The sequence below is a fragment of the Sphingobacterium nematocida genome, assembly GCF_900168125.1.
Taxonomy (GTDB): Bacteria; Bacteroidota; Bacteroidia; order Sphingobacteriales; family Sphingobacteriaceae; genus Sphingobacterium; species Sphingobacterium nematocida.
Genome location: NZ_FUZF01000008.1, coordinates 57,672 through 115,342 on the forward strand (window position 1 = coordinate 57,672; position 57,671 = coordinate 115,342).

Consider the following 57,671-nt stretch of genomic DNA (forward strand, 5'->3'; position numbering starts at 1 on the left):
TGGTAGGGTATCTTCTTCTTTTTGAGGTGAGAAATATCTTCATGGACATCCATCCAAAGACTTAGTACACCGAATATTGGCGATTGGGTCAAGGGAAATCCTGTTGTAATATTTACTTTTATATCGGGAAGACTTTGCAGTAGGGGGACTAATAGTGTTTCGTCTGCTAGTAGTATTGCAGCGCTCTTGCCTTCTAGCTCTTGGTCTAGGAGGACTTGGTGAAGCAGCTTTGTTTGGCTTACTTTTCCTGTCGAGGCATAAAGATGAACGGTATCTTTCCGGCTCCCAATGACATCGCTGTTATCAGCAATGGCGTTGATTAGACCGGTTTGAAAAATATTACGACGAATGAATAATCCAGCTTCTTGCTGTACGTCTTCTAGGTAATAACTGTCTGTATCAAAGTAAAATAATGCACGCTCCTCTTCCTGCCAGCGCTTGAATAGCCGTGCTTCTGCATTATTCAATGCGTTGAATCCTACGAATAGAATCTTTTTGTAAGGGACTAAGAAATCGGGATTGTCAACAGGTCCCTCTACTAGATTGCGATAAATTGTAGGAAAGTTGCTCTGTTTGAGGCTCTGTAGTTGGGTTTTGAAGTTCTTATACAGAGTAGGCAGTCGTTTCCATAGTTTTAAGAAACGTTGCTGTACGCCGGTATGGCCTGCCATACTAAAAGATTGCCAAAACTGTCGGATAAAGTTTTGTTGTTCGGTAGTTAGGTGTTGAAATTCAATGTCGATACGACTGGTGTCGTATAACTCCATAAAAATATGATCAATGTCTACCAGATCATAGTCCAATTGACTAAAATCACTTAGGATAATTTCTGCAATTGGATAGAATTCTTCCAATGATTCAGGAGCTAGGCCCTCTTGCACCAGCAGTTCGTTATGCAGTTCAAAGAGGTAGAAAAATTGTGTCAGCTGGCTGACCTGTTCGGCATTGGAAGAAAGAGCAAAGAATTCCTGAATGGTATAGAATTGTGGGGACCAGATCGCTTGACCATAGGTGTCTGCTAGATGTTTCTTCAGATAGGTTATAGGACGCTTATTGTTAAAAACAATTGCTATTTCAGAAAGATCATTACCGAAACGCTTCTGAATATCTTCGGCGACTACTTTTAAAAATGGGACCATGCTTTGAGTATTTAATATTTTGTAATTAACCATTAACCATTAACCATTAACCATTAACCATTAGATTGTTTATCTCACCTCGACTAGTTCATTTACCTTGGCGTAGTACAGGTATCCTTTGACTTGCTTGTATCCCAGATTTTGAAGAGCTTTCATATACTGGTCTACTTGCGTCTTATGTTCGATGTAATTGTCGCTGGTAAATTTGAAGTCTAATACGATGGTCTCCTCGGTATTGGTAAATACTTTGTCAGGTCGTAAGGTTCTGCCATCGGAAGTAATTATAGCCGATTCATTCCATATTTTATGGTTGCCGATGAGCCAAGGGTTGATTTGGGGATGATGCCAGATCTGGTGGATTTCCTTTTCTAAAATTTCCTTATTTTCAGGGGCTAGTATACCTTCATCTATGTATCGGGCTATTATACGGGCAATATCACTTTCTTTGGAAGCCTCTGCCATGATTTCGTGTGCCAATATGCCGTATTGTGAGGCTTTTTCCATCATGAGGATGGTATTGATGCTCCTGCGACTGGATTTGTTGAGCGCTGTTTCCATTGCTTTTGAGATAGGGTAGTTTTTTAAAGCAATAGTCCCTGTATCGCTTGCGGGAATAGACTCGATCCAATCTGTGACGATCTGATCTATGTTTATACGGCCTTCTTCGAGTGGAAATGGCGAACTGTTGTGTTCTAACACTTGATACAATACATCGGAGATCAGTTCATTTTTAATGTCTAAGCCGGTAATCTCACCCGTCTTTTTGTCCACGATTTCTTTAAAGCCGGGAGCTGTAATATAGAGATGTTCTACGGCTCGTGTTGTGGCTACATAGAGTGTATTGAGTGCGTCCATGTAGTTAAATAACATTTCTTCGTAATACTGTTTGTAAAAAATTGACCGTGCGACGTTACTGTTGTATTTAATAGGTATTTTACCAAGTTGAGCAAACGGTGAGTTTTCGGTGTTGATCCAAAAGTCGCCATTGAGCATACCGTCAATTCCCCATGCACAGAACGGAATCATCACAACATCATAGGCTAGTCCTTTGGACTTGTGAATTGTCGTGACCTCAATAGCATCGATCTTGCCGCTGGAAGGTAGAACTGCTTTATTGCCGTCCTCTTCCCAAAACTCTAAGAACTGTGTGATACCTCTCTCGCCACTAGCTGTAAAATTACTAACGATATCCTTAAAGGTAAGGATGTAAGGCAGGTGTATGTTATCTTGGGATGTGAAGTCATAGATCTCAATAAGCTTCTCTACCAGATGTATGAGTGGAAGTTTCTGCCATATGTCCCAATTGGTGATGAGCTGTTGAGGTAGTATCCCTTCAAGCGATTGAATGTCGTTCGCTTTAAACTGTAACCATACCGTTGGATCAAAGGGCTGTTGTGTCTGGATCAATTGATACAGATGCGTTATGCGGGCATGATGGATGATGTGTTGATCTGAATTGTATACAAGTGCCTTGAGGGTCTCTATGAGCAGAATTATAGCGTCATTTGATGCTAAGGCGAGGGCATCTCCTGATATGACGTCGAAAGCCAGCTCGTGTGTGTTTTTGTATTCCATTAATTTTTGGATCACGAGCATCGCCTGTGCATTGCTTCGAACTAATATACCGATTTGTTTGGCCTTATATCTTTTTGATGTAATCCATTCTCCGATTTTTTGACAAAGATTGGTGCTGGCGGTTTCCAAAACCTGATTAGCTCTGAATCGACCATCGTTAACGGGAAAGTAGTCAATCTCAATAGATCCTTGTGCTTTGGGATTGTTACTTTTTTGTTCTGGAATGAGTTGACTGCTATTTTGATAGGCGCGAATGAGCATACTGTCGTTTTGTTCATTTTGCCACCAACGTAAACCTTCTTCGGAGAGTTCCTCCGAGACTTTGTCATTCAATACTTGCTGTAGATGTTGTGGGATCTGTTCGTACAGGTAATTGTTGAATCGAATGATATTGGGTAGACTTCGGTAATTGGTGTCTAGTACACCGTTCTCAATAAAATCTTTTTTCGTTATTTCGGATAGATGAAATGAGTTGCTGACTTGCTCTTCTACTTGCTGCAATAGTATACGCCAATCCCCATTACGCCAACGATAGATACTTTGTTTGACATCTCCGACAATAAGGTGTTCGTGTTGTTTTCCTTCGGTATTACCAAGTGCATTTAATAATAGAGGGCTATAGTTTTTCCATTGGATTCGGGAAGTGTCCTGAAACTCATCAAACAGGAAATAATTGTAGCGATTACCTATTTTTTCCCAAATGAAAGTAGGATCATTGTTGTTGTCAAGCCCCAGTTTGTTTAATAGAAGCTGTGAATCTGAAATCAGCTGTGCTGCGTTTTCCTTACGCCAGATGCTTAAGAGGTCACTCATCTCTTTTAGCAGGCGGAGGTAATATAGGTTGCCCTGTACGGCTTGATAAGCGATGTATATAGGGGTCAGATTTTGGAGTTCCTTAAACTGTTGTAATACGGGATAAAATGCTTGTATGTAATCGTACCGCACGTTTTTATCCACATCGGTAAAAGCTTCTTCATTGTCAATAAGTGCTATAAATCGTTCCATGACTTTGTCAAGGTCTGATAAGGAGAGCTTATGGACACGAGGGGATACCTTGTACGCTGAGACCAATTTATTGCGGGATTTGCCCTTCAGTTCGTCCGCTTGAATCTGTAATGTTCGATAGGTATCTTGAAAAGATGTTATTGTGTGGCTGACAGCATCTAGATAGGATTGGGTCTTGTCTATGACCTCTGTGTTAAGCAGATTGAATACCTGGTTGGTATCTGCCGATACCAGAGCACCATCGAACTCCTGAAAATTTTCGGAAAAAATTAAACCCGCTAACTGTGCTAATTGATTTCTGTAATTCCAATTTTCGTTATTACTGATTTTTTTTTCTGCATAACCAATAATCCAATCCAAAAGATCTGGTCGTTCATCTAATAGCTGATTCAGCATGATGGTTAGATCGGCCTTCACCTTATTGGTATTCATTTCGATCTTATAACCCGCATCAAGGTTCAATTCGTAAGTGAACGATCGGATTACCTTCTGCGAGAATCCATCAATTGTACTGATGGTAAAGTGGCTATAGTCGTGTAAGATTTTTCGATATACACGGTGTGCTTTTTGTTGAAGTGAGACCGCGTTCCAGCTTGGATTCTGTTCAAGTAACAAATCTCTGAAACTTTTTATTTTTCCGCTGTTATCACCAATAGCCAAACCTTGTAACACAGAGAGAATACGTTCTTTCATCTCTGCCGTAGCTTTATTGGTAAAGGTAACGGCTAAAATCTCACGATAGCTGTTTTCATTGGCCAGTAATAGGGATAGGTAATGGAGGGTGAGACTAAAAGTCTTACCAGAACCGGCAGATGCTTTAAGAATTCGGAGAGGAGCGACATTGTTCATCCTACAAAGTAAAAATTAAAAATGCGAAATTCAAAAGAGACTTTAAGCTATAAGCAATAGGCTATAAGCTATACGTTTTGGAGGTAGACTTGTTGCTTATAGCAGTACTAAGTGATTAAAAATCAGTTTGTCTTTTTAATTAACTTCGTTGAACTCGCAAGCTCGGTTTTTATTTTTTACTTTTTATTGTTATCTTTGCGTCCCCTCTTACATACAGTACGGGGGATATGTTGAATACATAAATAATAATTAAACATGGCAACTAAAATCAGATTGCAAAGACACGGTAAAAAAGGAAAACCTTTTTACCACGTAGTAGTAGCAGACTCACGTGCACCACGTGATGGTAAATTCATCGAGCGTTTAGGTTCTTACAACCCAAACACTAATCCAGCAACTATCGTTTTAGATTTCGAAAAAGCTTTAGATTGGATGAACAAAGGTGCTCAACCTACAGACACAGCACGTGCTATCCTTTCTTACAAAGGTGTGTTGTACAAAAAACACTTGCAAGGTGGTGTGAAAAAAGGTGCTTTTGATGAGGCTAAAGCTGAAGAGCTTTTCACTAACTGGGCTGAAGGTAACACTGCTAAGATTGAAGGTAAAAAATCTGGTCTTGCAAATGCTAAAGAAGAAGCTAAAAAAGCTGCTTTAGTAGCTGAGGCTAAGAAAAAAGAAGAAAAAGCTGCTGCTGTAGCTGCTAAAAATGCGCCAGTAGAAGAAGTTGCTGAAGAAGTAGAAGCTCCTGAAGTAACTGAAACTGCTGAAAACACAGAAGAAACTGAAGGTTAATCTTTCATAAAGTATTCAAAGAAAAATGGTCGGTTCATATTATGGGCCGACCATTTTTTCTGAAAGTGTCTATTTTTAATGGACATCAAGAACTTTCATCTCTGTTGGTGATTCAATGGACATCATGAAAGTTTTTTCTGAAAGTGTTTGTTCTTTAAGGACATCAAGAACTTTCATGCCTGTTGGTGATCCAGAGGGATCATGAAAGTTTTTTCTTTTTTAATTTTTATTTTTGACTTTTTATTTAATAGAATGACCATAGAAGAAAGCTTTTACATTGGATATGTAAGTAAAACCAGAGGACTCAAAGGGGAGGTGCAATTGTTTTTTGAATTTGAGGATTATAATGAACTGGACTTTGAGATTATCTTTTTGGAGGTTAATAAGAAGTTGGTTCCTTATTTTGTGGATCAGATCAAGCTTCATAACAACAGTACCGCATATGCTACATTTGAAGATGTAGATCATATTGATAAAGCGCAGGTGTTGGTTCGTAAAAAAATGTACCTGCCGAACGATAAGATGCCGGAACGGGATCCAGATGATTTTAGGTATACAGATTTAGTGGGTTACTTGGTCATTGACGAGGAGCATGGTGAACTTGGGGAAATTATTGATGTGCAGGAGATGCCGCAGCAGTTTATAGCTACGGTAGATATGGATGGTAAGGAATTGATGTTTCCACTCTCCGATGATTTGATTCTGGGTATTGATCCCGATGAAGAAATCATTGAAGTAGAGCTTCCTGAGGGATTGGTCGATCTGTACAAAGAGTAATTTTTTTACTTTTTCATTTTTACTTTCCACTTTTAACACCGATATTAGCAGAGCTTATAGAGAAAGGCCGAGGGAATAGACCCGAAGAAGCCTTAGCAACCTGACGCTGTTCAAGGTGCTACATTCTATCCACCAGCTGGCGGAAAAGATAAGCTGCAGAATCACAAGGTCTTTGTGTGCTTTCTCTTAGCCTAAAAATAATTGTATGAAGATTATCGACCATATTAAACAGGCTGATGGGAAGACTTTGTTCTCGTTTGAACTTCTTCCGCCTGCTAAGGGCAAAGGGATCCAAAGTATTTTTAATACAATGGATGAGTTAATGGAATTTAACCCTCCTTTTATTGATGTGACTTATCACCGGGAGGATTACCTGTATAAGGAACATGCTAATGGTTTGTTAGAGCGTGTTGCATATCGTAAACGTCCTGGAACGGTAGCGATATGTGCTGCAATAATGAATAAATATAAGGTGGATGCTGTACCCCATCTTATCTGTGGCGGTTTTACCAAAGAGGAAACAGAGAATGCATTGATAGATCTAAATTTTCTGGGCATCGACAATGTTTTGGTGTTGCGGGGAGATGCCCGTAGGGGAGATGCTGATTTCATTCCAACGCCAGGTGGACATGCTTATGCTACGGATCTATTACAGCAAGTAAAGGATATGAATGGGGGGCATTACCTGCATGAAGACGTAGAGAGCTCGGAACAGACGGACTTTTGTATTGGTGTAGCTGGCTATCCTGAAAAGCACTTTGAGTCGCCGAACTTTAATACGGACTTCAAATGGTTAAAGAAAAAAGTGGAGATGGGAGCCGAATTTATCGTGACCCAGATGTTCTATAATATTGAGAAGTACAAAGAGTTTGTCCTTAAATGTAGGGACAATGGTATTCATGTACCTATTATTCCAGGATTGAAGCCTTTGACTTCAAAGAAGCAGCTGATAGCTTTGCCTAAGATATTTCATTTGGATATTCCGGAAGAGTTGAGTGATGCTGTGGATGCTTGTAAGACTAATGCAGATGTGCACCAGGTAAGTCAGGAGTGGATGGTGAATATGTGTCGGGAATTGATCGATTTTGGTGCTCCTGTGTTACATTTTTATACGATGAGCAGCCCTGGGCCGACAAAGCGGATTGTCGAACAGTTGGCGTAAATGTTAACGATTAATGATCAACGGTTGATTGTTAATTTTATATGTTTGTATTTGAAGAGCGAAGCAATCTATCCTATCAGGGGATAGATTGCTTCGCTTCGTTGTATTTGTGTTAAAATTTGTTAACAATTAGCTGTTGTTAAGAGTGTTATGTAGATTTATTTAATGATAATCTAAATTAATGCACTAATGCAATATAACAAAGCAAATAACTTGATCGGCTGGCTATGTGGTTTAGTGGCTGCTGCTGTTTACATCGCTACGGCAGATAGGTTTAACAGTTGGTGGGATACGGGGGAGTTCATCGCTTCGGCTTATAAACTACAAGTAGTCCATCAGCCGGGGGCTCCGCTGTTTCTTCTGATTCAAAACCTGTTTTCTAACCTAGCAATGGGCGATGTTTCAAAAATTGCTTTTTGGATGAATGTGGGATCTGCCACATGTAGTGGGCTTACTATTGTCTTTTTATTTTGGACTATTACTGCCTTGGCAAAGAAAGTTCTTCTTTCAAATGGGAAAGAGCTGTCTGGTATAGCCAGTTTTCAAGTGCTAGGAGCAGGGGCTGTAGGGGCTTTGGCTTACAGTTTTACAGATAGTTTTTGGTACTCGGCAGTGGAATCTGAGGTGTATGCCATGTCGTCGCTATGTACGGCTATCGTATTTTGGTTGATCTTGAAATGGGAGTCGAGAGTAGGGCAAGAGGGCGCCAATAGGTGGTTGTTAGTAATCGCTTTTGTGATCGGTTTATCAATCGGTGTACACCTGTTGAATCTTTTGACAATTCCTGTTTTGGCTTTGATTGTATATTTTAAGAAGGCAAAACAGGTTAGTTGGCTAGGAACGCTTAAAGCGATCGGGCTGGGGATAGTGTTGCTCGCGTTTGTTTTGTGGGGTGTTATTCAATATTCTGTTAAGATCGCAGCCTACATGGATCTTTTTTTTGTAAATAGTCTTGGAATGGGATTTGGCTCCGGGATTCTGTTCTTTGTTATGTGTTTGGTGGGAGGTTTAGTTTATGGGATTATTTACGCCGATAAGAAATCAAAACCAATTCTCCAGCTGTCATTACTAGCGGTTTGTTTTGTTTTTTTTGGTTTTAGCTCGTATGCCATGCTTTTGATTCGTTCGCAAACCAATATTTCTCTGAACAATGGTTCCCCGGATAACGCATTTTCTTTTCTAGGATACTTAAGTCGAGAACAGTATCAATCAGAGCCGCTATTTAAAGGTCCTGGGTTTAACTCTAACGTCGTTGGACTAGAAAAAACACATTCTTATTGGAAGGGAGACGGGAAATATCGGCAGGTAGCAAGTAGCAGTACGTACAAATATGATAAGGAAATGTTTTTTCCTCGGTTATATAGCGATAAACATGCTGATATTTATGGTTATTATCTGGGGTTGAGCAAAGGTACAACACCTTCTTTTGGTGATAATTTGAAGTTTTTCTTTTCCTATCAGCTTAATCACATGTATCTGCGTTATTTTATGTGGAACTTTGTGGGGAGGCAAAATGATGAACAGGGACACGGTGGTGATATCTCAGGAAATTGGTTGTCTGGGATTGCACCTGTCGACAATATGATTCTGGCTGGACAGTCTAACCTTTCTGATACGATGAAAGCAGATCCTTCTCGTAATGTTTACTTTTTTGCACCTTTTATTTTAGGGGTAATGGGACTCCTGTGGCAGATAAAGCGAAGTAAACGAGACGCTCTTGTTGTGGCGTTGCTATTCTTCTTTACCGGTATAGCAATAGTGATTTATCTAAATCAGACTCCGATGCAGCCACGTGAACGTGACTACGCTTATGCGGGCTCTTTCTATATGTTTTCGGTATGGATTGGCCTTGGTGTATTGGCTTTGACAGATCTGTTGAAGCGCTATTTATCGGTCAAGGGTGCAGCTATCACTGGGGTGGCCGTAGCGATGCTAACAACTCCTGTTCTATTAATCTCTGAAAATTGGGATGATCACGATAGGTCCGATAGGGAATGGACCCGGGATATGGCGTACAACTACCTGCAATCCTGTGAGGAGAATGCAATCTTGTTTACGTATGCGGATAATGACACGTTTCCGCTGTGGTACCTACAAGAAGTAGAGGGAGTTCGGCCAGATGTGCGAATCGTGAATTTAAGTTATTTACAGTCGGACTGGTACGTGAAACAAACGATGAAGGGCATAAACCGTGCTGAGGCTGCACCGATCCAAATCGATGCTAAAAAGATTGATAAAGGTATTCGGGATGTGATGTATGTGCATGAGATGGGAATAGAGGGGCATGTGGATGTAGATACATTGATTGATATTATGCTGTCGGATAATCCGAATAACCAACTGCCCTTACAAAACGGGGAATTTGTGAATTTTTTGCCGACAAAGAAAATACGGCTAAAAATAGATCGAGAGGCAGTAATTCGGAATAAGGTCGTGCCCAAGAGTTGGGAGAATGCTATTCCTGAAACAATGCAATGGACGTATAATAAAGAGTATGTGTCGCGTGCTGAACTTGCGATGATGGCTATATTAGCGAATAATAAGTGGGAAAGACCTATATATTTTGCAAATATGTTATCCTCGGATAATTTTATGGGATTGGATCGGTATTTAGTGAATGAAGGATTGGTATACCGTCTAATGCCTATTGAAACACAACAGCCGGATAATCAGATCTCCTTGGTGAATACAGATACCCTGTACAAAAATATTACGGAGAATTTTCGGTGGGGTAATATAGCGCAGATGAAACATTTTGATCAAGATTACCGTTCTTTTGCAAATCGGTATCTGTTTGGTGAAACTGTTCGGTTGGCCTTGGATACGCTGCTTCAGGAAGGGAATCTGAAACAAGGCAAGGATGTCGCGCTGTTGGCTTACGAAAAAATGCCCAGGAAAATTGTAAATATGGAGCACGTATATGATAATGCGGTAGTGGTGGACACTCTTTTCAAAGTGGAAGAACAGGAGCGGGCCTCTATTTTAGCAAACAATAGTTTGAAGTATATTGATGAGCAATTGCGATATTACGAAAGCGTGGGAGATAAGCTTAGTACATTTGATGTAAGGAATATGCGATTGGCTGTAGAATCGTTGGAAAGCTTCAAACGAGTCGTGCACAATGCGAAGAATGAGGATTTGATTGCGCGGGTTCATGGGATAGAACTGCGTTACAAGGAATTGTAATAATAAAAAAAGGAAGCTTGATCAAGCTCCCTTTTTTTTATTGTTATCCTTTTTTAACCTCTTTGGCCCAAGAGTCTTTTAGCGTTACCGTACGGTTGAATACTAAGTGATCTGGGGTCGATTTTGTGTCAAGGGTAAAATATCCCATACGTATAAATTGATATCCCTTTCCTGGAATTGCGTTGTCCAAATCGGGTTCAATATATGCATTTTCGATGATGTGCAAGCTTTCTTTATTGATAGATGCTTTGAAATCTTCTTCTGCTGCAGGGTTTTCGACTTGGAATAAGCGATCATACAATCTAACTTCTGCTTTTTTTGCATGTGCTACAGAAACCCAATGTATAGTTCCTTTTACTTTTAATCCAGAAGTGTCTTCACCAGATTTGGAGTTGGCAATATAGGTACAATGTACCTCTGTCACTTGTCCATTTTCATCTTTTTTGAAATCATGGCACTCCACAATATATCCATGCTTAAGTCGGACAGATAGTCCAGGTCCTAAACGGAAGAATTTTTTAGGTGGTTCTTCCATGAAATCTTCGCGCTCGATCCAAAGTTCCTTTGAAAACGGAATCATTCTACTTCCTTCTCCTCCTTCTACTTCAGGGTTGTTTTCACCATGTAGTTCTTCTACCTGTCCATCGGGATAGTTGGTGATCACCATTTTTATAGGATCGAGGACGGCCATTCTGCGCCATGCGGTTTTATTGAGATCTTCACGGATACAGAACTCGAGGAGACTTACATCAATCATGTTTTCGCGCTTTTGCACACCAATGCGTTCGCAGAAGTTGCGGATACTGGCAGGAGTGTAGCCTCTTCTGCGGAATCCTGAAATAGTAGGCATTCGTGGATCGTCCCAACTTTCGACATGTCCTTCAGTAACGAGTTGTAAAAGTTTACGCTTACTCATCACGGTGTAAGTCATATTGAGACGGGCAAATTCATACTGATGTGAAGGGAAAATCTCCAGCTTTTCAATTAACCAATCATATAAAGGGCGGTGAGGGATGAACTCCAACGTACATACAGAATGTGTTATTTTTTCGATAGAGTCAGATTGTCCATGTGCAAAGTCATACATCGGATAAATACACCATTTGTCGCCAGTACGGTGATGATGCGCATGTTTGATGCGGTATAATAATGGATCCCGCAAATGCATATTTGGATTTGCAAGATCTATTTTGGCACGTAATACCTTTTCCCCATCTTTATATTTGCCGTCGCGCATTTCTTGGAAGAGGGTTAAATTCTCCGCGACAGATCTGCTACGGTACGGTGTTGGTACTCCTGGTTCTGTAGGGGTGCCTTTTGCCGCTGCAATTTCTTCTGCTGTACTGTCATCAACATAAGCTAGGTCATGTTTGATTAATGTAACGGCATATTGATATAGTGTTTCGAAGTAGTCGGAAGTATAAAGCTCTTCGGCCCATTGAAATCCTAACCACTGTATGTCTTTTTTTATGCTTTCTACGTATTCTACATCTTCGGTAACAGGATTGGTGTCATCAAAACGCAGATTTGTCTTACCATTGTATTTCTGTGCTAATCCAAAATTTAAACAGATGGACTTGGCATGACCAATGTGTAGGTATCCATTGGGTTCAGGAGGGAAACGTGTCAAAACACGACCATCATGGGTTCCATTGCGAAGATCCTCTTCGACAATTTCTTCAATAAAATTTAGTGATTTATCTTCCTCTATCATGTAGCAAAGTTACTTAATAAACGATATATAATTAAAAAGTAAGGCGTAAAAAGTTAGAAATAGGAACTAAGGAGTAAAAAATAAATCCGCGAATATGCAGATACGCGAATTCGCAATTCTACAGAATTTTATATATTTTAGGGTATGACAAAGTTAAATGTTACAATTATTGGGTTGCTACTATTGTTGCAGGGGCTGATTCCTGCCGTGGCAAAGGAGGTGAAGCCTGCTTTATTGGTGTATGGGAGTAACATAGAGGCTTTTGCAGCGGCGATGCAAGCGGCACGGTCAAACGTACCTACACTGTGGGTGTGCGATGAAGCTAGTTATTTAGAAGATCTGAATGGTAGGCCACTATCTGTTACTTCAAATGTGGATTTATTGGGAGGCGTGTGGAAGGACCTGATAATTGAGATAGGGCAGCTTAAGTCAAAAGATGATTCTACGGTTGCAGCATTTCAAAGAGATGTGAATCCAAGACTGTTGCGAAATGCATTGGAAAGAATGGTTAGCAAACAGAAGAATCTTACGCTTGTAGCGGGAGTTAAAATCTTGAATCTATCAAAGGGTAAAAAGGACTTAACTGTGACGCTGTCGAACAAGCGAAAGTATGCTGTGCGAGCCATGGTAGATGCTAGTTTGGAGGCTGAGTCTCGAAAGTTTCTTGTTTCTACAGATCTGTTTGCGAAACCTTCGCGGATTTTGGCCGTATCTGAAATGACAGATGAACAGCGTCGAACTTTGGTCGCAATAGGTGAGTATGAGGGGGTCGTGTATGGTTATACTTGGGGCAATCTGTTTTCTAGAAGCGTTTCTAATGTGTTCTATGTTAATAGTCTTGTTCAGGTGACGCTAGATGATAATAGTTTGCCTTTGCGGGCAAATTTGGGTCAGGCGATTGGTGCATCTGCCGCTTACTGTTCTTTTTTTAAAACCAGTGCAGATAAGGTGGACGTAAGAAAACTACAAACAGAGTTGTTCGCGTTTGACAGTCGTATTATGCCTTTTTCAGATGTGACTTCTTCCGATTATCATTATAAGTCTTTACAGAAGATCTTTTTAGTGTCTCTACTGCCGTTGAAAAACAACGGAAATGAGCTTGTATTTAGGGGAGAGGGATCTGTGGGACTGAAAGAGGTCAAAGATGTCTTTAATAGCTTGTATTCGCGTAGCCAATTGTGGTTCGTTGATAATGGTTCAAAAGAATATTTTGAGTTAAAAGAACTCTTAACCCTGATAAAGTATGTTTCGTTTAGAGGGGATGAGGTAGATCGTGAGGTAGAGAAGGAATGGTCTAAAAAGTTAAAGTTTGAAGGGCACTATGATCCGAGTCATATGGTAAGCCGATACGAATTTGCAGTGCTGGTGGATAGGTATGCAGATCCTTATGTTAAAGCAGTTAATGCGGAGGGTAAGATATTGCGATAGGTTCGATTGATGCCTATCGCAATACCTAGTTGTCTACTCCGTAATTTCTAAAAGACGATCGCGCAATAATAGACACGCGCCTATTGCTGCAAACTTCTGGTCATTGCTGGACATGACTATTTTGGTGTCTTTATTGACGATAGATAAGGAGTATTTATTGATAGCATTTTTTAAGGGAAGACTTAGGTATTCATCCGAAGCAGCTAGAACTCCTCCAATTATAATTAATTCGGGGTTGAATATGTTAATTAAAGCGGCTAGGCCTCGACCTAGCTTTTCGCCAATCTCGTTAATGGCTTCGATGCATAAGGTGTCGTCCTTTTTTGCTGCTTGAATAATGTCATGTAGACGAATGTCCTCTACTTCATGGAATTTTTTTGTTAGGGTGCTGGTTGCGCCCTCTTTTAATTGGGTGATTACGCTACGACGTAAAGCATGGCCGGAGGCTTCAGTCTCTAAGCAACCCTTTTTGCCACATTTACAGATAATATCGTTGTCAAAGATAGGGATATGTCCGAATTCTCCCGAAAAACCAGATTTTCCATAGTAGAGTTGGTTATTTATCAGAATGCCTAAGCCAATCCCATTGTCCACATTGATAAATAGGGCGTCTTTTTCGTTCGTTAGGATACCGCTGGAGAATTCTCCATAAGCAAGTGCCTTGGTGTCGTTTTCTAAAAAGGTGTGTATGCCCAGTTCTTGTTCAAAGAAATTGGATAAAGGATCTTCGTAAAAATTGAAGTAACTGTATGAATAACCTGTTCTGTAGTTGATACGGCCTGATAGATTGACTCCTATTCCTAAAATTTTTTCTTTTTTGATGTTCAGTTTGGCAATAAAGTCTTTTATTTCTTTGCAGATATCCAATAAAGACTGTTCGTTATTCTCTAGTGTGTACGGGATGTCATGTTTGCTGGCCACGAGTTCTTTTTTCATATTTATCATGGCAATACTCAGGAAGTCATGTCCTACCTGTACGCCTATAAAAAAGGCCGAGTTGGCTTCTAGACCGTAGTTGTTGGGCTTTCTACCTACGTTTGAGGTTTGCTTACCGTAATCTTTAACAAGTTTTTCATCGATAAGTTCAGTGATACACTCGTTTATTTTTGGGATACTTATGTTGAATTCTTTGCTTAGTTCAGCTATTGTTGCGAGTTCATGTGAGGCGAAGTAGGCTAGAATTTTTTTTTTAAGTTTTATATTCTTAAAAGCTACACCACTTATATTGGCATTATGTAAATCTGTTAAAAAGTTTGATCCCATCTTAAAAATAATTACCCGTTTAATACTCGGGTTAAATATAATAAAAAAGTTACGGAAGTTAAACCTCAATTCCAGTATCTGCTGTGGTTGACGCATTATTATTAAAATATTTTAATAATAAATTGGTTGTTAGGTTTTTTTTTGATAAAATTGAACTTTCTTAATAATCATTTTAAAACCGCATATCACTATCAAATTGGAAAATAAAAAGGCTTTACATCCAATGTATTGGATTCCTACGACTTGGTTTGCTATGGGGCTGCCCTTTGTGGCAGTGTCGGGCGCAAGTTCTATTATGTATAAAAATATGGGCGTATCTGATACACAGATCGCCTTTTGGACTTCGCTGATTATGATCCCCTGGACATTAAAGCCACTTTGGGGACCATTTCTTGAGTTATATAAGACGAGAAAGTTCTTTGTCTATATTACACAGATATTTACCGGTATACTGTTTGGTTTAGTAGGGTTAACATTACAGTTGGATCATTTTTTTAGTTTTTCGATTGCGATATTGACGATTATAGCTTTAAGTGGGGCTACCCATGATACGGCCGCAGATGGTGTTTATCTCAACGAGTTGTCAGCTAAGGAGCAAGCTAAGTATGTTGGTTGGCAGGGGGCATTTTATAACGTGGCTAAAGTTTTTTCGGGTGGTGCACTGGTTTATTTGGCTGGACAGTTGGAGCGTGAAGTCGGTATTCATAATGCATGGATGATTGTTATGTTTGCTTATGGAGGGATAATGTTACTATTGGGATTCTATAATATGCGTATGTTGCCGTCCACCGAATCGGCCGTGAAATCGTCTACTTTTAAAGAAGGTATGGCTACTTTGAAGGATGTTATTGTCACTTTTTTTCAGAAAAAACATATCTGCTTCAGTTTGGCATTCATTGTTTTCTATCGCTTCGCCGAAGGACAGGCGATCAAAATAATTCCCCTTTTCTTTAAGTCTTCGCGCACAGAAGGAGGGTTGGAGTTGAGCACATCACAGATTGGCTTGTTGTATGGTGTTTTTGGAGCTATTGCCTTTGTTTTGGGATCTATTGTCGCAGGTAATTTTATTGCGAAGAGTGGGTTGAATAGAAAATCGCTTTTGATTCTATGTACTGCATTTAATATTCCATTTGCTGCCTACGCATTTTTGGCTGTAGCTCAGCCAGAAAACCTCTATATTATTGGAAGCGCTGTTGTTATAGAATATTTTGGATATGGATTTGGTTTTGTTGGACTGATATTGTTCATTATGCAGAATATTGCACCAGGAAAATATAAAATGGCACATTATGCTTTTGGGAGCGGCCTGGTGAACCTGGGATTTATGATTCCATCGATGATCAGCGGCTGGTTGAGTGATATGATGGGGTATAAGGAGTTCTTTATTTGGGTCATGATTGCGACGATACCGGCTTTCATTGTGACTTGCTTGGTACCCCTAAAGAAGCCGGAGGAATCGGAAGAGGCGTAATAGATATATTTTTGTTTTTCGGAAATCTCATTGTTAAAAGCGATGAGATTTTTTGTTTATATAGTGTATTATTTATTTAAAAGGTGTTTTGTTTGCCTTTTTTGTTGCGTCATGCAAGTTTAATATTAAAAAAAATTATAAATAAGTTGATTGTTTGATATTTTATTTCTTATTTAGCATCGAAGTACTGAGCAAAGCTTAAATATGATACCATATTGTTCGTAGGAGATATTCTTGTTTTATAAAAGGGAATGCCAGATAACTGTTGTCTCTAACCTTGTTTGATTAACTGATATAATTTCAACGAGCAGTTATGTTTTGAATCGATGACTATTTAAAATAAACATTAAACACTAAATTATGCAATTTTTAAACTTTAAGCGGTCTTATCACCTGAAGACCATTAGTTTGCTTTTTTTGCTGATGCAAACTGTTATGACGTTTGCCCAGTCTGTGGTGAAAGGCTATGTTCTTGATGAAAGGAGTAAGCCTGTTGCAGGAGCAAATGTTAAATTAAAGGGAAAAACGACTTCTGTATTTACAGATGGTAAAGGCTTTTTTCAAATTAATTCTGTTGGTTTTCCTGTAGCTTTAGAAATTAGTTACGTTGGTTTTCAAACTAAAGAACAAGTCGTTAGGGATGCAGGCGATGTGACTATTGCATTGACTTCAAGTGATAAGGAGATAGATGAGGTTGTGGTTGTGGCGTACGGTACACAGAAAAGAAGTAATGTTGTCGGTTCCGTAACACAGATATCCGCCGATGATATTAAAAAGGCGCCATCGATGAACATTACAAACTCGCTCGTAGGGCGAGTCCCTGGACTATCAGGAGTGCAACAGTCAGGAAGACCCGGCGCTGATAATGCCTCATTGTATTTACGCGGTGTAGGTACTTATGGTGAAAATCAATCGCCGTTGGTCATCATTGATGATATAGAGCGAAGCCTGTCCACTTTGGCTTATTTGGATCCCAGTGAGATCGAAACGATTTCTTTTCTTAAAGATGCAGTAGCTACTGCAGCATATGGACTTCAGGCAGCGAATGGTATTATTCTCGTCAAAACAAAATCGGGACGTAAAGAAGAAACTAAGGTTTCTTACAATTTTGGCTATAGTATTGGTCAAAATACGAGGTTTCCAAAATTTTTGGATGGACCGGATTACATGACTTGGTACAATAAAGGAACAGAACTGGATAACGATTTCTTATTGAGTACCAACCAAACTCAGGTAGGATTGGTTTATACGCAGGAGATGATTGATGCAGTTCGTTCTGGAGCCAATACAAATCCGTTATTGGGAAATACGGATTGGATCAGTTTGTTGACAGATAATAATTCGTATTCCCAGCATCACGCGGCGACTATTTCTGGAGGGGGAAACAAATCGCAGTATTTCGCCTCTGTAAGTCATATGGATCAAGATGGGGTGATTGACAATACTGGATTTAAACGATACAATGTTAGGACAAATTTGAAAAATGACATTAATGATTACCTAACCCTTACACTAAACATGGGCTTGCGTAATCAAGTTAGCAACACCCCAGGGATTTCGCCTGATAATTCAGAATATATGAACCCTTTTTATCAGGCAGTCCGTATGTTGCCTAACTTACCTATGTATGCTCCAAATGGTCTTCCGACAGCTTACCAAGCAGGTGCTGGTTGGGTAAATCCTATTGCTTCGGTGGAAAATTCGGGTTATCAAAAGTATAAATCTAATATCTTTCAAGGACAGGCTAATCTTGATTTTCGTGTACCAGGAGTAGAAGGGCTGGTCCTGAAAGTACAAGGAGCTTATGATTTTACTGGTAGAGAAGGCAAAAGATGGACCACGCCATACCGTACCATGGGACGGTCACGCGATCAGGTAACAGGTGATTATACGGCACTGGATGTTGTACCGGGTATAGGAAAAACAACGCTTAGACAAGATTACCAAGCATCTTATAGAAAAACGATGCAGTCGAGTTTGAATTACAGTAAGACGGTGGGCGACCACGCGTTTACGGGTTTGGCCCTGTATGAATATTCTGGTACTAAAGGCAATATTTTTGCTACTGGTGCTAGTAATTTTCCAATTTCTATTATACAAGAAATTAATTATGGATCAACAGATCCAAATGACTTGATCGCGGCTACAGGCTCTAGTGATGCGGAGACGGCAAGGGCAGGCTTCGTAGCACGCTTAAATTACGCTTATCAAGATAAATATCTGGTGGAGTTAGTGTCTAGGTGGGATGCTTCGGCAAATTTCATTAAGGAAAACCGTTGGAAGTCGTTTCCCGCTGTTGGATTGGGTTGGATTGTGTCTCGAGAAAATTTCTTTGCAAAAGCTTTAGAAACCGTTGATTTTTTGAAGGTGAAAGCCTCATATGGTAGAGCTGGAAATGATCGCGCTCAGGTAGGTACTTTCCCTTATCTGTCTACTTTTTCTCAAACGACGATTAATAATCCTGTTCCTCATGGGCATACCCCACCTGTTGTGATCGGTGGAAAACCGGTAATGCCTATCTATACCAATCCTTTGCAGAATCCTAAGTTGAGATGGGAAGAGTCTACTATTATGAATGTGGGTTTTGAGTCTAGATTCTTAAATGGAAAATTGGGCTTTGACTTTGAGTGGTTCTACCGTCTCACAGATGACATACTTGAGCGGGTTAACAATTTATATCCAGGTTCTATGGGTGGTTACTATCCGGCGTTAGTTAATGTGGGGTCCGTGGATAATAGAGGATTTGATGCGCAATTGCGCTATAATGATCGGGTAGGAGAGTTTAAATATGGTATTACAGGTAATGTAAATTGGGCTCGTAATCGCATTTTAAAAAGAGATGAGCCTGATGGTACGCCAGCATGGAAGAGTTTGATCGGTAAACCTGTAGGCACCAAAATCGGATTTATCTCTGATGGAATAATTCAAGATTGGGAGGAGGCTAGAAATACCCCGACGCCTAGTGGAGGTACTTTGGCTCCCGGATTCTTTAAATTCAGAGATCTTAATGGAGACGGTAAGATTACTGTAGCAGAGGATCAGACTTACATTGGTCGTTCTAATGTGCCTGAGTTAACTTTTGGCTTAAATATCGATCTGGCGTACAAAGGGTTTGATTTTTCAGCGTTGCTACAAGGTGCAACAATGGTAAATATTAGTTTGGCAGGTACGTATGAGGGCTCTTCAAATACGAGTGGTGTTGATGACAATACGCCATTTACCAGAGCTTTTTATAATTATGGGAACTCCCCTTATTTCTTAGTAGAAAATTCTTGGAGACCCGATAATCCGGATGCGGAATTTCCACGATTAAGTGCTTATAAAGCAACAGGTATCTCCAATCAAAATGGTTTTTCTAACTCGGGATGGGTGCGCGATGGAAGTTATTTACGTTTAAAGTCTGCTCAGTTGGGCTACACTTTCTCTAAATCAATGTTGCAACAGATTAAGATTGAAAATATCCGATTGTTTGTTTCAGGGTCAAACTTGTTTACTTGGGATAAATTAAAATATATCGATCCTGAGATGCCTAATGTAAATAATGGGTTTTATCCGCAACAGCGCATCTTTGAATTTGGCTTAAATGTGACTTTTTAAGAAGGTCTAATTCATTAACAAACATTAAGTGATTCTCATGAAAAATATTAAAACAACTATAAAAAGAACGAGTTTAGCAATTTTAGCAGTGACCGCTATATCTTTTCAAGGATGTAATCTGGATCTAGATCTGCAAGATCGCCTTGTCGAGGAAAGTGTCTGGTCAGATCCTAATACAGCCGAGTTGTATGTCTCAGGTATGTATGGGGTATTTCAAAAGTTTCAGTTCGGTAATTTTCCTAATCTAGGCTACAATAATGCGATGGATGCTTTGGCTGATGGGATGAAATTCACGTCCAATACACTGGGGAATGGTACGGTTAACACTTTAATTTCTAATGCAAATTATTTTTCTCCTGCCACGGTAGGCTTGAATTTTTGGAACCCAGGTTTCGTTGGGATTAGACGTGTCAATGAAATGATAGAGGGGGTAAAGACAAAGTCTAAACTCAGTGAAGAACAAAAGTTGGTATATGAAGCTGAAGGTCGCTATGTCCGGGCTTACACTTATTTTTGGTTGGCAAAACTGCACGGTAGCCTTCCTGTTTTTAGATCATTAGGCGATTATAGCTCAAAAGATAAACCACGTTCTAGCGAGCAGGAGGTTTATGATTTTATGATTGAAGATTTAACTTTTGCTGCCGAAAATCTGCCAAAAACAAATCTCAGCGGACGTGCAACTAAAGGTGCTGCCTATGGTATGCTGTCGCGTGTAGCGCTGTACGCGGGCTCAATTGCAAAGTATGACAACAAGCAGTTCAATACGGATGCCTTGACAGGAATTTCGCAAACAAAGGCAAAGGACTATTTTGGTATATCTGCTAGTGCTGCTACAAAAGTCGTTGAATTAGCAGGCGAAGGGTTGTATGCATTGGATACTGACTTCGCTGGGATATTTAGAAAAAAAGATACGAAAGAGGCGATTTTCAGGGTGGATTATCTAGCGCCTAATATAACACACGATTATGATTTGGGCTATGCCCCACCGCGTGATGCTGCAGGAAATACACTGGTATATGGAGTACCTACGGCAGAGCTGGTAGATGAATTTGAGATGGCAGATGGAGCTAAGTTTTCTTGGTCGAATCCTGTGCATGCAGCTAACCCGTATAGTAATAGAGAGCCTCGTTTTGAAGCAACTATTCTACATAATAACTCGGTTTGGAAGGGACGTGTACTAAATACTACTGAAGCGGATGCTGTCGAGGGATTTGTCGAGTTCGGTAGAAGTGGAGATCCAAAGCGAACGGTTACGGGTTATTATGCAAAGAAGATGTTAGACCCTAGCAATACAACTTTTGTTGTGAATAAGAGTACGCAAAGCTGGATTGAGATGCGGTATGCAGAAATTATATTGGTGTTGGCTGAGGCTAAGGCACAATTGGATGATTATGCGTCAGCGACGACCTATATCAATATGTTGCGTAGTAAAAGGGGGCTTAACTCCATTAGTGTTTCAGGCAGTACACAGGCTATGCAAGCTATTGAGCACGAGCGAAAAGTAGAGCTAGCTTTTGAAGGACATCGTTTTTGGGATCTGCGTAGATGGCGAAAGGCACATATCGAATTGAATGGTAAGAAAATGACTGGCCATAAAATCACTGGACAGGGTGCGGGATATACCTACGAGGTCGTTCCGGCAGACGCTGTCAACAGGAGTTTCACCGGAAAACTTTATTACTTGCCAATTCCAGAAAATGAGGTGCAGTTAAATTTAGCTCTTGATCAAATCTTTGGTTGGTAATCATCTGTTCACTTAAAAATTAGGAAAATGTTACTGAAAAATATAGTTTATAGTGCCGCAGTTTTGTTGGCTTTTAATGCTTGTCAAAAACCAGACTATGGACAGCGAAATGAAAAAAATGGATTAGCGGATATCTATGCCACTATAGAGGGAAAGGCTACAGACCGTTTGTTTAATAGTACTTTTGCGAACGATACTTTCTTTGTAAATGTGGATTATTATTATCCAATAGATTCGGATAATGAAGTAAATCTGAAACGTATGCTTTTAAGAGCATCCTTGCCCGCAGATGCTAAAATTACCCCTGGTCTTAATGGTTTTATTGATTTGAGTGAGCCTCGGACTTTAACTGTAACATCAGGTACGGGAGACAAACAGAATTATGTCGTCAAAGCTTTGAAAAGAGGAAGTACAGCACTGAATAAAGTGACAATAACTGTTGGTGCTGATGTGGTGGAGGGAATTATCGCGGGGAAAACTGTAACTTTTTTTGTTCTCCCAGGGATTGATGTGAGTAAAGTAAAGTTGGAATATGTAATCAATAAACATTCAACAGGATCTATTGTGAATGGTAGTGCGATTGATTTAGGGACTGGATCTAAAGTTTTTAGTGTTTCCGCTCCAGGTGATGCAAAATCTGATTATACTTTTGTTGTTAAAGAGCCCGTGAAGAAAGAACGTGGTTTGGGGATAAGTCGTAGATTATTTGTGAAAACTGCCGCGGAGTTAGGGTTTTCAGCAAATAATGAAACCTCTCTGTTTGTTAGTGGCGATTATGTGGTAATTGTTACTAGAAGTAATCCATCTGTGTTTAAAGTGTACAATAGGTTTACCGGCGTATTCTCGCACAGTATAACTAGTCCTTTGCCTGGTGGTCGTCTGTCATTTCAGGGGATCGGTGATGGATCTGAATCATTTGCGATTACTAGTTATACACCCGCCAATAGTGCTTTTATTGTGTATAGGTATAATAATGTGAATGATAAAAATCCAGTTAAGCTGTTGGAGTGGACAAATGCCAAACCTGCTACTGTCCCAGGGGATGGTAGTATCGGACGTAAGGTGGCATGGGCAGGAAGTCTGACTGGTAAAGGAGTGATGACAGCCTCTTTGGCCAACAGTAGATTCTTTTATGAGTGGCGAATGGAGAATGGTTTGTTCACAAGTACGCAGCCTGTTTTAAAAGAATATAAGGATGGTGAAGCTTCCTTGGGCTTCTTGGCTGAGTACGTTCCTATGAGTGCTAATGAGGGTGCTAACTATATAGCAAGTGCAAATACGGAATTGGTTTATCTTTCTGGTGCGAGTTATGGACGGATCGCTACTTTTCCTACAGTGCCCAATACGATGATGAATAATTCTATAGCCTATGTCAGATTTAATAATGCAGATATTGTTGCTCAATTGAAGTTGATTGAAAAGAATGATAATTCACAAATGTTCATTTACGATATCACGAATAGGTCATTAATTGGTACATCTATTTCGGCTCCCAATTATAATGATTTACGTGTATATCAATCTGAATTATTTTTGGGGAATGCTAATTTGAATGCTACTGGAGACATCTGTGTTGGTACGTCGGAGAATGGAGAGCGTCTTCAGGTTTATATGCTTAGTACCTTCGGGTATTTGGTCTGTCATGAGTTTACTACCTATGCTGACTAAATAATTATTAAATTATTAACCCTGCCTTTTAAATTCACTTTGGAAGGCAGGTTATTTTAGAATCATCCTATATTTTATTATGCGCTTACTTTTATTGTTTGTTTCCATTTTGTTTATTTCCTGCTCCTCTCCAGCAAAAAACGAGAAGGCAACAAATTATTTTATCAACAGAAATATTTTGTGGTTTGACGCTACGGCCAATTTCGACCGTTTCTGCGTTAAAGATTCTATTGTTTATTACTTAAAAAAATCAAAGGATGTAGGAGTAACGGATATCGTTGTAGACGTTAAGCCAATTACGGGGGAGGTGCTTTATCCGAGTAAGATCGCTCCTGTTATGACTTCTTGGGGCGAGAGCAAGGTTAAGAAAGATCTGTCATGGGATATGTTAACGGTATTTATTGAAGAGGGACAGAAGTTAGGGTTAAAGGTTCATGCTTCTACCAATGTATTTGTGGCAGGGCATAATTACTTTGACCGAGGAGTGGTGTATAGTGATACAGCAAAAGCTGCTTGGCAGACATTGTCCTATCTACCGGAGGGGTTTAAGTTAATAACAGAACAAAAGACCAAGTATTCAGCCATGATCAATCCAGCGCTACCGGAAGTACAAGCCTATGAACTTTCCATATTGAAGGAGCTCGTCGGGTTATACCCGAAATTGGATGGGATCATTTTGGATCGGGTTCGATTTGATAACTTGAACGCCGATTTTTCGCCCAAAAGTAAGGCTTTGTTTGAAAAGCATCTGGGGAAAGAAGTTACAGATTTTCCGGCTGATATCTTTAGTTTTAAAGGTAGGGAACGGATTGATGGCCCTTTGTTTAAAGATTGGTTGACCTGGCGGGCAACAATAATTCACGATTTTATTTTAGAGGCCCGTAATGAAATCAAAGGTATTAATCCAAACATCATTTTTGGAGACTATACGGGGTCTTGGTATCCGCTTTATTATGATGTAGGTGTTAATTTTGCAAGTAAACATTACGATCCTAGCCCAGATTTTTCTTGGGCAAACAAAATCTATAAAAATACAGGGTATGCGGAATATCTGGATTTGTTTACCACTGGCAACTATTATTTTGAAGTGGAGAAGTCAGAATTGTCGCAACAGTCGGATACGACGGAAAAGACCTTGGAGTCTGGGCTGGTTGTTGAGAAGGAGGATTGGTATACCGTAGAGGGGTCTGCTGAATTGGTGAATAAGGTCACAATGGGAAAAACTCCAGTGTATGCAGGTCTATATGTTGAACAGTACAAAGATCATCCCGATCAATTTGTTAAAGCCATAAAAATGTGTCGTTCCAAATCGCAAGGAGCTATGATTTTTGATATCGTACATATTATTAATTACGGTTGGTGGGATCAGGTAAAAGAAGGACTTAAATAGAAAGCATGTCATTTTTATAGAAAGTAGGTGAGGTATTGTCTCACCTATTTTCGTTTACAGTGATTTGATTAGCGTTTGTTTAAATGAAATAATGCTTGAATAAACCCTTTGTTATTAAAATAAATTAAAAATAAGTTGCTGTTTCAATATTTTATTTCTTATTTAGTGGTGTAAATACCTAAATGCTTTCATTATGATACGAAGATTATTGTGGTTTAAAATGTTATTTGCTATTGCATTGCTGCAATTGGCTTGTGATAATAAGGAAGAGATAGGATTGTATTCCATTTATCAGTTGGATAAATATAAAACCCCAAAGCCTGTAATTGATTTAGATACAACAATTTGGGATAAACAACAGGGCTTAATGTCCAAATTTCCAAAAGGAATAGCGGTTTACAAAAGTAATCAAGCCGTGAACGGAAAAGCAACCAACATGTATATACTGGCTTTTAATCCAAAGCTAAATCTTGAGTTTAAACCTATCATGTCAACTACGGCAAAAACACCTTCAACATTTTTTAGCGAAGAGGCTGGCGAAGTATATGCCTGTCTAAATGGAGGTTTTTTTGGAACAGGAGCTAGTTATAGCTTGGTGTTGTTTAATGGGATTAAGAGCGCAGACAATATTAAGAGTTTGAATAGGACCTTAAGTGGGGTGAGCACTCCATATTACCCTACGCGTGCTGCTTTTGGATTAAATAAGGAAAATAAGCCATCCGTTTCATGGATATATACCTTAAGCAACGGGCTGTATGCTTATCCACAGCCCAGTCCTAATGAAGAAGGAAAAGCCCCACAGGCAGTCCCTACGGCTAGTTTTCCTGTAGGGGGTGACTTATGGGGACAAAACAGTGCGATTGGTGGTTCGCCTATGTTGATTAAAGATTCTCTGTTAAAGATTACCGATGTTCAAGAGCTGATTGCGGTAGATAATACTTCTTCTCGTGCAAGATCAGCAATCGGTTATTTGAAAAATGGTAATGTGGTATTATTTGCTGCCGAAGGCGGTAACAAGGACGGGGCACCTGGGTTAACTCTTAAAGAAGTGGCGCAAGTCATGCTTGAAATTGGCTGTGTGGGTGCAGTGAATTTAGATGGAGGGGGATCTTCATCGATGGTTGTCGATGGAGTTACTACGATAAAGCCATCAGATGTAGGAGGGGAACGTAAAGTAGTAAGTGCTATACTGGTTAAAAAACGATAGATAATATGCAGAAGATTTTTTTACAATTTATTTTAATTATTGCAGCGACGATTCAGCTTGGTTTTGCGCAGTTGAAGACAGATGTTATTATTGTCGGTGGTGGCGCTAGTGGTACTATGGCGGCTATTCAAGCCTCAAGACTTGGAGTTGATGTTATTGTTGTGGAAGAAACGGTGTGGTTGGGCGGAATGTTAACTTCTGCTGGCGTGTCTGCTATCGATGGAAATCACCGTTTACCTTCTGGGCTTTGGGGTGAATTTCGCCAGCACTTATATGATTATTATGGGGGACCAGAAGCCGTCGAGACAGGCTGGGTGAGCAATACCTTGTTTGAACCGTCTGTGGGTAATAATATCTTGCAGGCAATGGTGAAAAAAGAGAAAAATGTACAGGTTCTCTTCGAGACAACCTGGTCCAAAGCTAGTAAGACTGTTCAAGGATGGGTTATAACAGCAAAAGATAAAAAAGGTAAGGAAGTAAGTGTTGAAGGAAAAGTACTGATTGATGCCACCGAATTGGGTGATGTGATGGCTTCGCTAAATGTACCGTATTATTTGGGCATGGATAGCAAGTCGCTAAATAATGAACCTTTTGCGCTAGCAGAGGCGAATGATATCGTACAGGATCTTACCTATGTCATTACGTTAAAAGACTTTGGAAAGGGAGTGGATAAGACCATTAAAAAGCCAAAGAATTACTCGAAAGAAGAATTTGCTGGATGTTGCGATGTTTCGGATCCGGCTACATTATTGAAAGACAATAATGATTGTTTCAAGATGTTGACTTATGGGCGACTGCCTAACAATAAGTTTATGGTCAACTGGCCTAAAAAAGGGAATGACATCTATTTAAATATTGTAGAAAAAACGCCTTCTGAACGAGCAAGATTATTGGAAGAAGCTAAGCAAATGACTTTACGATTTGTCTATTATATCCAAGCAGAATTAGGTTTTAGACATTTAGGGATTGATTTTAGCGAATATCCAACCAAAGACGGTTTCCCTATGATTCCTTATCACAGAGAATCCCGGAGACTTCAAGCCAAGTCACTGTTTTCCTTACAACATATTATGACTCCTTTTGAGACTCTAGAGGCGTATTACCGTACAGGAGTTGTTGTAGGAGATTATACAATCGATCATCATCATTATAAGTATGGTAATGCTCCGGAGATTGATTTTGTTAAAATACGCGTGCCTTCGTACAATGTACCCATGGGAGCCTTGATACCCAAAGACTATGAAGGCCTGATTGTAGCAGAAAAAAGTATCGGTGTGAGTAATATCGTAAATGGAGCTACCCGTCTTCAGCCCGTGGTTTTGGGCATAGGTCAAGCTTCAGGTGTAGTGGCGGCCCTAGCTGTTCAAAAAGGAATAAGCCCTTCTAGCGTTGCAATCCGGGATGTTCAATCTACTTTACTCGATCAAAAAGCCTATATCATGCCTTACATAGATGTGCCTGCATCTGATCCTCAGTTTAAGACCTTGCATAAAATAGGAGCAACAGGTGTTTTAAGGGGTGTGGGGATTCCTTATAAGTGGGCGAATCAAACTTGGTTTTATCCCGAGCGTGAAATCAGTGGTTATGAATTGATGGTAGGTTTAAGAACCTATTATCCAGAGTTGTTAAACAATTGGACAGCATCTGGCGAGCCATTGAACGTCAGTAGTTTACAGGAGGTGTTCTCGTTTATAGGGAAGCCGATTTCAATTGTCGAAATCCAAGATGTTTTCAGAAATGCAGGTATATCAGACATGGTTAAAGAAGACACGAAATTAAATAGACGTAAAGTCGCTGTATTGTTAGACAGTCACTTGAGGCTTTTTGAAAAAGGGGTCGATTTTAAAGGGAATCTGACCAACATAAATAGTTAAGACTAACCAAAAATAATCTAAAATGATAAAATGTAAACATTACCGCTCGGTAAGTCTGCTCATCCTTTGGGTGTTTGCTATCGTATCTTTGGCGCAAGCTCAAATGCGGCAAATCAATGGGAAGGTAGTCAATAGTAATGGTTCTCCAATTGAGGCTGTAACCGTAAAGTTGGAGGGAAGTAATATTACCGTCCAAACCAATAAAAGGGGAGAGTTTGTGATTAATACGGATCGAGCGAATGGTAAGCTGCAGTTTAACTCATTAGGCTATGAACCTCAGACCTACAATCTGAATGGACAGACAACAGTGCAGGTGCGCCTAGCGGAAAGCAGTTCGATGTTAGAAGATGTTGTAGTGATTGGTTATGGTGAACAAAAGCGTTCCGATCTAACTGGTTCCATTGGCTCCGTAAAAATGAATGATCTTCAAAAAGCGCCTGTCAAATCATTTGATGAGGCCCTAGCTGGTCGTGTTGCAGGGGTACAGGTTACCTCTTCTGAAGGACAGCCTGGATCTAATATCGACATTGTCATTCGCGGTATTGGATCTATTACTCAAAATACAGGTCCACTTTATGTTATCGATGGTATGCCTGTAGAAAATCCAAATGATGGAAGTGCAGCAGCCAATCCCATAAATGCATTGGATCCTGCTGATATTGAATCAATAGATATTTTAAAGGACGCGTCGGCAACAGCAATTTATGGTGCTAGAGGAGGGAATGGGGTTGTAATCGTTACGACTAAACGGGGTAAATTATCGGCACCTAAAATTAGCTATAATACTTATTATGGGTTCCAAAATAGTTCACGGAGGCAAGAGGTTCTTAAGCCTTATGATTTCGTGAAATTACAATGGGATATAGACTCAATCCGAACCAAAGGTTTGTATTTACAAGGAGGAGAAGTGGATATGGAAGACTATAGATTGCTTGATGGAATCAATTGGGAAAATCAAGTGATGCGGATAGCACCGATGTCAAACCATCATCTTTCTTTGAGTGGAGGAACTGCACAAACAAAGTATAGTGCCTCTTTGTCCAGAATTAATCAAGATGGTATAATTTTAAATTCGGGTTTTGGCCGTACACAAGGTCGTATGACATTGGATCAACAAGTCAATAAAAAGTTGAAGCTGGGATTGGATGCTAACTATTCCAATTATAAGAACTACGGTACCCCTACATCTACATCAAACTATAATCATGAACTCAATTTGCTTTTTAGTGTTTGGGCATTTAGACCGGTATCGGTAACAAACACAAATCTTCTGGAAGAAGGGCTAGATCCTGAAATTGAACAATCGCAAGAACATCGCTTCAACCCGATCATGACCACACAGAATGAGTTGAGAGAAAACTACGGTACTACCTTTACTGTCAATGGCTATGGAGAGTACGAAATTCTAAAGTCATTAAAGTATAAATTATCTGGAACATACTATAAAGGAAATCGTCGGACTGACACCTATAATGGTTCAAATTCACGGACTGGACATGAGTTTACAAACTCTCAATTAAATGGATCCCGTAGTTTTTTGGAATCCGATAGGTGGTATGTCTCCAATCAATTGACGTTTACCAAGACATTGGCCAAGAAACATTATATCAACGCAATGGCAGCATTTACTGCAGAGCGTGCTACGAGTTTAATATTTGGGGCATCTGCTATTCGTCTTCAAAATGAAAATCTTGGTCTTTCAGGGCTCGACGAGGGGGAGCCATCGAGTATTTCTTCTTCCACCTCTGCCGCTACAATGGCCAGTGCAATGGGAAGAGCAATGTACTCGTATGATTCTCGTTATATGTTGACTGTTACGGGGCGTATGGATGGTTCTTCACGTCTATTGGGTGATAATGTGTATGGCTTCTTCCCTTCTTTGGCGGGGGCGTGGCGTATTAGCAACGAGCAGTTTATGAAGGAGGTTTCTTGGGTCTCTAATGCAAAACTGAGGGCTTCTTGGGGCCGTACAGGGAATAATGCCGTAGGTAACTTTGCCGCTCATGCTGCCTTGCAAAGCCAAAATACTACGGGCTATAGTTTTGGAGGTAACATCATCAGAGGTGTCGTGCCTACATCTCTTGGCAATGCGGATTTAAAGTGGGAAACCTCTGAGCAAACGGATTTAGGTTTGGAATTAGGCTTTCTTAATGAACGCATTACTTTGGTTATGGATGTGTATCGTAAAAAAAGCATCGATTTATTGATGAATGCAGGTATGTCGCCTTCAACAGGTTTCAGTACCTCTATCAAGAATATAGGAAAGATCCAAAATGATGGTATAGAACTTACGCTTGGATTTGTTCCTGTTAAAAAGGCCTTCACATGGACTTCTGATTTTAATATTTCGTTTAATCGGAATAAAGTTTTAGCCTTAGCGGATAATCAGACAGCTCGCTTAACAAATATGCGTTGGGGAGATGATTGGGCTTCAGTATCAGGATATATAGCGAAATTGAATCAACCTGTCTCTCAATTCTATGGCCTGCTATGGGATGGCGTGTATGGTTATGATGACTTTGATTTTGATGGTGTTAATTATGTGCTAAAACCTACTCTGACCACGAATGGCACAACAACAGTTCAACCAGGGCATATTAAGTACAAAGATCTGAATGGGGACAGAATCATAAATGACGATGATAAGGTGGTTATCGGCAACCCGTTACCTAAGCATTTTGGAGGTTGGTCAAATAACTTTGCTTACAAAGGATTTGATTTGAATGTCTTTTTTCAATGGTCGTATGGTAATGATGTAATGAATGCTAACCGTATTATCATGGAGTCTGGTTATAAGTACAATACCAATCAATTTGCTAGTTATAAAGACCGTTGGTCTCCTAGCAATCCTGAAGGAACTTTGCCTGCAGCAAAAGGGGTGATTTATAAGACATACTCGAGCCGTGTGGTAGAAGATGCATCCTTTTTGAGATTAAAGACGGTGGCCTTTGGTTACAACATACCGTCTGAATATCTTAATAAGATCAAGATAGCGCAAGCACGGATTTATTTCTCGGCTCAGAATTTACATACTTGGACAAATTATTCGGGATATGATCCAGAAGTATCGGTACGTAATTCTGCATTGACATCTGGATTTGATTATTCGGCTTACCCAAGAGCTAAAACCTACACGTTTGGTTTAAATGTTACTTTTTAAATTTTAATTGAAGTGAGTAATGAAGAAGATAGTTTTATATAGTCTTTTAGGAATCTCCAGCTTTTTAGGTTCTTGTGATAAATTCTTAAATGAAAATCCGACGGATTTTGTGGCTCCGGCCAATTATTATAGAAATGAGAAAGAAGTACTAGCCGCACTGAGCGGGGTATATGATGTGTTAGGAAAATCCGCGACTTACGGTCGTTATCTGTTTTTCGAAATGGATATGAGCGATGAAGGATATATGGCATTGTCAAGTACTACACAGGATATTGCTCTTTACAACTATGATATTGGCGATAGCAAATTATTGAATACTTGGACTACCTTGTATGAGGGGATTAATCGTGCCAATATGCTCTTGGAAAATATTGACAAAGCAGATATGTCTAATGCAACCCGTGAAGTGTATAGGGGAGAAGCATTGTTTTTGCGCGCGTATTATTACTTCGTATTGACTTCGAACTGGGGTAGGGTCCCTTTGCGTCTTCAGGCAACCAAGTCGCCTAGTGAAGTCGATATGAAACCTGGTACGTTGGAGGAAATCTATACGCAGATTGTAAGTGATATGGAAGCTGCTGCTAATAAGGTAGCTGATGTTACTTCATATACGCACGCTGGGCGGGTGTCAAAGTCTGCGGTTTGGGGAGTGTTGGCACGTGTAAATTTAAAAATGGCAGGAGCACCGTTAAGGGACAAGTCCAGGTATGCCGAGGCAAAAAAATGGGCAGGAAGAGTTATCGATGCTGGTTATCACCGCTTGAATACAGATTATACTCAAGTTTTTAAAAATCATGCCCAGAAGGTATATGATACCAGAGAGTCAATATGGGAGGTTGAGTTTTCCTATATTTCTGGAGCACAATATGAAGAAGGATCTGTAGGCTCAATCAATGGTATTGGTACGTCAAATACGGTCGTGGGTTATAGTTATGGAGCGCAAAAAATCATGAAGTCTTACTATGATTTATTCAAAGTAGGAGACGAACGACGTGATTGGAATATCAATGATTATTACTATGAAGCGGCTCCTAGTACGAATAGAATAATATATACCGGAAGTTCTGCTGCTATATATTATAATCGTTGTGCTGCAAAATGGCGCCGTGAATATGAAAAGACGGGTGTCAAAAGTACGAACACCACGGTTATAAACTTTCCTTTGTTACGTTATGCCGATGTCTTGCTAATGTATGCAGAGGCTGATAACATGTTGCCTGGGAATCGTGCTACGGAGTCTGATGAATACGTAAACCAGATAAGAAGAAGAGCTTATGGCAAATTGAGAGCCGGGGCTGTGAATGTTAATGAAGCCGATTTACCTGCAGGATTAGATGAGGTTGATTTTCAGATCGCCATCCAGTCTGAGCGGTCTATGGAACTAGGTTTCGAAGGACAGAGACGTCTTGATCTGATTCGCTGGGGAGTATTTGTACCAACGATGAAAGGTTTGATCTCCTATAAGTCGTCTGCAAATGCAAGTTATCAATATGGCTTTCGAACAGCAGAGAATATTACAGATAGAGATACTTTATTCGCTATTCCGAGAGATGAGATGGTGGTGAATAAGTTAATGAAACAAAATGCAGGTTGGTAATTTTAAGCAATCACCATGAAAATAACAAAAATATTATTCGCTATTACCGTCCTTTCAAACATGATGGTGTCTTGTGTGCGGGACGAGGTAGCTGTACCGAATGTGAACGTGACGACTGCAAGAGAGGTCTATAAAGTAAATGAAGAGGTCCGCTTTAGTTTTGATGGGGGGGCTGATATGATTACCTTTTATTCTGGCGAAAAAGGGAAAGAGTACAAGTATCGGAATCGTGTAGAATTAGAAGGTGGCGATTTACGGCTTAATATCGAAACACAGGTATTGCAGTTCGGTATCCAGGAAAATAATTTAAGACTTTTGGTTTCGACAAATTTTAGTGGGAAATATACGAAGCAAGATGTTGAAGCTGCGAAATGGACGGATATCAGTGATCGATTGACTTGGGCGGTGCCCGCACCCGCTAGTGCGACGTCGCGTAAGGTTTCTGATTATGCAAGTATTAAGGATCTTTTAGAAACAGGTAAACCCGTGTTCTTCGCGTTTAAGTTTATTGGAGCAAAATCTACCAACGGTACGACCGCACAGCAAAGAACATGGCGTATTTATCAATTTAATGTTCAAAACAAGTTTTCTGATACGGAGAATATTTCAGTAACCAATCGTACAGGGGCTGCTTGGACTTCTGTTGCCATATTACCTTCTGAAAAGGGAGTCTGGAATTTTACATCTGATGCAAATATGATTTTTTACAATCCGGAAAGTAATTTATTTGATGTCGAAAAATGGGCGATTTCAAAACGTTTTGATCCGAACAAGGTGGCTCCGGATCAAGGAGCGGCAATCAAGAAATATCCCGATAATGATATGAAAGAATACGTTCACAAGTTTACAGCTCCAGGAGAATATGAAGTATCCTTTGTTTTTGTAAATGGAAATTATAACGATATTCAAGAAACAGTCAAAACAGTTAAAATAACCGTAAAATAATTTATGAAGATGAATTTGTTTAGTTTCCTTCTTTTAGGAGGAATATTGGGTGCAAATACGTGTGCATTGGCACAATCCTCGCAGAAATTTTTTTCTGCGACAGAAAGCGAACAAAAAGTTGTTCGTGAAGGAAAAGTAGGGAGTATTTTGAAACTTGAAGGTTTTTTAAGAACAGACTTTCCTAAAATAGAATTTAACAAAACGGTATTGCCTAGCCCACAGTTTATCATATCTGATGACCCTGAATACATTCGTGTTCCGGAAGCTATCGCGCTACAGGAAGACGTCATGCCTGGGGCTGTACGGTTGTATGTATACAACGTAAATGGTGTAAAGGAACCGGAGAAAATGAAGCGAAAAATCACGGCAGTAATCAAAAATACCGGTACTGAGGTGATGTCAATCCGTATGTTGAAATATGCTTCTCAAAAACCTAGTACAAATTATTTTCAAGTAGGTAAGCAAGGGTTGGAAGATTATTTTGCTTCACATGTTGTTAAAGATGTGCGTAAAGTTAAACCGGGTGAAGTTATTGCGATAGATGAACAATTGGAGAAAAATATTGTAGAATATGATGAGTTGGTACATGGCTTTTATGAATTTGTAGTGGATCAGCCTGCCCAGATTTCTGTGCTGCAGACCGCTCCTGAGATCAGCGGACCTAAGGCATTTGCTCGAATCAAAAATGTTATACCGCATAGTCATGGAAATGCAGGAAGAGGGCTGTTTGGTACGTCTAATTATTCCATAACAAGCAACGATACCTTAGATACCAAGAATGGAATATCTCAGCTTATCATAGCTGATGGAAAAGATGACCCATGGATAGAAGGAACTATTGGCGCAGGTAAAGCATATGCCCGTAATGCAGGTAACTATGGTGTTTTGTACAATACCAAAATCAAATGGAAAAGTACGGATGGAAAGGCATTAGCATTGGTAACGTGGAATTCACGTTCGGCAGATAACAAATGGTGTGGTGGCATGGGGTTGACCATGGAGCTGTTTGATAGTAACGGTAAGAAAGTTATCCGTCAGTTACCAACAGATGCACTGATTACTAAAGCTTCTCCAGAACTTATATTGGTAGAAATCTATAAAGCAGATCCATCGAAGCCGGTTCAGGAGATTAATTTTACCTACTCGCCTCCAGGAGCATCTTGTTTGCCAACACCACTAATTTTAGTTCCAATAGATTTATAATCCGAATATGAAGAACCTTTTATTTGCCGTAACGATTGGTTTATTTCTTTCTTGTGCTCCTGCAAAAAAGATGGATGTCGTAAAGCCGGAACCGACAGTGGAATCATCTATGTTTTTTCCGAATGAGGTTAAACCTGTTGCATCAAAAACCTGTTTTCAAGGAGCCTATTATAGAAAATTGGTTTCCAGCACAGATCATTGGGTGGGTATTAGTGGGACGGTGGTGTTACCGCAGATTTCTTTTGATCAGACTAGGAAAAACCCAAAGAAAGAACAACAATTTCTGGATAATCCATCCATTTATCTAGGAGGACACGTCGATGGACAGGAAACAGATATTGGCTTAAGTTGGGAGGTAATAAAGGATGAAAATGGGAAAATATCTGACGCAAGAGTGGCGTTTCGACCATTTTTGCGCAGGACAGGACATAAGTCAGGTCAGCAGGCTGTGTTCCTAAATGGTCCGGCAACAAAGGATTATTATTGGTACCCGGGTGACGAGGTGTTTATGTCTATAGAAACTGTTGGTAAAGGATTAGTCAAATTTGTTGTCAAAGGAGCGGGTAAGCAGTATGAAACCACTTTTGAATGCGCGGGATATACCTTACAAGGTTTAGGTGAGTTCAAAAGGGTAAATGCAATCGATCAGATGGGGAATGAGGGAAAGCCTGTTCAAGCTACAACTACGCAGGTAAGCTCAGGGAAATGGTTGCATACAGATTTGATGCGTTATGAAAAAGATAAAGTGCTAAAGACCCCTTTTCATAGCGGCAGATATACAGAAATGAACTGCCCACAACAGCAATTTTTTAAAGTGGATGCGTCTACGGAAGAGAAGGCTAAAGGCGCAGAAACTATTTACATCAGCGGCGCAGGCTTTTAATAGCATAAGATGAAAAGGAACTATAGCATAGATTTATTGCGTGGTCTTGCCATAATCGGTATGGTGTTGGCCGCGGTAATACCGTGGACAAACGATTTTCCTGCTTGGATGTATCATGCGCAGGTCGGTCCACCAGATTTTAAATTTAATCCCAATAATCCTGGTATAACTTGGGTAGATTTAGTGTTTCCATTTTTCTTGTTTGCTATGGGGGCTGCGTTTCCTTTGGCGCTGCGAGGAAAATTGGAGTCAAAACAGTACGCTGTAATCGGGATAGGGTTATTTAGGCGGGGGCTGTTGTTAGTATTCTTTGCGATTATGTTGGCCTATCTTACACCGGATAACTTGAAGGCTGAGAAATGGGCGAATTATGTCAGTGCTTTAGTTGCTTTTGGTGCTTTCTTTCTTGTGTTTCTGCGCTTTGAAGGTTCAAGACTGAAAAAGAATGGAATACAGTTAATTGGTTTTCTAATTTTTGCGAGTTTGATTTATTATCACAGCATAGTTCTTGGTAATACCTTTGATAAGTCCAAAAATAATATTATCATTTTGGTCTTGGCAAATATGGCTGTATTTGGTTCCTTGTTTTGGTTGCTGACAGCTAACAGTTTTCTCCTGCGTATCGCTATCCTTGTCGCATTTATGGGTATTTGGTTCACGAAGGATATTACAGGGAGTTGGACTTCATGTGTGTGGAACTTCCATCCTGATATAAAGTGGTTTTATAACTTTTCTTTTCTGAAGTATCTCTGTATAGTTCTTCCGGGATCTATACTGGGTGATTTGTTGATTAGTTATAAAGATATCACCAATCAAACATTTACCAATGATGAACGTTCTAAGGCCCGTTTATTAGCTGTACTTAGCTTTGCATTTGTGGTATTCCATGTGGTGACATTATACATGCGACTGCTACATGTCAATTTATTAGGACATGTGGTATTTGCCGTATTGTTTTATCTATTCTTTAGAAAGAACAAAGAAGGTCAATTTGCTTTCTATAAAATATTAGTAGGTTGGGGCTTGGCTTTTTCCAGCGTAGCCTTATTTTTTGAACCTTTAGATGGTGGTATAAAAAAAGATCCTTCTTCTTTCAGTTATTGGTTTTTGACCAGCGGTCTGGCATTTTTATTCTATATAGTCTGTGACTACTTGACAAAATGCTATCCTAAAAACATGATAGTCACATCTGTAGTCAAGAATGGGCAGAATCCAATGATCGCTTATTGTGTATCTGCTTTTTTTATAACTCCGGTATTAGGGTTGTTGCAGGTTCTACCGCTGTTTGATTCACTGCCAGAGATAAATCCTTATCTGGCCTTGGTAAGGACCTTCGTTTATATATTTTTAATGGTGGTAGTGACTAACTACGCTACGAATAAGAAATGGTTTTGGAGATCGTAAATAAGAATTGGGGAGTAATCAAATGAGTATAAAAAGTGTATTTGTGTTTGCCTTTTTGCTGATTAACATGCTGACAAAAGGCCAGGTAGCGATAAGTATTGATAGTAATTATGTCTTTAGTGGGTATACCGAAAGATTAGAGCAATATCGGAAAATGCCAACATTGAAAGGAGCAATTATTTTCTTGGGAAACAGTTTAACTGATGCAGGGAAATGGAATGATATTGCGCCGGAGTTACCGATATTGAATCGAGGGATTAGTGGAGATATTTCTTATGGAGTATTAGCAAGATTGGATGAGGTATTAAGACATCAGCCGCGAAAGCTGTTTTTGATGATTGGTGTAAATGATCTAAAAAGAGGAATACCTACTAGTAATATCATTCAGAATTATGAGCGTATAGTCCATCGTATACAAAATGAATCTCCCAAAACAAGAATTTATTTGAACAGTATTCTTCCGATTCATCCTGAAAAACTCATTGAATCTTTTAAGTCGGTTACTAATGCTGATGTTTCAAAATTGAATGATGGTTTGAAGCTTTTGGCGAAGTCCAATAAGAACCTCCAGTTTGTTGATCTGCATAAAGTGGTCTCCGATAAACAAGGGAATCTGAAAGCAGAAATCACACCCGATGGTATTCATCTCGAGGTGGCAGCGTATGTTGATCTTGTAAATTATTTGAAAGATATAAAAGCGTTATAATAGGTATGAGGAAGATTGTAATGGCCGTATTGGGAGTATTAGGTAGTTTGTCTGCTTTTGCTCAAGATAAATCGCAAGATAGTACGTACAATAACTGGTATTATGAAAGTCGTGAAAAGCTGTATCAAGAACTGAAAGCTGTAAAGTATGATGTGGTTTTCTTTGGTAACAGTATCACCGAAAGGGGGCCTTGGCAGGAATTGGTTGGACGTAAATGTAGAGTTGGAAACAGAGGGATCGGTGGGGATAATACCTTTGGGATGAAGGCACGTATCAAAGGAGCAATTGCTTCCAAACCTAAGAAAATTTTTCTTATGATGGGGATCAATGATGTAGGCCGTGGGCTGCCGACAACCTGGAGCTTAAAGAACTATGAAGAGATTATTCGTATCATTCAGAAGGAAAGCCCTAAAACGAAAATATATGTTCAAAGTACATTACCACTGAACGAGGCTGTACTTAAATACGATTATCTTTTGAACAAGGAGCAACGGGTACGAGATCTCAATAGAGGGATTTTAGAACTTGCGAATAAGTATAGTTTGGTATATGTAGATGTCAAATCTGTACTAGCAAACGACTATGTATTGATGAAGGAGTTTACAATGGATGGTATTCACATCAATACAGACGCTTATATTAAATGGGTGGATTATTTAAAAGCAAATAAATATTTATAGATGAAGATAACAGGAACTTTTTTGGATGAAATCAGCCATGATATCCCGCATCAAAATTGGGGAAGAGAAGAATGGGATCGCGATTTTGGTTATATGAAGGCGGTAGGTATTGATACTGTTATTTTAATTCGCAGTGGTTACCGGAGGTTTATTACATACCCTTCACCGTTATTGATCGATAAAATGGGCTGTTATGAACCGCCTGTCGACCTGGTTGAAATGTTTCTTCAGTTAGCCGATAAACATAATATGACATTTTTCTTCGGCCTATATGATAGCGGAAAATATTGGGATACAGGAGATATGCAGCATGAGATTGATGCCAATCGTTTTGTAATCGATGAAGTGTGGGCAAAGTATGGTAAGTACAAGAGCTTTGGAGGCTGGTATTTAAGTATGGAGATAAGTCGTCAAACCAAAGGAGCTGCAAGTGCTTTTCGTATACTAGGAGAGCAGTGTAAAGCTGTTAGTGGAGGTCTGCCGACATTTATTTCACCGTGGATAGATGGTAAAAAAGCAGTGATGGCTGCATCTTCCTCGATTACAAAGACGGATGTGGTATCCCTCCAGGAACATGAACGGGAATGGAACGAAATTTTTGATGAAATACATACATCGGTAGATGCGGTTGCATTTCAGGATGGGCATATAGATTATCATGAGTTGGAGGATTTTTTTAGTATCAATAAAAAGCTTGCCGATAAATACGGGATGGAATGTTGGACAAATGCTGAATCTTTTGATAGGGACATGCCCATTAAGTTTTTACCCATTAAGTTTGAAAAATTAAGACTTAAACTGGAAGCAGCTAGAAGGGCTGGGTATGATAAGGCTATTACATTTGAATTTTCTCATTTTATGAGCCCGCAATCTGCATACCTGCAAGCAGGACATTTGTACAATAGATATAAAGAATATATAGGAGCACTGAGCAAATAAAGGAATGGAAAGATTTGTTGAAAAATATAAACGTGAACTACTTGAGAACGTAATGCCTTTTTGGGTAAAATACTCTAATGATGAGCAGTATGGTGGATTTTTGACCTGTTTGGATAGAGAAGGTTCTGTATTTGACACAGATAAGTTTATGTGGTTACAGGGACGGCAGATTTGGACGTTATCTACGCTCTATAATCAGGTAGAGCAAAATGGAGTTTGGAAGGATATGGCTATTCAGGGCGCTAGGTTCATTCTAGATCATGGTAGGGATGAAAAAGGTGATTGGTACTTTTCTTTAGATAGAGCGGGGCGACCTCTTGTACAACCCTATAATATTTTTTCAGACTGTTTTGCGACAATGGGACTGGCTTCATTGTACAAAACAACAGGTGTAGATGAATACGGTCAGGTAGCTCACGATACGTTCAAGAGAATTCTCGAACGTCAGGATAATCCTAAAGGCAAATATGATAAAGGATATCCCGGTACGAGATCCCTTAAGGGGTTCGCGCTACCTATGATATTAAGTAATTTATCCTTAGAGCTTGAGCATATAGTGGGGAACAAAATTGTAGATGAGTTGATTGATAAGGTTATTCATGAAGTTATGGATGTGTTTTATCAAGAGGAATCAGGCCTTATCATGGAAAGTGTTCATTTGGACGGTAGCTTTTCCGATAGTTTCGAAGGCAGGTTAGTTAATCCAGGGCACATCATCGAAGCTATGTGGTTTATGATGGATCTGGCTTCCCGTAAAAATGACGCGTTGCTGATGCAAAAATGTATTGATATTGCTTTGCGTGCTCTAGAATATGGTTGGGATGAGCAGTATGGTGGAATATTGTACTTTAAAGATATTTTAAATAGACCATTACAGCAATTGGAGTGGGATCAGAAATTGTGGTGGGTGCATCTTGAGGCTTTGGTGTGTATGGCTAAAGGATATGCATATACGGGAAATCTTAAATGTAAAGAATGGTTCGAGCGTCTGGATCAATATTCATTTGACAGATTTTCAGATCCACAATACGGCGAGTGGTACGGATACCTTAATCGTCAAGGAGAGCCATTACTTTCGCTTAAAGGAGGGAAATGGAAAGGCTGTTTTCATGTGCCTAGGGCTTTGTTTAAGGTGTACACTACTTTGCAAAAGACTGGTGTTGGGGTTAAGCAGGAAGCCGTTTGATAAAAATCAGTTCAAAATAAAAGGCGATGAATATTTTTTCATCGCCTTTTTTAGAGAGGGCTTCTTATTTATAAGAGAAAATATCACCTAGTTCATCGTTACTTGTAAATGTACAGCCTAAATCTGTTAATTCACCGGTACCTATATTAATAACCATACCGTGTACAGCCAGGTCGTTACGTTCTTTCCAAGCATTTTGGATAATAGACGTTGTACATAGATTGAATACCTGTTCTTTAACATTTAATTCAATTAATCTATCTACTTTTTTGTCGTGCTCTTCTATTGCATCAATTTCAGCAGCATGAATACGGTACACGTCTTTGATATGGCACAGCCAGTTGTCGATAATTCCAAACTGTTGACGGCTTAGAGATGCCGCAACTCCACCACAGCCGTAATGTCCAGCAATAATAACTTGCTTTACTTTTAATACATTTACAGCATAATCGAGTACAGAGAGCATACTCATATCCGAATGAATTACCATATTTGCGATGTTACGGTGTACGAAAACCTCTCCAGGTTTTGTTCCTGTAATTTCGTTGGCAGGAACCCGGCTATCTGCGCAGCCAATCCATAAGATTTCAGGATTTTGTCCTTTTGCAAGTTGTTGAAAACGACCTGTTTGGTCCTTGCTGACAAAGTTTACCCAGTCTTTGTTGCCTTCTAATATTTTTTGAAATCCTAATTCTAATTCTTTATTTTCCATGTTATTGTTTTAATTTATGGACCGCTTAGACGAGTCCAAGTTACAGCATTTATACTTAAATAATGAGAATCTTAAACCACTTTCTGCAGTTTTTGTTTTTTCAAATATTTTTTCTTTTTGTAAGTAATATCTTTAAGATTAATATCTAATCCTTTACTCAGTGCATTTTGCTCGAAGTCTTTGATTACCTCTATTACATCCTTGTCAATAAATTTACTTTTTGTTCCATCAATGACAATAGATTGTACGGTCTTCGGAAGGCCGTAAAGCTGCTTCTGAATGGCGGCTTTATTTAGAAAAGTAACTTCCTCTGCCAAGGTGATCACAGCTTTTTCGTTGTTCGTTTTATCCGAATCCGAGTCTTTTGAAATATTAAAGATGAATGCATTTTGAATATTAGCTCTGAATATGTAAAATGTAGAGACCAAAATTCCAATACCCACTCCTTTTAGTAGATCCGTAGCTACAATAGCTATTACAGTAACTATAAAGGGGATGAATTGATCTAGCCCTTTGTTGTAAACCTGTTTAAAAAGTGTTGGTTTAGCAAGTTTATATCCTGTATGTAAAAGAATAGCTGCTAGACAGGCTAAGGGAATAAGATTAATAATCATAGGGATGGCCAACAAGGCAAGTAACAGCCATATTCCATGAAGTATAGCCGATTGGCGAGTGCGCCCTCCAGAATTAGCATTGGCCGATGAGCGTACAATCACGGATGTCATAGGTATACCTCCCAACAAGCCAGAGGTCATATTTCCAACACCCTGTGCAACAAGCTCTCTGTTGGTCGGAGAGTTTCTTTTAAAAGGGTCTAGTTTATCTACGGCCTCGATACTGAGTAGCGTTTCTAAGCTGGCGACTATAGCGATCGTTACGGCAACCATCCAAACATCGCCGTTGAATATCTGCGTGAAGTCTGGAAATACAAACAAACCTGTAAACTCTTGAAAAGAGGATACCGTGGGAATAGATACAAAATGAGTAGCTCCATTCAGAAGCGATAGGGATGTACCTTGGAATGCAAATCCGAGTCCCACTCCGAGGATAACAACAACAAGCGGAGCTGGTAGTTTATTGAGTCCCTTGAAAGTAGGCCAGTAAATTAATATAGCAAGTGATAACAAACAGATTATAGTAGCACCCCAATTAATAGCGGCAAATACGGTGTCTGTAAACACAGCTATCCCACCTCCATTTTCCATTTCAAAAGCATGTGCTTCTGTCATACCAAAAGCGAGTGGTAGTTGTTTTAATATGATTGTAATACCAATTGCTGTCAACATTCCTAAAATCACTGAGGATGGGAAGAAATTTCCAATCATTCCGGCCTTGATGATTCCTAACATCAACTGCACAACACCAGCTATAACAACGGCCAATAAGAAAGTTTCATAAGCCCCTAATTGTTGAATAGCACCATAGACAATTGTAGTCAAGCCCGCTGCTGGGCCACTTACACTTAGTTGAGATCCAGAAATAGAAGCTACTACGATACCACCAATCACTCCTGTTAATACCCCAGCAAAGAGAGGTGCTCCTGAAGCCATTGCAATACCGAGACATAACGGTAAGGCCACCAAGAATACAACAATACTCGCAGGGAAATCATATTTTAAGTCCCTTTTCGATAATTTGAGAAAAGCGGACACACGTGTTCCTAACATAATTTTTTAAACTAAATTTTAAATTATTTTCGATAAATTCTAAACGTAGAACACATGAAATTTTGATCCTATATCAAAGAGATTCAGAATAACAGTGTTGCTAAACGTTTCTTGGTATTGAATTTAACAGTTAGGAGGCGGTGTTGGAACAGAAGGATGGTAGCTGCAGATATCTTTTTCATTGCGCAGATAATTGCGCTGTTTCCCATTATTTTCAATTGAAGGATTGAATGATAGATAATCTATCGCATCAGGTTTGAAGACCTTAACACCATGTTCGTGTAAATCTTCATTATTGCTATTAGATCCTTTTGCAGTGAGTTCGACTTCAAGTTGCATGACAACTTGTAAAATTGTACCCTTGTCTAAAATATCGATAAACATAGGGCTAGCAGAGATCAGCATCTTCGTAAAGAAGACAAAAAAACAAATCTTGGCAGATATTATTCTTTTTGCTTTATTAAACATGTCTATGTTCTCTTTCAATTTCACTTTGACAAAAATAGAATAAAAATTTGCAAACACATTGTTCCTTGAAATTTTATTATAAAAAAAATACAAAACTTGTTAATAATAGCCGTTTTGTTAACATTGTGGTAATTCGGAAGGTTTTGAAATGTATTTTTATTCAATTTATTGATCGATTATTTATAAATTCGATAGTACAAATTCAAATTTGTTGACAACATGAAACAACAGTTTATAGATAAAATCGTATCCTCTTATAATCCTAAAGGGGCTTTTATCCAATTGGGATCTGGCATATTAGATGGAGAGATCGTAACCGATGCTAAGGTGAATCTGGCGTTGAAGATGATGAATCGTCATGGTCTGATAGCGGGGGCTACAGGTACAGGTAAGACGCGGACACTGCAATTGATGGCAGAGCAACTTTCTGATGCAGGAGTTCCTGTTTTTATGTTGGATGTAAAAGGGGACCTTTCAGGCTTATCAGAAGCAGGAAAGACCAATGACGCTTTGATGGAGCGGGGTGCGGCTGTGGGGATACCTTTTGAACCAGCGGAGTTTCCAGTCGAGTTGTTCTCGTTGAGTGGCAAGCTGGGGGCACCAATGCGCGTCACTGTCGAGGATTTTGGTCCAGTACTTTTGTCTCGAATTTTGGATTTAAATGATACACAGTCGGGGGTGTTGAGTGCTATTTTTAAATATGCAGAAGATACACAACTGCCAGTCGTAGACTTTACGGACTTAAAGCGCCTGCTGAGCTATCTTTCTGATGGGCCGGGTGCAGATGAAATTAAGGAGGATTATGGGCGCATCAGTACAGCTAGCTCAGGTGCTATATTGCGAAAAATAGTAGCCATAGAGCAACAGGGGGTATCGCATATTTTTGGAGAAAAGGAGTTTGATATTAATGATCTATTTGGTAAAGTCGATGGAAAAGGTGTTATTTCACTTTTGAATATTTCTGATATTCAAGACCAACCCCAACTTTTCTCTACATTTTTATTAAGCTTATTGGCGCAATTGTTTAAGAAATTGCCCGAAGTTGGGGATTTGGATAAACCCAAGTTAGTTTTCTTTTTTGATGAAGCCCATTTGTTGTTTAATGGCGCGTCAAAGGCATTCTTAACACAAATCGAACAAATTGTTCGTTTGATACGCTCAAAGGGCGTTGGGGTATTCTTTTGTACTCAGGCAGCAACGGATATTCCAGAGAGTGTTTTAGGCCAATTGGGTAATCGCATACAACATGCACTAAGAGCATTTACACCGAATGATGCTGAGAATTTACGTAAGACGGTAAAGACTTATCCAACTTCGGAGTTCTATCAGATAGACAAAGTGTTGACATCCTTAGGTACTGGACAAGCGTTGGTCACGGTACTCAATGATAAAGGAATTCCTACTGAAGTTGTGGCAACTCACTTGGTGCCGGCAAGGGCCGTTATGGGGCCATGCGCAGCAACGCATTACGAGGAGCTGGTCAGGGCGTCGTCCTTTTTTGCAAAATATCAGGAACGCATAGAAAGACGTACGGCCTCTGAGGTATTAGAGGAGCGGTTATTGACCGCCAATCGTGCCAAGGAGGAGGAGCAGGCCCGTCAACAAGCACAGAAGGAGGCTACTAGGTCCACCACGACAAGTTCTAGAAGACAAACACCTCTTGAAGCAGCACAGACTCAAGCGAGTCGTACGTTGGCAAGGGAAGGAGTTAAGTTGATCGGGAAGTTGGCATCTGGTTTGCTAAATGCCTTCTTTAAAAGGAAGTAATACAATTTCTTTTTAGAGAAAGTTCCAAATGGTTTGGGAGCTACATAAATTCATTTATATGAGACAATTATATTGCACATAAAAGTGAATTTATGTAGGTTTGTGGCAATTTAAAAAAAGCAATTACTATATTACATATTATGGGAAAACCTACTTTGTTAGTTTTAGCAGCTGGTATGGCTAGTCGTTATGGATCGTTGAAACAGGTGGATAGTTTTGGCCCTCATGGTGAGACTATTATCGATTATTCTATATATGACGCTATACACGCTGGATTTGGAAAAGTAATCTTTATTATCCGTAAGGAGTTTGAAGATATCATGCGGGAGAAATTTGACGCTAAGTTTAAAGGGCTGATTGATGTCGATTATGCTTTCCAGGATTTTGATCTGACAAAATTTGGTGTTGATCGAGTTATCGAGCGCACAAAGCCATGGGGTACAGCACACGCTGTGCTTAGTGCAAAGGACCTTATCAACGAGCCTTTTTGTGTAATTAACGCAGACGATTTTTATGGTACAGATGCCTTTGTAAAGATGGCAGACTTCCTGAACAATGAAGTGTCTGATACTCATATGTCGTTGATGGGGTTTGAAGTTGGGAATACGATGTCTGATTATGGTTATGTTTCTAGAGGAGTGTGTGAAGTGTCTGCAGAAGGAAATATGGACAGCGTCACCGAACGTACAAATATATATTATAAGGCGGATGCTGATGGAAATAAGAAAATCGTATACGAAGAAGGCGGGGTCGAAACAGAACTAGCTCCTGATACGCGAGTGTCTATGAATTTTTGGGGATTTACGCCTAAAGTGTTTGAAGTAGCGTTATCTATGTTTCCTAAATTTGTAGACGAGAATGCCGAGAATCTAAAGGCTGAATTTTTCATTCCATCTGTGCCGGATTATATGGTGAGACATGGTATAGCAGACTTTAAGGTAATTCCAACATCGTCCAAATGGTTTGGAGTTACTTATTCAGAAGATAAACCTATTGTTCAGGAGAGTATTTCTAAACTTATCGCTGCTGGAGCTTATCCAGAAAAACTTTTTTAGGAAACGGTTATTTGATTCTTACTAAAGGGGCTATCTTTTTCAGATAGCCTTTTTTATGTCGTGTAGGTGTGCAGTGTTAAATTGTATATCACTTTTTTCTTTTAAATTGCTTATATTTAGGTTAGTATCAGGATTTAAAAATAGAAACATGATGTCATTAAAAGAAACTATTAAGAATCGAATTTTAGAGAATGAGCGAGCGGATTTGGAAGCTTTGAAGGGGATGCATGCAATTTATGCAGGGGCGACAGACCTGGATGAAGAATCATCCTTGGGATATGAAGACTTTGCCAAGCAGGATGAAAGTAGAGAATCAGCAAGAAGTTTGGAGGCTCGTATCGCTCGCGCAGAGGGTATTTTGAATGCTTTTTTACAAGTTGATTTTGGTGCAAAATCTAAAGTTGAGCCAGGGGCTTTGGTGATCACGGATTCGTTGAGCTTTCTGATTGGAATTGCATCAGCTACGTTTGAACATGAAGGGAAAAGTTATATTGGTCTAAATGTAGATGCTCCTATATACACTGCTTTGGAAGGAGCTACGGCGGGAGATGAAGTTATGTTTAACGAAAAGAAATACAAAATACAACAGATCTCCTAGAAGATTTTTGTTTAAGGTGCATCCAAATTAAGTCAAAATAAAAAGAGGGACGATCGTCCCTCTTTTTATTTTGGTTATTTATGTTTTATTTACTTAACCTCTTCAAAGTCGACGTCTTGTACATCGTCAGCGCCGCCTTGGTTTGCTCCAGCTTGACCAGCTTGATCACCCTGAGGCTGACCACCTTGTTGAGATGCCGCATACATCTCTTCAGATGCCGCATTCCATGCATTTTGAAGTTCGGCAGAAGCTGTGTCGATATCTGCAAAATTACGAGCCTCGTAGGCTGCTTTTAATTTTTCTAAACCAGCTTCGATAGGAGCTTTTTTCTCTGCTGATATTTTGTCTCCATATTCTTTCAGTTGTTTCTCGGTAGAAAATACTAAAGCGTCGGCAGCATTGATTTTATCAGCTTCTTCTTTCAATTGTTTATCCGCTTCTGCGTTAGCTTCTGCTTCTTGCTTCATCTTTTGGATTTCTTCGTCCGAAAGACCTGAAGATGCTTCAATACGGATATTTTGTTCTTTTCCTGTAGCTTTATCTTTAGCTGATACTTTGATGATACCATTTGCATCGATGTCAAATATAACTTCGATTTGAGGGATACCACGAGGAGCTGCAGGAATGTCTGCCAATTGGAAACGTCCTAATGTACGGTTTTGTGATGCCATCGGACGCTCACCTTGTAATACGTGAATTTCCACAGAAGGTTGGTTGTCAGATGCTGTAGAGAATACTTCTGATTTCTTTGTAGGAATAGTTGTATTCGCTTCGATCAATTTTGTCATTACGCCACCCATTGTCTCGATACCTAGAGATAGTGGAGTAACGTCCAATAATAAAACGTCTTTTACTTCACCTGTCAATACACCACCTTGAATTGCAGCACCTAAAGCTACCACTTCATCAGGGTTTACACCTTTAGAAGGCTCTTTTCCGAAGAAGTCTTTAACAGCATCAACAATTGCAGGGATACGAGTAGAACCACCTACTAAGATGATCTCGTCGATGTCGGATGTGCTGTATCCAGCGTTTTTCAACGCTGTGCGACAAGGTTCAATCGTACGTTTCACTAAGTCTGCTACTAAACTTTCAAATTTAGCACGTGATAATGTACGCACTAAGTGTTTAGGACCAGTTGCATCAGCTGTAATGTATGGTAAGTTTATCTCTGTAGAAGAAGTGCTTGAAAGCTCTATTTTAGCTTTTTCTGCTGCTTCTTTCAAACGCTGTAAAGCCATAGCATCTTTTTTCAAATCGAAGCCGTTGTTTTCTGCTTTAAACTCGTCGTTCAACCAGTTGATGATTGCGTTATCAAAGTCATCTCCACCTAAGTGTGTATCACCATCTGTAGATTTTACTTCGAATACACCGTCTCCTAGTTCAAGCACAGAAACGTCATGTGTACCACCACCACAGTCGAACACGATAATTTTCATATCCTTGTTCGCTTTGTCTAGGCCGTATGCTAAAGCAGCTGCCGTAGGTTCGTTGATGATACGTTCTACTTTTAAACCAGCGATTTCACCTGCTTCTTTTGTAGCTTGACGCTGTGCATCGTTAAAATAAGCAGGAACAGTAATTACTGCGCGGCTTACTTCTTGACCTAAATAATCTTCAGCCGTTTTCTTCATCTTTTGAAGAATCATAGCAGAAATTTCTTGAGGAGTGTATTTACGGTCATCTATCTCCACACGTGGGGTATTGTTATCCCCTTTTACAACCTTGTAAGGCACGTGAGACAGCTCTTTAGAAGCTTCATCAAAAGAAGTTCCCATAAAGCGTTTGATAGAATAAATTGTTTTATGTGGGTTTGTGATAGCTTGACGTTTCGCAGGATCTCCTACCTTGCGTTCTCCTCCATCTACAAATGCTACAATAGAAGGTGTAGTACGTTTACCTTCATTGTTTGCAATGATTACGGGCTCATTACCTTCCATTACGGCAACACATGAGTTCGTAGTTCCTAAGTCGATTCCTATAATTTTAGACATATCTTATGTAATTGTTTTACGAATTATTGTTTTTTGTATGTTATACAACAACCCTTATGCCAACAAAATGTTTGCCTAAAAAAAAGAAAAAACTGCATCAAATTGTCTGTAATATGACACAGTACTGTGACAAAATGTCTTTTTTAATAGATTAATTGTTCCAAAATATTCTTTTTTGCCGAACCACTGTCACGTCCTCGTTGAAAGAATCTGCCAACAGCATTGGAGAATTCATCTAACGTCATAGGCTTAGATTTTTTATCCTTCCAGTCTGTGGGTACGAGTTCATTGTGATAAGCAACATTTGTCGCCCAGTACTGAATATGCATTTCAGGTATTGCCAGTCCAAGTATCATACCGGGGAGACCATGACTCAACGCAGGCCCTCCGGATACAGGAATCTGGTCGGTGTAGAAAGCGACGAGGTACAACGAGTCTGGTGTAGCACCATTTACCCTGCGGCATTCAAAACCCGCAATATTTCGATACTCATCGGTGAAGCGCCAAGTTACTTTGGAAAGCGAATCTTTTAGGATATACTTGTCATCTAGTTCAATCTGTACCTCTGCGGTGTTTGACTTTAAGTTTTGGTATAGGACTTTGGCGCTATTTCGCCGGGAAGCGCCACCTCCTCTCATAACGACGGCTCCGCCACCACCCTGGACGCTGATGGCCCCCATCGCACCGCCTCTGTTTCCTCTACCTCCTCCAATATTGCCACGTTGACCCCGACTGCTATTTTTATCTTCATCTTCTTCGATAGGAGCTAAAAGACTACCATTTTCATCAAATTGCATAGTCATTTTTTCGGTTCTTGAATCAGGCATACTGTTTATATCTCCGCCCCAAAAGTGCATCCCGCCCATGCGCCCAGGAGAAGCCTGTTCAAATTTTTTCATCATCTCGCGTGTTTGAGCACGTGTATAGGTTACTTTATCGAAGGATATTGTTCCTCGTGTTCCGAAATAAGCATATTGTGCACTCGCAAGTTTGCTCACTAAAAGTATACACGCTAGTGCTATTAGTTTGCTCATCTTGGATATAATTTTTTTCGTATTCATTGTTATTTGACAATTAGCCATTATTTTTTTTACCTAAATTTTTATTAAAATCCCATTTCAAGCCTAGTAGGACATACCGGGTCAGCATGAGTTGCTTTGATTCATTAAAGCTGGATTCTGACGACGATCGATTCGTGTTATTGAAGGTGTTGAATATATCAAAACCCTTTAAGCTTGCTGTGAGGCTCTCGTTTTTTAATAATTTTTTGCTGATTTCGGCATTGACATAAAACTGGTGTAGACTCTTGTTGTAGAACTTTGTCGGACCATCTAGGGAATAATTAATGTTACTGCTGATATTGAATTTTTTTGGAAGGAAATACTTAAATAATCCAGAGGCCCCAGTATTGAAGCTTGTATAGTTGAATTCCTTTTGTAGGCTATTTCGTTGGTTGTCGGCACTGATTCTCCAGCTAAAGTCATAGTCTAATCCTTTAGAGTCTTGCTCATTGATGCCGATGCCGGTAGATAGGCTGGTCGTCTGTTCGTTATTCAGCTCATACTGCTGGTTTTTTATATCGTTGCCATATTTTATAAAGCTGAAGCCATTGTTATAGTTCAATCCGCTAAAGATGTTAAGCTGTGCTTTTCTATCGAATATAGGCTTGTTGAAATTACTGTTCATTCCAGCACGCCAACTTGATTTCCCTAGTACATTAATGTAAGAGCTAGTGGTTACCCCAGTCGCGGTATCTATTATACGTTGGTTTACAATAGGGTCTGTAGTAAATGATATATCGGCGTTCATGTTCCAACTCGTTCCTTTTAGCAGGCTCATTGTGTTATAATTCAGTCGGAAGGAATTATTGTTTGATCGCTTCAGATCCGGATTACCTTTTTGTACGAATAGAGGATTTGTCTGTGGCTGTAGCTCCTGTAACTGTCCGAACGAAGGGATATTAAAGTTGTTTTGGTAATTCAACCCTAAATTCTTTCTATTGGAGATTCTGTAATTGGCATTCATATTCATATCATTGTCCCAAAATGTACGATCGAGGTCTATATTTCTATAGTCATCTGTCAAGGATTGATCTCTGAAATTTGTACGGTTAGAAAGATTTACTGATATTTTTTCCGTGAAATAATTGATGTTAGCTACCATTCCATGGCTGGTATTCACCGTTTTTTGATCTTGTGAATATTCTATATCCAGTACAGGATTATTGCTGTTTCTCTGATTAAATGCTTCGACTAGGGTTTTATTTGTCGAATTACTCATGTTATAGCCCAAGGAGTAATTGATTTTATTGGAGATACGGTCTGAATATTGAATCTGTCCTGAAATATTGTTGCCGTTGCTATTGTTAATCCTGTCTTGGTTGAGAATAGTCGTGTCCCCTTTTACATAATATATAGTAGTCTGGTCAACGATGCTCTTCGAGTAGTTTTTATTATAGCTGTTGTTAAAATGGAAGTTTAGTGAACTTCCTCTTTTGTTCAGACGTTTCCGGTAATTGATTCGTATATCGTTGGAGCGTGCCTGACCATTAGTATTCGTTGTGTCACCCAAGTTGGTGAAATCTTTTCCGTTTTCAGTGGTGTAGTTTTGTGATTCACTACGGCTGTAATTGTTTGAGAAATTAGCTCCTACGCTAATTTCCATATTAGATGTAGAGTCAATTCTATATCTAATCTCTGATCGTACACCATGTGTGTCTGATGAATTTGCCGTCTTAGAACTGCTTTGTGATTCCTGAACAATATCCCCTGGTAATAGTTGCTTGTTGAAAGATTCTCTTTCATTGCTGTTGCTGTTTGTGTTGAAATTATAGTTTCCGTTGAAGTTGACTTTCTTTTGAAAAAACTGATTTTCATAGTTAGCCCCCACCGAGGTACTAAGCGGATTGCCGGTGATCTGGCTGTTCATACGTAAACTGCCTTCTCGTCCTCCTGTACCGGCTCCCATATTATTGGTGTTTGCTGTGACACCGATGCGCTCCGTACGATTGAATTTGGCCGCGAATAAGTTTGCTGCAAAAAGATCTGCTGTGCCAGCGAGTGCTTCAATATTACCAAAAATCCCGTTCCTAGCTTCTTCTTTAAGAACCGCATTGACCGTAACTTCACGCACACCATCATCTATTCCCGTTAGTTCGGCCTCTTTGGATTTTCTTTCGTATACCTGTACCTTATCCACTGCATCCGCACGGATGTTTCGAATAGCAATCTTCGGATCATAACCAAAAAATTCTTCGCCATCGATTAGAACTTTTGATACCGACTTGCCGTTTGCGGTTATTTTTCCGTCTCCTGAAACAGAAAGTCCGGGCAGGCGACGCAGTAAGTCTTCTAATTTTGCATTTTTTTCAGTTTCGAAACTTCCAGCATCATATTCTAAGGTATCTCCTTTGATTCGTATGGGTAGACGTTGCTGAATCACGACCTCCTCAATAAGATTCGCCTGCGAGCTTAATGCTATAGGAGGTAGCGAGGTTTGGTTGTCTAGTTTGACTTTTCTAGAAATTAGCTCAAATTTTGGATAGGATACAATAAGTGTATATGTAGAATCTGCTAATTTGTTAAACAAGAACTTGCCATCTTCATCCGCTCTTGTAAAGTATCTCATGATAGAGTCTTGGTCCAGTAAGACGATAGAAGCATTTGTTAGAGGCTTGTTGTCTGATTTGTCGATGATTTTACCAGACAAGGTGTGCTGGCCATAAACATGGTTTGTGGCGATAAGAATAAGCAGACTAAATATAAATATTTTCATTTAATTGGTTTAAACACGTCTCAAAGATAGAGTGAACATTTATTAAATAATGTTAAATGCTTTGCAACATTTTGATGACTGTTTTGTTGGCGGATATAACTATTTTTGTGTTTACGATAGGATGTTCCATCCGAATTGAATGAGACACGTCAATAGTCTTGAAAGAAGCAAATTATAATATGAAATATTCATGTAGTATAGACTGCAGACGCACCGGTGACCGCGAAGTAGCATGCACTCCGTTGGTAGTAAATATGTGCATTATAAAAGATGAATTTTTCATTCCGACCAGTCGGAACAAGTCAATGACAATTAAAGAACAAACCGAGTACAACGAGTTCAATGATACAAATGAGAACAAACACTCAACAATAACTATATACAGGTAAAAGACAACTTATACACATATGAAATTTGAAGCATATTTAAATTATTTTGAAGAAGTGTTAGCTAATCCGTCTGCATATCCAACTTATGCCGATCCTGAATACTTTAATTATACAAAACTGAATTGGTCGCGGATGAATCGGTGGCTTAAGCGGTTTGAAGCGAATAAAGAGACGAAGGATTTCTTTTTAGAGCTGAGTGAAAAGCAGACTTGGATTTTAATTACAGAACCTTGGTGTGGGGATGCGGCACATTCTGTGCCCCAGATTCATGAATTAGTTAAAGATAATCCAAATATTGTTTTAGATATACAGTTACGAGATACGGAGCCTTTTTTGATTAATCAGTATCTTACTGATGGAGGTAAGTCCATCCCAAAGTTAATTATTCGAAATGAATCTGGTGCAGATATAGCTACTTGGGGACCACGACCTGCGGTGTTACAGCAGCTTTTCGTGAAAATGAAAGAAGAGGAAAAGTCCTTTGAGGAGATAAAGGAATATTTTCAAAAGTGGTATAACGAAGATAAGGGAATTGAACTCCAAAAGGAGTTAATGGAACTGTTGACAGTTCGGGTTTAGGTTCAAACGATTCTATTATGAACATTGAAGAATTACGTGAATATTGTATAATGCAAAAATCTGTCTCTGAAGAATTGCCTTTCGGCCCAGATACGCTAGTATTCAAGGTTGCTGGCAAAGTGTTTCTGTTAGTAGGACTTGATCAGGTAGACCAATTGAGTTTTAATGTAAAGTGTGACCCTGAGTATGCGGTCGAACTTCGTGAGAAATATGAACAAACCGTTCTGCCAGGATATCATATGAATAAAAAACACTGGAATACAGTTTTTGCAAATAGAGAATTGGCTGATGATATTCTATTTAAATTGATAGATCACAGTTATGATCTTATCGTTAAAGCTCTTCCAAAGCGCTTACGTGAAGAGATTGAGTCTTGATATATCAGACCAACTTCATGTGTTGAGTATGTCTTGATTTGTAAATTGTTTGTGCTTTTTACGCTTCGGAGATAAAACAGGTATATATGCAAGAGTTGTACTATCTTTGCGGTCTTAAATGGACAGAATTCCATTTCTATGGCAATATTTTAAACATCATTAGTCTATGAAACATAAATTTACAATACTATTAACTCTTTTAGTGACGCTGCTACTGAGTAGCTGTATAAAAGATGAACCGCTCAATATGGAGGCCGATATTGTTGCTGTCAATATCGAAGAAGGTACATTCTTGACAGAACCCCTGATTACGAACAACGCAATATTTATGTGAAACCGGGGTTATATGATTTAAAGAAATATAAACTGGACATTGAGGTCACTCCTGGAGCTACTATTACGCCTTTGTCTGGCTCTGAACAAGATTTTTCTGGTAAGGTTGAATACACTGTTACGTCGGAGGACGGTCAGTTTCAGAAAAAATATAAGGTATCCATCATTGAAACTTCAACTAGCTCTGTTCCGACATTTTTTGGTTTTGAAAACTTCCATATTGACGAAGAAAACAAGTATACATCCTTTTATGATGTGGTCAATGGACAGCAGTTTGATAATTGGTCGTCTGGTAATCTTGGTTTTTCGTTGACGTTATCATTTGATCCCACAGCAACGAAGGCTCCGGAGGCATATCCGACGTTATTTACTAAAAATAAGCTTAGTGGAGAATATGCGGTAGAGATGGAAACTAAATTAACAGGTTCTTTTGGTGCTGCTTTCAAAAAACCCATTGCTGCAGGTAATCTTTTTCTTGGGTCATTTGATACAGGCCCAATGTTGAGTGATCCGCTTAAGGCAACTCGCTTTGGACTACCATTCAATAAGATACCGTTAGCGCTGGAAGGCTACTATAAGTATACAGCGGGAGCACAGGTGACAGACAAGGACCTAAAACCTGTAAACATGCCTGATTCTTGTGATATCTACGCTGTTTTCTATAATCGGGAAGAGTTGATGGCTTCTACTAAGAAAAGCTATCTTGACGGTACAAATGTGTTGAACCATCTTAGTGTAGTGGCTGTTGCAAGATTGGGAAATGGCAGTACAACGAAGGTAGGAGAGTTTGTCAAGTTCAACATTCCATTCAATTACATAAAGCAATTTAATGATGAAGACGTGGCTAATCTTGGATACAATATCGCGATTGTAATGTCTTCTAGTAAATATGGCGATAGTTTTAAAGGAGCTGTTGGTAGTAAACTAATTGTTGATGATTTAAAAATAATAACAAAATAATGAAGTTGAAATATTATATATCCGCGATACTCCTTTTTGTAGGATCCTTTTATTTAAAAGCAAAAGAATCAGAGCCAATAGACAGCGTCTTCAGTAAAATAGGTTTTACAGCAACATTGGGAACTAAGATTGGAGGGTCTACTCCGGTATCATTGCCTGCAGAGATTCGTAAAATTAGGGGATATCAACCCGCTTACCCATTCTTTGTAGGGGTAAAAGCTTATTATCCTATCAATCGAACATGGGGGATGTCATTAGGGCTTACATTTGAAGGTAAAGGAATGAATACAGAGGCTACCGTAAAGGGGTATAAAACGACATTCAACGCTAGCGACGATCCGTCCCAAAATATAAAAGGTTATTATACTGGTGATATCACTACAAAAGTTCAAAACCTTTATCTTTCCATTCCAATACAAGCGACTTATCAGCTTTCTGAACGATGGAATTTGCAAGCAGGACCCTATGTGGCATTTGCTGTTAAGAAAAAATTCTTTGGAGAGGCTACAAATGGATATATGCGCAACATAGATCCGACGGGTGATAAGATTGATGTTGATTTTGCGGAGTACGATTTTGCTAAGAGTGTTCGTTCCATTGACGTAGGGATGAGTCTAGGAGCCAATTATAGTTTTTCAAAACGTTGTTTTGTACTGGGACAATTTGATTACGGATTTAATAATATTATGAAAACGGGCTTTGAGAGCATCAGCTTTGGGCTGCATAACATTTTCATGAACGTAGGTATAGGCTATAAGTTAAGATAAGATTATAGTGTTTTTAGCAAAAAGGTGAATCTATTTAGATTCACCTTTTTTAATTGAACGAAACTTGTAATTAATCTACATCTTTAAGCCAATTTCTCTTAAACGTTCGTCTAGATATTGTCCAGCAGTGTAATCTTCATATACCTTTGGATGATCTTTATCAATGCATGAGTCCAGACTAGCTAAGTTCATTTGAGATTTCGGATGTAAAAAGAAAGGAACCGAATAGCGTGAAGTCTTCATCAGTTCTATTGTAGGGTTAACCACCCTGTGAGTCGTAGATTTCAGCTTGTTATTTGTCAATCTTTGTAACATATCGCCTACGTTGACAACGATATCTTCGCCTTTAGCTTTAATAGGGTACCAATCACCGTCCTTTGTCAATACTTCCAACCCATCAGCGGAGGCGCCAATAAGCAACGTGATCAAGTTAATGTCTTCATGTGCACCAGCACGTACAGCATCAGGAGATAGGTTTTCAGGATTGTTGATCGGAAAGTAATGAATAGCTCTTAAGATGGAATTTCCATTAATAACGTATTCTTCAAAGTAATTCTCATCTAGTTCCAAATAGGTCGCTATCGCCTTCAGTAAATTGCGACCGGCATTCTCTAGTTTTTTATAAATTTCTCCCGTTACAATATCGAAACGAGGAAGTTCTTGTACTGTAGGGTTATCTGGAAAATCTGATTTAGAGTAATCTTCCCCTACGATAGTCTGTCCACGCTGCCAAAATTCTTTCAAGTCAGGAGTTGTTGAGTCTTTAGCTTTCTCTTTTCCTTTTGTTGTATATCCACGTTGGCCAGCAAGTTCGGGAAACTCATATTTGTCTTTAATCTCTTGTGGTAATTCAAAGAAGGCCTTTACTGTCTCATATAACTCGGATATTAATTTATCACTCAATCCATGATTTGCGATGGTAACAAATCCAGTCTCATTGAATGCCTTACCAATATCCTTCACAAACTGTGTGCGTTGTTCGGTGCTACCATCTGTGTAGTGGAGTAGGTCCAGTCGAGGTATGTTTACTAATGCCATATTAATGTGTTATTAAAACTAATACAAACCTAAATAAAACTTTCAGGATTCCACCCAACCACCTACAAAAATGAACAGAACTCGAGTGTATCGAGAGAGTTCTTGAATACCAACGTAAAGAACATCATTATGAAAAAAACTTGACGGTCTTTAAGGGTAGTCGTTTGTGCAAAAATGCGCGATGCATAAGGAGGTGTATTATGAATCGATGTAGGCTTGTGTACAGAATCGTAGATTGTTTGTTGCTGACTGCCAGTATTTAGTGTTTAGATGTAGGGGGGATTAAAAATTTGCATAAGTATTTGGATTATATAACTTAATCTGCTAAATTTGATATGCTTGCATAATAAACTATAATGGTAAGTATGATCAACAATGAGCCAAAATAATACAATTGACTATTTTTTAAAAGCGGCCTGGCAGACTGTTGCGAACAAATATAATAATATTGCTTCGCAACATGGTTTTACGCAGGCAGCCGGGTATATTTTAATTAATATCCACAAGGACGGAACTGCCGTCTCGCAGATCGCAAATTCGACTGGAGTAAAAACTACTTCGCTGTCTCGGGTGTTAAATAACTTGGAGGCTCTTGGTTTTATCTATAGAGAGGCAAGCACCACAGATAAGCGATCCGTCAAAGTTTATT

At 39.4% G+C, this 57,671-nt stretch carries 42 protein-coding genes and 1 riboswitch (2 of these 43 cut by a window edge); of the genes, 31 read left to right on the top strand and 11 right to left on the bottom strand.

The genetic code is table 11. The annotated features are described in order from the left end of the window. Positions 1-1,139: the 5' end (the start) of a PD-(D/E)XK nuclease family protein gene (locus B5X76_RS10245; protein WP_176141043.1), read on the bottom strand. Its footprint begins 1,747 nt before the window's first position; only the first 1,139 of its 2,886 coding nucleotides appear in the window; it begins with the start codon at positions 1,137-1,139; its stop codon lies beyond the left edge, outside the window. Between the two features lie 69 nt (positions 1,140-1,208). Further along, positions 1,209-4,568, bottom strand: coding sequence for a UvrD-helicase domain-containing protein (locus B5X76_RS10250; RefSeq protein WP_079643024.1), 3,360 nt, complete (start codon positions 4,566-4,568; stop codon positions 1,209-1,211). A 255-nt stretch (positions 4,569-4,823) separates the two neighbouring features. Between B5X76_RS10250 and B5X76_RS10255 the strand changes: the two genes are divergently transcribed. From B5X76_RS10255 to B5X76_RS10270, 4 genes are all read left to right on the top strand, one after another. Further along, positions 4,824-5,360 (top strand): 30S ribosomal protein S16, encoded by a 537-nt coding sequence (locus tag B5X76_RS10255; protein ID WP_079643025.1) that lies wholly within the window; start codon positions 4,824-4,826, stop codon positions 5,358-5,360. A 252-nt stretch (positions 5,361-5,612) separates the two neighbouring features. Further along, positions 5,613-6,137, top strand: coding sequence for a ribosome maturation factor RimM (gene rimM / locus B5X76_RS10260; RefSeq protein ID WP_079643026.1), 525 nt, complete (start codon positions 5,613-5,615; stop codon positions 6,135-6,137). Positions 6,138-6,188: 51 nt separating this feature from the next. Beyond that, a riboswitch (SAM riboswitch) is annotated at positions 6,189-6,292 on the top strand. 50 nt (positions 6,293-6,342) lie between these two features. Continuing rightward, positions 6,343-7,299: a methylenetetrahydrofolate reductase gene (locus B5X76_RS10265; RefSeq protein ID WP_079643027.1), complete on the top strand. Its 957-nt coding sequence runs from the start codon at positions 6,343-6,345 to the stop codon at positions 7,297-7,299. 189 nt (positions 7,300-7,488) lie between these two features. After that, positions 7,489-10,485: a glycosyltransferase family 117 protein gene (locus tag B5X76_RS10270; RefSeq protein WP_079643028.1), complete on the top strand. Its 2,997-nt coding sequence runs from the start codon at positions 7,489-7,491 to the stop codon at positions 10,483-10,485. 43 nt (positions 10,486-10,528) lie between these two features. Here the strand turns inward: B5X76_RS10270 and B5X76_RS10275 are convergent, their stop codons facing one another. Continuing rightward, positions 10,529-12,199, bottom strand: a complete 1,671-nt coding sequence (locus B5X76_RS10275) for a glutamine--tRNA ligase/YqeY domain fusion protein (protein WP_079643029.1) — start codon at positions 12,197-12,199, stop codon at positions 10,529-10,531. Between the two features lie 144 nt (positions 12,200-12,343). Here B5X76_RS10275 and B5X76_RS10280 point away from each other — a divergent pair, with 144 nt between their 5' ends. Continuing rightward, positions 12,344-13,627 carry a hypothetical protein gene (locus B5X76_RS10280; protein WP_079643030.1) on the top strand — a complete coding sequence of 428 codons (1,284 nt, stop codon included), beginning with the start codon at positions 12,344-12,346 and terminating at the stop codon, positions 13,625-13,627. A 33-nt stretch (positions 13,628-13,660) separates the two neighbouring features. On the opposite strand, the gene B5X76_RS10285 is transcribed toward B5X76_RS10280, so the two are convergent. Next, positions 13,661-14,890 (bottom strand): ROK family protein, encoded by a 1,230-nt coding sequence (locus B5X76_RS10285; RefSeq protein WP_079643110.1) that lies wholly within the window; start codon positions 14,888-14,890, stop codon positions 13,661-13,663. A 223-nt stretch (positions 14,891-15,113) separates the two neighbouring features. On the opposite strand from B5X76_RS10285, the gene B5X76_RS10290 reads away from it, so the two are divergent. From B5X76_RS10290 to B5X76_RS10370, 17 genes are all read left to right on the top strand, one after another. Further along, positions 15,114-16,361 (top strand): MFS transporter, encoded by a 1,248-nt coding sequence (locus B5X76_RS10290; RefSeq protein ID WP_079643031.1) that lies wholly within the window; start codon positions 15,114-15,116, stop codon positions 16,359-16,361. A 360-nt stretch (positions 16,362-16,721) separates the two neighbouring features. Further along, positions 16,722-19,958, top strand: a complete 3,237-nt coding sequence (locus B5X76_RS10295; protein ID WP_079643032.1) for a SusC/RagA family TonB-linked outer membrane protein — start codon at positions 16,722-16,724, stop codon at positions 19,956-19,958. 37 nt (positions 19,959-19,995) lie between these two features. Next, positions 19,996-21,702 carry a RagB/SusD family nutrient uptake outer membrane protein gene (locus tag B5X76_RS10300; protein ID WP_079643033.1) on the top strand — a complete coding sequence of 569 codons (1,707 nt, stop codon included), beginning with the start codon at positions 19,996-19,998 and terminating at the stop codon, positions 21,700-21,702. A gap of 27 nt (positions 21,703-21,729) precedes the next feature. Beyond that, positions 21,730-23,370, top strand: coding sequence for a DUF5018 domain-containing protein (locus B5X76_RS10305; RefSeq protein ID WP_079643034.1), 1,641 nt, complete (start codon positions 21,730-21,732; stop codon positions 23,368-23,370). Positions 23,371-23,449: 79 nt separating this feature from the next. After that, positions 23,450-24,760, top strand: a complete 1,311-nt coding sequence (locus tag B5X76_RS10310) for an alpha amylase family protein (protein ID WP_079643035.1) — start codon at positions 23,450-23,452, stop codon at positions 24,758-24,760. Positions 24,761-24,953: 193 nt separating this feature from the next. Continuing rightward, on the top strand, positions 24,954-25,967 hold the full coding sequence (locus tag B5X76_RS10315; protein WP_079643036.1) for a phosphodiester glycosidase family protein: 1,014 nt from the start codon (positions 24,954-24,956) through the stop codon (positions 25,965-25,967). 5 nt (positions 25,968-25,972) lie between these two features. After that, the gene (locus B5X76_RS10320) at positions 25,973-27,841 is read left to right on the top strand and encodes an FAD-dependent oxidoreductase (protein WP_079643037.1); all 1,869 of its coding nucleotides are present in this window, start codon (positions 25,973-25,975) and stop codon (positions 27,839-27,841) included. Between the two features lie 22 nt (positions 27,842-27,863). Beyond that, positions 27,864-31,001, top strand: a complete 3,138-nt coding sequence (locus B5X76_RS10325) for a SusC/RagA family TonB-linked outer membrane protein (protein ID WP_079643038.1) — start codon at positions 27,864-27,866, stop codon at positions 30,999-31,001. A gap of 19 nt (positions 31,002-31,020) precedes the next feature. Beyond that, positions 31,021-32,598, top strand: coding sequence for a RagB/SusD family nutrient uptake outer membrane protein (locus B5X76_RS10330; RefSeq protein ID WP_079643039.1), 1,578 nt, complete (start codon positions 31,021-31,023; stop codon positions 32,596-32,598). Between the two features lie 15 nt (positions 32,599-32,613). Then, positions 32,614-33,543: a DUF5017 domain-containing protein gene (locus B5X76_RS10335; RefSeq protein ID WP_079643040.1), complete on the top strand. Its 930-nt coding sequence runs from the start codon at positions 32,614-32,616 to the stop codon at positions 33,541-33,543. Positions 33,544-33,552: 9 nt separating this feature from the next. Further along, the gene (locus B5X76_RS10340) at positions 33,553-34,746 is read left to right on the top strand and encodes a copper amine oxidase (protein WP_139375270.1); all 1,194 of its coding nucleotides are present in this window, start codon (positions 33,553-33,555) and stop codon (positions 34,744-34,746) included. Between the two features lie 7 nt (positions 34,747-34,753). Next, the gene (locus tag B5X76_RS10345; protein WP_079643041.1) at positions 34,754-35,629 is read left to right on the top strand and encodes a hypothetical protein; all 876 of its coding nucleotides are present in this window, start codon (positions 34,754-34,756) and stop codon (positions 35,627-35,629) included. A 9-nt stretch (positions 35,630-35,638) separates the two neighbouring features. Beyond that, positions 35,639-37,033, top strand: a complete 1,395-nt coding sequence (locus B5X76_RS10350) for a DUF5009 domain-containing protein (RefSeq protein WP_079643042.1) — start codon at positions 35,639-35,641, stop codon at positions 37,031-37,033. Positions 37,034-37,055: 22 nt separating this feature from the next. After that, complete coding sequence (locus B5X76_RS10355; RefSeq protein ID WP_079643043.1) at positions 37,056-37,739, top strand: GDSL-type esterase/lipase family protein; 684 nt, start codon at positions 37,056-37,058, stop codon at positions 37,737-37,739. Between the two features lie 5 nt (positions 37,740-37,744). Continuing rightward, positions 37,745-38,419, top strand: coding sequence for a GDSL-type esterase/lipase family protein (locus tag B5X76_RS10360; RefSeq protein ID WP_079643044.1), 675 nt, complete (start codon positions 37,745-37,747; stop codon positions 38,417-38,419). Further along, the gene (locus B5X76_RS10365; protein ID WP_079643045.1) at positions 38,420-39,358 is read left to right on the top strand and encodes a DUF4434 domain-containing protein; all 939 of its coding nucleotides are present in this window, start codon (positions 38,420-38,422) and stop codon (positions 39,356-39,358) included. Between the two features lie 4 nt (positions 39,359-39,362). Further along, on the top strand, positions 39,363-40,544 hold the full coding sequence (locus B5X76_RS10370) for a n-acyl-d-glucosamine 2-epimerase (protein WP_079643046.1): 1,182 nt from the start codon (positions 39,363-39,365) through the stop codon (positions 40,542-40,544). Between the two features lie 64 nt (positions 40,545-40,608). Here B5X76_RS10370 and B5X76_RS10375 read toward each other — a convergent pair whose 3' ends face one another. The 3 genes from B5X76_RS10375 to B5X76_RS10385 all read right to left on the bottom strand — a co-directional run bounded on the left by B5X76_RS10375 (position 40,609) and on the right by B5X76_RS10385 (position 43,391). Beyond that, positions 40,609-41,256 (bottom strand): carbonic anhydrase, encoded by a 648-nt coding sequence (locus B5X76_RS10375; RefSeq protein WP_079643047.1) that lies wholly within the window; start codon positions 41,254-41,256, stop codon positions 40,609-40,611. A 71-nt stretch (positions 41,257-41,327) separates the two neighbouring features. Next, positions 41,328-42,923 carry a SulP family inorganic anion transporter gene (locus B5X76_RS10380; protein WP_079643048.1) on the bottom strand — a complete coding sequence of 532 codons (1,596 nt, stop codon included), beginning with the start codon at positions 42,921-42,923 and terminating at the stop codon, positions 41,328-41,330. A 123-nt stretch (positions 42,924-43,046) separates the two neighbouring features. Beyond that, positions 43,047-43,391, bottom strand: coding sequence for a hypothetical protein (locus B5X76_RS10385; protein WP_245801020.1), 345 nt, complete (start codon positions 43,389-43,391; stop codon positions 43,047-43,049). Positions 43,392-43,610: 219 nt separating this feature from the next. On the opposite strand from B5X76_RS10385, the gene B5X76_RS10390 reads away from it, so the two are divergent. The 3 genes from B5X76_RS10390 (at position 43,611) to B5X76_RS10400 (ending at position 46,811) form a co-directional block, all read left to right on the top strand. Beyond that, complete coding sequence (locus tag B5X76_RS10390; RefSeq protein ID WP_079643049.1) at positions 43,611-45,158, top strand: helicase HerA-like domain-containing protein; 1,548 nt, start codon at positions 43,611-43,613, stop codon at positions 45,156-45,158. A 140-nt stretch (positions 45,159-45,298) separates the two neighbouring features. Then, entirely contained in the window at positions 45,299-46,213 is a 915-nt protein-coding gene (locus B5X76_RS10395; protein ID WP_079643050.1) for a sugar phosphate nucleotidyltransferase, read from the top strand. A 148-nt stretch (positions 46,214-46,361) separates the two neighbouring features. Beyond that, a complete protein-coding gene (locus B5X76_RS10400; RefSeq protein WP_079643051.1) occupies positions 46,362-46,811 on the top strand; it encodes a hypothetical protein in 450 nt (149 codons plus the stop codon). An 89-nt stretch (positions 46,812-46,900) separates the two neighbouring features. On the opposite strand, the gene dnaK is transcribed toward B5X76_RS10400, so the two are convergent. The 3 genes from dnaK to B5X76_RS10415 all read right to left on the bottom strand — a co-directional run bounded on the left by dnaK (position 46,901) and on the right by B5X76_RS10415 (position 52,579). Next, positions 46,901-48,805, bottom strand: a complete 1,905-nt coding sequence (gene dnaK, locus B5X76_RS10405) for a molecular chaperone DnaK (RefSeq protein WP_079643052.1) — start codon at positions 48,803-48,805, stop codon at positions 46,901-46,903. 143 nt (positions 48,806-48,948) lie between these two features. Next, positions 48,949-49,839 carry a GLPGLI family protein gene (locus tag B5X76_RS10410; protein ID WP_245801021.1) on the bottom strand — a complete coding sequence of 297 codons (891 nt, stop codon included), beginning with the start codon at positions 49,837-49,839 and terminating at the stop codon, positions 48,949-48,951. Between the two features lie 40 nt (positions 49,840-49,879). Continuing rightward, on the bottom strand, positions 49,880-52,579 hold the full coding sequence (locus B5X76_RS10415) for an outer membrane beta-barrel protein (RefSeq protein WP_079643054.1): 2,700 nt from the start codon (positions 52,577-52,579) through the stop codon (positions 49,880-49,882). A 407-nt stretch (positions 52,580-52,986) separates the two neighbouring features. On the opposite strand from B5X76_RS10415, the gene B5X76_RS10420 reads away from it, so the two are divergent. The 5 genes from B5X76_RS10420 to B5X76_RS10435 all read left to right on the top strand — a co-directional run bounded on the left by B5X76_RS10420 (position 52,987) and on the right by B5X76_RS10435 (position 55,984). Then, entirely contained in the window at positions 52,987-53,547 is a 561-nt protein-coding gene (locus B5X76_RS10420; RefSeq protein ID WP_079643055.1) for a thioredoxin family protein, read from the top strand. 17 nt (positions 53,548-53,564) lie between these two features. Further along, positions 53,565-53,924 carry an MmcQ/YjbR family DNA-binding protein gene (locus B5X76_RS10425; protein ID WP_079643056.1) on the top strand — a complete coding sequence of 120 codons (360 nt, stop codon included), beginning with the start codon at positions 53,565-53,567 and terminating at the stop codon, positions 53,922-53,924. A gap of 166 nt (positions 53,925-54,090) precedes the next feature. Next, complete coding sequence (locus tag B5X76_RS22260; RefSeq protein WP_245801022.1) at positions 54,091-54,258, top strand: hypothetical protein; 168 nt, start codon at positions 54,091-54,093, stop codon at positions 54,256-54,258. Beyond that, entirely contained in the window at positions 54,255-55,217 is a 963-nt protein-coding gene (locus B5X76_RS10430; protein WP_245801023.1) for a PCMD domain-containing protein, read from the top strand. Before B5X76_RS22260 ends, B5X76_RS10430 begins: the two co-directional genes overlap by 4 nt. Beyond that, on the top strand, positions 55,217-55,984 hold the full coding sequence (locus B5X76_RS10435; protein ID WP_079643057.1) for a porin family protein: 768 nt from the start codon (positions 55,217-55,219) through the stop codon (positions 55,982-55,984). Before B5X76_RS10430 ends, B5X76_RS10435 begins: the two co-directional genes overlap by 1 nt. Before the next feature lie 75 nt (positions 55,985-56,059). On the opposite strand, the gene B5X76_RS10440 is transcribed toward B5X76_RS10435, so the two are convergent. Further along, positions 56,060-57,022 carry an isopenicillin N synthase family dioxygenase gene (locus tag B5X76_RS10440; RefSeq protein ID WP_079643058.1) on the bottom strand — a complete coding sequence of 321 codons (963 nt, stop codon included), beginning with the start codon at positions 57,020-57,022 and terminating at the stop codon, positions 56,060-56,062. Positions 57,023-57,397: 375 nt separating this feature from the next. Between B5X76_RS10440 and B5X76_RS10445 the strand changes: the two genes are divergently transcribed. Beyond that, positions 57,398-57,671 carry the 5' portion of a MarR family winged helix-turn-helix transcriptional regulator gene (locus B5X76_RS10445; protein ID WP_079643059.1) on the top strand. It continues 182 nt past the right edge of the window, so only the first 274 of its 456 coding nucleotides appear in the window; its start codon is at positions 57,398-57,400; the stop codon falls past the right edge of the window.

Bases quoted from the DNA above. Each gene is read 5' to 3' on its own strand.
- B5X76_RS22260 (WP_245801022.1), top strand. From the start codon at position 54,091: ATGAAACATAAATTTACAATACTATTAACTCTTTTAGTGACGCTGCTA.
- B5X76_RS10370 (WP_079643046.1), top strand. From the start codon at position 39,363: ATGGAAAGATTTGTTGAAAAATATAAACGTGAACTACTTGAGAACGTA.
- B5X76_RS10385 (WP_245801020.1), bottom strand. From the start codon at position 43,391: ATGTTTAATAAAGCAAAAAGAATAATATCTGCCAAGATTTGTTTTTTT.
- B5X76_RS10440 (WP_079643058.1), bottom strand. From the start codon at position 57,022: ATGGCATTAGTAAACATACCTCGACTGGACCTACTCCACTACACAGAT.
- B5X76_RS10395 (WP_079643050.1), top strand. From the start codon at position 45,299: ATGGGAAAACCTACTTTGTTAGTTTTAGCAGCTGGTATGGCTAGTCGT.
- B5X76_RS10390 (WP_079643049.1), top strand. From the start codon at position 43,611: ATGAAACAACAGTTTATAGATAAAATCGTATCCTCTTATAATCCTAAA.
- B5X76_RS10270 (WP_079643028.1), top strand. From the start codon at position 7,489: ATGCAATATAACAAAGCAAATAACTTGATCGGCTGGCTATGTGGTTTA.
- B5X76_RS10280 (WP_079643030.1), top strand. From the start codon at position 12,344: ATGACAAAGTTAAATGTTACAATTATTGGGTTGCTACTATTGTTGCAG.
- B5X76_RS10290 (WP_079643031.1), top strand. From the start codon at position 15,114: ATGTATTGGATTCCTACGACTTGGTTTGCTATGGGGCTGCCCTTTGTG.
- B5X76_RS10305 (WP_079643034.1), top strand. From the start codon at position 21,730: ATGTTACTGAAAAATATAGTTTATAGTGCCGCAGTTTTGTTGGCTTTT.
- B5X76_RS10250 (WP_079643024.1), bottom strand. From the start codon at position 4,568: ATGAACAATGTCGCTCCTCTCCGAATTCTTAAAGCATCTGCCGGTTCT.
- B5X76_RS10345 (WP_079643041.1), top strand. From the start codon at position 34,754: ATGAAGAACCTTTTATTTGCCGTAACGATTGGTTTATTTCTTTCTTGT.
- B5X76_RS10380 (WP_079643048.1), bottom strand. From the start codon at position 42,923: ATGTTAGGAACACGTGTGTCCGCTTTTCTCAAATTATCGAAAAGGGAC.
- B5X76_RS10360 (WP_079643044.1), top strand. From the start codon at position 37,745: ATGAGGAAGATTGTAATGGCCGTATTGGGAGTATTAGGTAGTTTGTCT.
- B5X76_RS10330 (WP_079643039.1), top strand. From the start codon at position 31,021: ATGAAGAAGATAGTTTTATATAGTCTTTTAGGAATCTCCAGCTTTTTA.
- B5X76_RS10255 (WP_079643025.1), top strand. From the start codon at position 4,824: ATGGCAACTAAAATCAGATTGCAAAGACACGGTAAAAAAGGAAAACCT.
- B5X76_RS10325 (WP_079643038.1), top strand. From the start codon at position 27,864: ATGATAAAATGTAAACATTACCGCTCGGTAAGTCTGCTCATCCTTTGG.
- B5X76_RS10335 (WP_079643040.1), top strand. From the start codon at position 32,614: ATGAAAATAACAAAAATATTATTCGCTATTACCGTCCTTTCAAACATG.
- B5X76_RS10350 (WP_079643042.1), top strand. From the start codon at position 35,639: ATGAAAAGGAACTATAGCATAGATTTATTGCGTGGTCTTGCCATAATC.
- B5X76_RS10425 (WP_079643056.1), top strand. From the start codon at position 53,565: ATGAACATTGAAGAATTACGTGAATATTGTATAATGCAAAAATCTGTC.
- B5X76_RS10420 (WP_079643055.1), top strand. From the start codon at position 52,987: ATGAAATTTGAAGCATATTTAAATTATTTTGAAGAAGTGTTAGCTAAT.
- B5X76_RS10315 (WP_079643036.1), top strand. From the start codon at position 24,954: ATGATACGAAGATTATTGTGGTTTAAAATGTTATTTGCTATTGCATTG.
- B5X76_RS10355 (WP_079643043.1), top strand. From the start codon at position 37,056: ATGAGTATAAAAAGTGTATTTGTGTTTGCCTTTTTGCTGATTAACATG.
- B5X76_RS10375 (WP_079643047.1), bottom strand. From the start codon at position 41,256: ATGGAAAATAAAGAATTAGAATTAGGATTTCAAAAAATATTAGAAGGC.
- dnaK (WP_079643052.1), bottom strand. From the start codon at position 48,805: ATGTCTAAAATTATAGGAATCGACTTAGGAACTACGAACTCATGTGTT.
- B5X76_RS10435 (WP_079643057.1), top strand. From the start codon at position 55,217: ATGAAGTTGAAATATTATATATCCGCGATACTCCTTTTTGTAGGATCC.
- B5X76_RS10265 (WP_079643027.1), top strand. From the start codon at position 6,343: ATGAAGATTATCGACCATATTAAACAGGCTGATGGGAAGACTTTGTTC.
- B5X76_RS10285 (WP_079643110.1), bottom strand. From the start codon at position 14,890: ATGGGATCAAACTTTTTAACAGATTTACATAATGCCAATATAAGTGGT.
- B5X76_RS10295 (WP_079643032.1), top strand. From the start codon at position 16,722: ATGCAATTTTTAAACTTTAAGCGGTCTTATCACCTGAAGACCATTAGT.
- B5X76_RS10415 (WP_079643054.1), bottom strand. From the start codon at position 52,579: ATGAAAATATTTATATTTAGTCTGCTTATTCTTATCGCCACAAACCAT.
- B5X76_RS10275 (WP_079643029.1), bottom strand. From the start codon at position 12,199: ATGATAGAGGAAGATAAATCACTAAATTTTATTGAAGAAATTGTCGAA.
- B5X76_RS10300 (WP_079643033.1), top strand. From the start codon at position 19,996: ATGAAAAATATTAAAACAACTATAAAAAGAACGAGTTTAGCAATTTTA.
- B5X76_RS10310 (WP_079643035.1), top strand. From the start codon at position 23,450: ATGCGCTTACTTTTATTGTTTGTTTCCATTTTGTTTATTTCCTGCTCC.
- B5X76_RS10340 (WP_139375270.1), top strand. From the start codon at position 33,553: ATGAATTTGTTTAGTTTCCTTCTTTTAGGAGGAATATTGGGTGCAAAT.
- B5X76_RS10400 (WP_079643051.1), top strand. From the start codon at position 46,362: ATGATGTCATTAAAAGAAACTATTAAGAATCGAATTTTAGAGAATGAG.
- rimM (WP_079643026.1), top strand. From the start codon at position 5,613: ATGACCATAGAAGAAAGCTTTTACATTGGATATGTAAGTAAAACCAGA.
- B5X76_RS10365 (WP_079643045.1), top strand. From the start codon at position 38,420: ATGAAGATAACAGGAACTTTTTTGGATGAAATCAGCCATGATATCCCG.
- B5X76_RS10410 (WP_245801021.1), bottom strand. From the start codon at position 49,839: ATGAGCAAACTAATAGCACTAGCGTGTATACTTTTAGTGAGCAAACTT.
- B5X76_RS10320 (WP_079643037.1), top strand. From the start codon at position 25,973: ATGCAGAAGATTTTTTTACAATTTATTTTAATTATTGCAGCGACGATT.